Source organism: Archaeoglobus neptunius, from assembly GCF_016757965.1.
Lineage (GTDB): Archaea > Halobacteriota > Archaeoglobi > Archaeoglobales > Archaeoglobaceae > Archaeoglobus > Archaeoglobus neptunius.
The window spans coordinates 1-55067 of sequence record NZ_JAEKIW010000011.1 but is presented as its reverse complement, the minus strand read 5'-3'; the positions used below and the strand labels follow the sequence as shown (position 1 = coordinate 55067).

Genomic DNA, 55067 nt, shown 5'->3' with positions numbered 1-55067 from the left:
CACCTCCCTAAGACTCCTTAACACCGATAACGGCGAAATATTCCCTACCATTCCAGGCAAGGCGGTAAAAAAACGGCAGATTTTCGAGCATTCTTTCCCTTATCCAGCTCAGGTCCCTGACTTCAACATTTTTCAGTCCGGTTCCTTTAAAAATGTCTGAAATAACATCGCCACTCGCTCCGCCGTAGAATGGAAGCGCTTTGTTTATCTCACGACTGTAGTGACTTTTTTTCCACCTTCGCTCATAGGCTGCAATTGCAATCCTGCCTATGGCACTCCTGAGTTTCGCTGCCATTGAACACGTCGTCCATTTTCCGTCTATCGCAACAACCATTCCGCCCGGTTTCACAACTCTTGCCCACTCCTTCACAGCTTTATCGGGATTTGGAAGCGTCCAGAGAAGATGTCTGCACACAACCGCATCGAAGCTTTCATCATCGAAGGGAAGATTTTCAGCATCCCCGACGATGAAGGTTACATTCAGCCCCGCCTTTGTAGCTTTGGTCTTTGCAATGCTGAGCATACCTTCGGATAGATCTATTCCCGTTACATCATGCCCCAGTTCTGCGAGTCTTAGGGCGACAAAGCCCGTTCCCGTTCCGACGTCCAGAATTCTCATCTTTCTATGGAAAATTTTACCCAGAATGTCTCTCCACACCTCAGGGAGAGATGTGTGTCCTGGTGAGGAGTCGTACTCGTGGCATCTCGAGTCCCAGTATTCCCGTATCCTGTCCTTCACCATCGTACCACCTTGTTATTTAGCTTAATTTTGGTGTCAATTTGTAATATGAAAATTTAGAAAAGTGTTAACTATATAAGTGTTTTGAAAGTCTTCTGGTTTGATGTTTTTACCAAAAAATAGTGAATAACTGAAATCGCTTCCACACACCATTCAGTTCCTGATTTTCAGGCTCTCCATCTTGGATCCTGGAGTTAAAGAGGTTGCATGGCATCCAGTTTGCGAAAAAACTGTAAAAAGCGGGGGAGGTGGGAGCTTGGCAAATAGCGGGGCGTGGATTTGAACCACGGATCTGCGGGTTATGAGCCCGCCGGGATTACCTGACTACCCCACCCCGCTCTAGTAGATTTTTCGGGTTACTGTTATTTAAGCTTTGAGGTTAAGCTTCTTTTGAACTCTCTTGCAAGTCTGTCCGCCATCCTGACAGGTTCGGGTAGTTTGTATCCTCTGAGACACATTTTAACGATTTTTAGAGAAGTCTTAGGCGAGATGAAGCTTCCCGGTGAGATGTATATCGGATTGCATCTCTTGCAGCTCTTTAAACTGTATCCGATTAGTCTGTCTCCATCCATCAGTTTCCACAGAGAGTCATCGATCTTTACTGCATTTCCAAACAGCTTTTTCTTTGTTATACCAATTGAGGGCTTTTTTAAGTAAACTGCAAGGTATGTCGCAAGTCCGCATCTTCTGGGATGGGCAATACCGCTGCCGTCCACCAGGATTACCGAATTACCGTCGGCAATCTTTTTCACAGCATTTATTGCTGGTTTTCCCTCCCTGAACATCAGAAAGGTTGGTATGTAAGGAAATCTCACTTTTTCTACCTCTACGACCTCGTCAACCTTTTCTAAATCGGGAAATGTGTACTTCACAGCGCAGGAGATTACCTCGTCATTTAAAAAAGCCTGATCAACGCCAATAACGTACTCCACCTCTTCTATGGGGTACATGTCTGACAGTTCGACCCTTTTTGCGATATCCTCCTGGATTTTTCTGAGTTTTTCGAGGTTCATCCAAAACAGTCCCAGTATTTTGAGTGAACTTTTTTCACATCCTCTATATTTGCCTTCAGCTTGGCCAAAGCCGAATCCCTTTTTCTCCACATAAGCTCTGCAAGGTAGTTTTCGGGCTCCCGGATGGATGAAATATCCATCCCTGCCATGGCGGCGATAATTCCAAGATTCGTGTATGGCAATGCACCCTCAACACTGTACCCTCCCTCAAGAACGGCTACAAGTCTGCCCTCACAGAGTCTTTCCGACATTTCAACCGCCCTTCTCATAATCTCAGCGTACCCTCTGGATGTCAAGGCTAGACTTGTTATCGGGTCTGTAAAGTGATTGTCCTGGCCAGCGGAGATCGCTATAAATTCGGGTTTGAATTCGTTTATTACAGGCTCGATAATTTCATCTATGACCATCATGTAGCCTTCGTCTCCCGTTCCGGGAGGGAGTGGTATATTCACCGTGTAACCCTCTCCTTTTCCGGTCCCACATTCCTCGGGATAGCCCGTTCCGGGGTAGAGCGGCATCTGATGTGTTGAGATGAAGAGAACCCTGTCATCATCGTAAAATATTTCCTGCGTGCCATCTCCGTGGTGAGCATCCCAGTCAAGAATTGCCACTCTGTCAAACCCGTTTTTAAGAATCCACTTTACCATTATGGCCATATTGTTGAAATAGCAAAAACCAGCACCGATATACGGCTTTGCATGGTGTCCCGGTGGTCGAATCATTGCAAATGCATTTTTGCACTCTCCATCAACAACAGCCTCTGCAGCCCTTATCGCACCACCAACGGCAAGAAGAGCCCTTTCAAAAACGCCTACAGGTATGTTGGTATCGAAGTCAATCATACCCCCCGTTTTGCTCTCCCTCTCCAGAAACTCTACGTATTCCCTGGTGTGTACCTCCAGAACGTCTTTCCTGCTAGCCCTAAACGGCTCCAGGATGACTATATTTTCTGAATCAAAAATTCCTTCCTCTCTTAGCTGGTCCATCGTGTACGCCAGTCTTTCTCTTCGCTCGGGATGTGTTGGACTCTGTTCATGTTTCAAATATTCCTCGTGAAATACAATGCCTGTAACCATCTAAAACAAATTACCGTGAGAATATAAAGGTCTTTTCAAAACGTTTTTATCTGTATTAAATTGTTAATTCTTATGGAGTTTTTTGAATGTGTGGAGAGAGCAATAAAGACAAGAAGGAGCCACAGGATGTATCAGGATAGAGCGGTGGAAAGAGAGAAACTGGAAAAAATTATTGAACTTGCCATGTGGGCACCATCGGCGATGAACAGGCAGCAATGGTTTTTTGTGGTGGTTTCCGGTGAGAGGCTTAAAAATCTGATAAGCATAGTTCAGAAAGGTTACGACCACATTCTCCCAAGGCTGCAGAGGTTCTTTGCAGACAGGCCGAAAGTTATAGAGCAGACCAAAAGATTTTTCAGGAATCTTGGTAATGCACCGGCAGCGGTTTTTGCCTACTACACTCCTACTGGCGATGATTACAGCGATGTGCAGAGTGTTGCGGCTGCAATTCAAAACATGCTCCTTGCCGCCCACTCTCTTGGACTTGGCACTTGCTGGATGACGGGGCCCGTACATGTGGAGGATGAGATAAATAAGGCTCTGGGAATAGAGGGTAAAAAGCTTGTTGCAGTGGTAACTGTTGGATATCCTGCCAAAGAGCCACCCGTACCGCCAAGAAGGGATGTCGATAAAAAAGTGGTGTGGATGGTGAATTAGATGCTCCTTTTCACACCGGTTGAAACGGAAAACCTGAGGATGAAAAACAGACTAGTGAGGTCGGCCACGGCAGAGTCAATGGCGACAAAAGAGGGTTTTGTTACAGATGAGATGGTCGAACTCTACAAAAAGCTTGCAGAAGGTGGGGCGGGAACTGTAATCACCGGGTACATGTTTGTCAGTGAAGAGGGCAGAGCATCCTACAAGATGACGGGAATAAGCGAGGACAGGCATGTTGATGGTTTAAAAAAACTCGTCTCGACGGTGAAAAAAGCTGATAGGAGTGTGGTTTTCGTTGCTCAGCTTGCCCACGCCGGAAGACAGACCTTCATAAGTCCCGTAGCCCCATCCGCAGTAAAGGATCCATTCACGGGAATTGAGCCAAGGGAGATGACTGGGGAGGATATAGAGAGGGTAATTGATGATTTCGTGAATGCTGCCCTGAGAGCTGAAAAGGCAGGATTTGACGCCGTTCAGCTACACGCTGCACATGGATATTTGCTCAGTGAGTTTATCTCTCCACATACGAACCGCAGAAAGGATGAGTACGGTAGGGAAAGGGCAAAGATCCTTCTGGACATCTTTGAAGGGATCAGGGGGAAGAGCAGGATTCCGGTGATGATCAAGATGAACGCCTGTGATTTCGTGCCGGGAGGTCTTGAGGTGGGTGAGGCAGTGAGAATAGCGAAACTGCTTGATGATATCGGCTTTGAAGCCATCGAGGTCAGTGGAGGTATGTACGAGTCCATTTACCATCAGCGCTATAATGTTGTGAGTCAGAAGGTAGGTAAAAGCGGGGAGGCTTATTTCAGAGATTACGCTTTCAGGATAAAGGAAGCTGTGAATATTCCGGTGATGGTGGTTGGTGGTGTGAGGAGTCTTGATGTTGCGGAATCTCTGCTTGAGAAGGTTGAGTTCGTCTCAATGTCAAGACCCCTGATCAGAGACCCGTTTTTGCCAAGGAAAATGATGGCAGGGGAAGCGGACAGGAGTGACTGCAAATCCTGCAATCTCTGCCTCACCGCAATTTTTGAGGGAAAACCTCTGGGATGTTATTCCAAAAACTAGCCAGAAATTAGCCGGAGGGAAAATCCAGAACCACTGGCAGAACTTCTGTGATCGTTCCTTCCTCTTTTTCAGACCTTTAATTCTCTCTTTGACTATGAGATGCTATCCGGGTCTAAATCGTATTCTGGAGAGCTTTGATACCTCCTCGCAGTCTGCGAGAATTGGGTTAAATTGACTCGAAAACTTCTGTACAGCTCTTCATATGCTTATTGTCTCCTCTGCAGGATCCTGGATGAAGTTTCTACTCCTCGCATCGAGCATAATAATCAGGATGCAGGATGCTTGAAATTGATACATATCTGCTGACTGTTGCGGATGGAAAGACAGAATAGCACCTGTCTAATGGACTCCTGAGACTGTTCCTCAAGACCCCACAGAACCGATTTCGAAAAAAGGCTGATAAGCCTAGTTGTATTTTGTGTCCCACGGACACCGAAAGATTTTTAGCTGCCTACCAGCAAAAGTAAGACGAATGCGTGCCTTGGTGGTAGATGACAATGAGGATGTTTACGAGATTTTTAAGATTATTCTGCAGGAATTTGAGGTATACCACGCTAGAAATGGTAAAGAAGCTGTGGAGATGTACAGAAAGCTTAAACCGGACATTGTTCTGATGGATATATTTATGCCAGTTATGGATGGAATATATGCAAGCAAAGAGATTCTTTCCATGGATCCTAGGGCAAAAATTATAGCCGTTACAGCCTTTGCGAAAAGGGAGGACGTTCTGAAAAGCGTCGGTGTTAAGGAAGTCATTGAAAAGCCCTTTACAAAACGGGAGCTTATACAGATAATTGACACCGTGGTCAGAGGTTGAGTTTAGAACCATTTTGTTTCTGGCGGCTTATATTCAGATCCAGTAGTCCTGAAGTGCGGGGGGAGGGATTCGAACCCTCGAACCCCTACGGGACAGGACCCTCAATCCTGCGCCTTTGTCCGCTCGGCAACCCCCGCTTAGAGTAACACTCCAGCTGTGGATTTATGAATATTGTGGTAAGCCCGATGCATTCTTATGCAAATCTTACAGAGTTTTTTCATGAAAGCTGTAATGCTGCTGAGCGGTGGTGTCGATTCGTCAACCCTGCTCTACTACCTCCTGGATAAAGGATATGAGGTTCACGCCATCAGCTTTTACTATGGGCAAAAGCATTCGAAGGAGATGGTGAGTGCAGAGAGGGTTGCAGAGGAGGCGGGGAAGAGAGGCAAGGTACATTACCTGCAGGTTGACATATCAACGATTCATGATCTGATATCTCATGGGGCGTTGACAGGGGAGGATGAGGTACCAAAGGCATTTTACACAGAGGAAAGCCAGAAAAGAACAATAGTACCGAACAGAAACATGATACTGCTGTCAATTGCTGCAGGATACGCTGTTAAAATTGGAGCTGGGGAGGTATACTACGCTGCACACCTGAGTGATTACAGCATTTACCCTGACTGCAGGAAGGAATTTGTAAAGGCTCTAGACACGGCTGTGTATCTCGGCAATCTGTGGACTCCTGTAGAGGTAAAGGCTCCGTTTGTCGAGATGACCAAGGCCGATATAGTAAAACTGGGACTGCAGCTCGGAGTTCCATACGAACTTACCTGGAGCTGCTATGAGGGAAATGACAGGCCATGCCTGAGCTGTGGCACATGTCTGGAAAGGACGGAGGCATTTATTATCAATAAAACCAGGGATCCGCTTCTGAGTGATGAAGAGTGGGAAATTGCAGTAAAAACCTATGAAGAGATGAAGGAGGATGAGAGCAAATCTGATTGAGATTTTCAGGTCAGTTCAGGGAGAAGGCTTCTACGTTGGAGTTAAGCAGCTCTTCATTCGATTTTCTGGCTGTAATTTGAACTGCTACTACTGTGATACTCCTAAAACCTCGGAGAAGTGCCATGATCGTATCAGAGGCAGACAGATTCTTAATCCCGTCTCTGCAACGTACGTACAGAACTTAATCGACACTTCGAGGGTCCACTCTGTCTGCCTCACAGGAGGAGAACCGATGCTGCATGCAGAGTTTATTTCCAACCTCAACAGGACAAAACCGTTTTACCTCGAATCGAACATGACTCTGCCGGAAAAGGCCAGAAAGCTTAGATTTGTGGATTATGTAGCCGGTGACCTGAAGGTCAGGGAGTCGAGGGTGGAAGGATATGACGAGGTGCTGGAAAAAACCGTAGAGTGCTTTAAAATTCTGAAAAACACAAGAAATAGAAAAACCTTCTGCAAGATAGTTCTTCCGGATGATTTTGATGAGGAAGAGATAATAAACTCAGCGTTGGAAATCAAGAACTATGTATTTGGCTTCGTTCTCCAGCCTGTTTTTGGTAGCGGGGTGGAAAAAATACTTAAGCTGCAGGATAAGATGATGGAATTCGCCGATACGAGGGTTATCCCTCAGGTTCATAAATATTTGGGGGTGAGATGATGGCGGAGATGATAATTGGCGTCCTGACATCATTCAGTGCGGCCCACAGCATTCCGGGCCATCAAAGGTGCGGGCGAATCCACGGACATAATTTCAGGGTAGAAGTGGAGATAGCCGGAGAGATCAAAGGAAACGGAATGGTTATGGACTTTTTTGATCTTAAAAAGGAAGTTAATGCCGTAATTTCGGAATTCGACCATAGGTTTATCAATGAGATAATAGAAATTCCAACTTCCGAGAATATCTGTATCTATATTTTCGAGAAACTTCGGGAAAAGGGCTTGAAAGTTATTAGAGTTAGAGTTTCGGAAAATGAGGACAAATGGGCAGAAATCAGAGCGTAGAATATTATTATTCACCACTTTCCCTATAAATTGCCATTGAATGGCAAACATAAAATTTTTATATTTTTAGTATACTTCATATTATGCGAAAAGGACAGCTTGATGATATAGATAAGGCCATAATTGAAAACATTCTGAGGGGCAAGACTCAGAGTGAAATTGCTGACATGCTCGGGATAACCTTAAGAACCGTTCAGAACAGAGTCAGAACGCTTGAAGAGAGCGAATACCTGATAAAAATAAAGGAGGGCTACTGGAAGGCCAATTATCAGAAACTTGGATTGAGCACCCTTACTGTCACCTTCATCGATCTGGATATAGAATCAAAACCCAGAATTGATGAGGTAATAGAGCATTTCAAAAAACTCGATTTTGTCGAGAACATCCTGGAGCTGGTTGGTTCCGCATATGATCTCTGTCTCATCGTGCGGTATAAAGATATTTCAGAATTTAACGAGCAGAGAAGAAAGTTTATGGAGTGGTTTGTGAAGAATGGAATCAGAATAAATCACCTCACGACGTACATATCCTCGAAATCCCATAAGGATCACAGGCGGACAATACTGGATTGATTTATTATTTTAGATTCTTATTTTGTGTAAACTATTTTTAGATCAGTTCATATTACAAGAAAGAATTATATATGAAGCAGAGAACTGGATCTAATGAGAGTAGGGGTTATCGGAGTTGGCTGCTCGAAATTCGGCAGAAGGGATGATGTTACAATTCAGGAACTGTCATACGAGGCGGTAAAAGAGGCTCTTGAAGATGCTGGAATAGCTCAGGACGATATCGATCTGAGCGTTGTTGGTAGCGTTAACACCAGAGGATACGAACTCATGCCGGCCGTACCGGTTAATGAGTACTGTGGATTTGAGGACAGGGGGCCGTTTCGGGTTGAGGCGGCATGTGCAACCGGAACGGCTGCGATTTATGCTGCCTGCACCTCTATTGCATCCGGAATGGCAGATGTGGCCATAGCTATCGGTGTTGAGAAAATGACTGAGATTGAGACTGCAGTTTCCCTTGCCATTGGGGGGAGAGCAGGAAACTACCTCTGGGAGTTTCATCAATACGGCACGACCTTTCCGGGCTATTACGCTATGCATGCCACAGCCCACATGGCGAGATACGGAACAACCGAGGAACAGCTTGCAAAGGTAGCCGTTAAAGCACATGGAAATGCAGTCAAAAATCCGAAAGCGCATTTTCAGAAGGAGATTACGGTTGAGGATGTGCTGAACTCCAGGTACATTGCATATCCTCTGAAACTCTACGATTGCTCTCCCATCAGCGACGGCTCGGCAGCAGCAATTCTGGCGAGTGAAGAGAGGATAAGGGAGCTAGGGATTGATAATGTTGTATGGATAGAATCTGCCGGATATGCTTCCGATACATCGAACATGACCAACAGGGAGAGTTTTGTGGGATTGAAGGCTGCCGTTATGGCTGCTGATATGGCCTACAGGAAGGCTGGGATCGATAATCCTGTAAAAGAGATTGATCTCGCAGCAGTTCATGACTGTTTCACAATTGCGGAGATTATGGCTTATGAAGACCTCAGATTTTGCAGGAAAGGCGAGGGCGGCAGACTGGTTGAGAATGGGGATACTGAGATTGGCGGAAAACTGCCGGTAAATACATTCGGAGGCCTGAAGGCGAAAGGACATCCTCTTGGTGCTACCGGTGTTGCTATGGTTTATGAGGTTGTGAAGCAGTTGAGGGAAGAGGCTGGGCGATTGCAGGTTGATCTAAGGAGTAACAGAGCTCTTATTCACAATATAGGGGGAACAGGACATTTTGCGTTTGTTATGATATTCAGGAGGTGAGGATATGTTTATTGAGAGCAGAGAGTTGGTGATGAGGCACAGAATACCCGTCTCCAAGACAGCAAAGTTCTGGAAAGGACTTGAGAGGGGGAAGGTTTACAAGACAGCTTGCAGAGAGTGTGGGAGAGAATACTATCCACCAAAAGCGGATTGTTTTTGTGGTGGGGAAGTGGAGTGGGTGGAGATTGATGGTAGAGGAGTGGTTGAGGCGTTTACCACTGTTTATACTATTCCGAGCGGGTTTGAACGGAGCAGGCCATACACAATTGCTATTGCTAGGTTCGGGAAGGTCAGAGTAATGGGATGGGCTGATGATGTGTCGGTTGGAGACGAGGTTACGATCAGAACAGGTCAGGACGAAAATGGGGTCTGGAAAGTCTACTTCGAGGTGGTTTGATGGATTTTAAGCTCACATCCGAGCAGGAGGATATAAAGAGGGCTGCCAGAGAGTTTGCTGAGAGGGAGTTCAAACCCGAGGTGATGGATGAATGTGATAGGGAGGAGAAGTATCCACTAGATATTGTTAAGAAAGCAAGAAAACTTGGATTCTCCACTGTCAAAATACCCGAGGAGTATGGCGGGATGGGACTTACACTTTTTGAGGAGGTTCTTGTAACGGAGGAGTTTTACAGAGTGAGTCCTGGTATTGGGAATGCATGCTTAAGTTCAGCATTTGGAACAGAACTGCTCGTTCTCTTTGGCAGTGAGGAACAGAAGGAGAGATATCTGACGTGGGTGACAGAGAAAAACGGAATTTCTGCAATGGCCAGTACAGAGCCCGATGCAGGAAGTGATGTTGCCGGAGTGAGAACGAAGATTGTGAAGGAGGGAGATGAGTGGGTTATAAACGGAACAAAGCAGTTCATCACAAATGGCAGCATGTGTGATTTTGTTCTGGTTTTCGGTAGAACGTATGATGGTGAGAAAAGACATCATGGCCTGACATTTGCCATAGTTGAGAGTGGAAGCAAAGGCTTCAGGGCGAGAAAAATCAAGAACAAAATGGGTCTGAGAGCAAGCGATACGGCAGAAATCGTTTTGGATGACGTCAGGGTTTCTGATGAGAATATTCTAGGCGAACCGGGAAGAGGTTTCTACTATCTCATGGAGTTCTTCAACCATACAAGACCGAGAGTTGCAGCACAGGCCGTTGGAATAGCTCAGGGCTCATTTGAGCTGGCTTTAAACTATGTCGGGCAGAGAAAGCAATTTGAGCAGCCAATTGCGTCCTTTCAGCACACTCAGTTTAAAATTGCTGAGATGGCTACCAGAATTCAGGCAGCGAGATTGCTGACGTATCAGGCAGCATGGCACTGCAGCAAAGGCGACCCAAGGCCAGAATTGTCCTCGATGGCAAAGTACTACTCAGGCGAAACGGCCGTTTACGTTGCAAACTGGTGCGTACAGCTTCATGGAGGTTATGGTTATATCGGTGAGTATCCGGCTGAGCGTTTTTACAGGGATGCAAAGGTGATGGAGATTTACGAGGGGACGAAGGAGATTCAGAAGTCGGTTATAGCGAGAAGACTGATTGGGAGGTTTTGAAAATGGGAGAGAGGATTAAGTTTGAGGTTGATGGGGGTTTGGGAATTGCAGTCCTTAGCAGACCAGAGAAGCTCAACGCACTGGATGTGAAAACTAGAATTGAGCTTAAAGAGGTTCTGGAGCAGGCAGAAAAGAGCGTTAGGGTTCTGATCATTACTGGAAGTGGCAGGGCGTTTGCTGCTGGGGCAGATATAAACGAGTTGCTTCAAAGAGACCCCGTTAAGGCTTTAGAAGCAACAAAACTTGGTACGGAACTTTTCAATCGTCTGGAGGATCTTGAGATACCTGTGATTGCTGCCATTAATGGATACGCTCTTGGTGGAGGGTGTGAGCTGGCAATGGCATGTGATATTAGAATTGCCAGTGAAAAGGCGAAGTTCGGTCAACCGGAAATCAATCTTGCCATAATTCCCGGAGCGGGGGGTACGCAGAGGTTGCCCAGGCTTGTTGGATTGGGAATGGCGAAGAGGCTGGTGCTGACAGGAGAGATCATTGATGCTCGCACAGCATTGAGGATCGGTCTTGTCGATGAGGTGGTGGAGCACGATAGGCTGATGGAGAAGGCCAGAGAGATTGCAGGCAGAATACTGGAGAAATCGCCGCTGGCTGTTAAGATTGCCAAAAAGGCTCTAAACGCATCCATGAACATGCCGCTCAGAGACGGGATTAGGTACGAAGCGAGCCTGTTCTCACTCCTGTTCTCAAGTGAAGATGCAAAGGAGGGGATGAGGGCTTTCCTGGAAAAGAGAAAACCCGAGTTTAGGGGGTGGTAGAATGTTTAAGAAGATAGGAGTTGTTGGCTTTGGTGTGATGGGGACCCAGATCGCACAGTTTTTCGCCCAGCAGAACCTGGAAGTTGTTGCGGTTGATGTGAGCGAGAAAACGCTGAAGGAAGGGATGGAGGTAATAAAGTCTGGGAGGTTTGGTCTGCAAAGGCTGGTTGAACGAGGGAAGATGAAAGAGGATGAGATGAATGCAGTTCTGGGGCGAATAGCCACATCGACCGACTATTCTGTGCTGGCAGACTGTGATCTGGTAATTGAGGCTGTTTTTGAGAATGCAGACCTCAAGCTGAAAGTTCTGAAGGAGATTGATGCTATTGCGGGAGATGCAGTTATAGGTTCGAACACATCATCCATAAGCATTACGAAACTCTCTTCAGCAGTCACAAATCCAGGAAAGTTTCTGGGTATCCACTTTTTCAATCCTGTCCAGGTCCAGAAGTTGGTTGAACTTGTCAAAGGACTTTTGAGTGATGAAAAACTGGTTGTGGAGATAAAGGAGTGGTTTATCGGGCTGGGAAAGGTTCCCATAGTCGTTAATGATTCGCCCGGTTTTGCAACCTCACGTCTCGGACTGTTGCTGGGCAAGGAGGCAATGATGATGCTGCAGGAAGGTGTGGCAACTCCTCAGGACATAGATATCGGCATGATGCTGGGTTATGGTTATTCAATGGGCCCCATTGAGACCGGTGATCTTGTCGGACTGGATACAAGATTGAGGATTTATGAAGCCATGTTTGACGCAACCAAAGATCCGAAATGGGCACCACCCAAGCTCCTTGTACAGCTTGTTGATGCGGGTTATCTTGGGGATCCTGCAGTAAAACCGGGTAGTAAAGGTGGGGTTTACGAATTCTATGGGCAGGAAAGAGCGACACAGGTTTTGAGGAGACTTGGGCTGAGAAAATAGCGTGAAAGTTGTATGTAATTTTTAACTTTTTAATACTAAATTTATTTGTTTTAAATTCTTAGTAACATAAATTGAAAAAGTTTTAAAACTTAATGTGAAACCTTTACTGAATGAAGATACTCGTATGCGGTAAAGGTGGGTGCGGGAAGAGTGTGGTCTCCGCTCTTCTGGCAAAGGAACTGGCATCGAGGGGTGGAAAGGTACTTGTTATCGATGCTGACGAGTCAAATTTTGGTATTCATAGGAATCTTGGAGTTAAACAGCCTAGAGACTTTATGGACTGGCTTGGAGGAAAGGAAAAGGTAAGGGAAACTCTGTTTAAGTCCATTCAGTCCGGAGACTGGGATTACCGAATCTTGGGAGAAGTGTCCCTTGACAACCTGCCGGAGGAGTTCGTGGAGAAGAGGAATGGGATTGCTGTTATGGCAATTGGAAAAATTCACGATTTTGGTGAAGGATGTGCCTGTCCAATGGGTGCTGTTGCAAGGGAGTTCCTTGAGTCTCTAAAGCTTGGGGAAAACGAGTTCGTTGTGGTTGATACAGATGCTGGGATAGAACACTTTGGCAGAAGTGTTGAGGCTGGCTGCGATACCATAGTGGTTGTAATTGAGCCCAGTTATGAGGCGGTAAAACTTGCGGAGAAAATAGCAGAGATGGGAAACAGGCTGGGCAAGAGGGTAATAAAGGTTGCAAACAAGGTTGATGACAACACCTGTGGGCTGATTGAGGCTGATGTCTACATTCGTCAGAGTGACGAGATTTACAGAGCCTGCCTTTTTGGAGAGGAGATCCCGCTTGTGGGTGATGCGAAGGGTCTCGTTGACATGATTCTGGGGGTGAGAGAATGAGGAAAATTGCATTTCTTCTCGTTCTTCTCGTTCTTGCATCTCTGGTAGCGGGATGCGCTCAAAAGTCCGAAACAAAAGCTGAAACGGTTAAAGTGGTGGATCTGTTAGGGAGAGAGGTGGAGGTACCAAAGAAAGTTGAGAGGGTGGTTGCGTTAGGTCCTGGTGCATTGAGGCTGATAGTCTACCTCAACGCCTCCGATATGGTTGTGGGTGTGGAGGATTCGGAAACCATGTGGTCTCCCATGGGAAGACCGTACAGAATGGCGCATCCGGAATTTGCTGAACTGCCAGTCGTGGGCAAGGGTGGGCCGAGTCCAACACCCAACCCGGAAGCGATAGTTGCGGTTAAACCGGATGTAATCTTTGCATGCTACATGGATGCGAGTGCTGCAAACTCTCTGCAGGAACAGACAGGAATTCCGGTTGTGGTTTTGAGCTACGGGGAGCTTGGAAACTTTAGGGCCAAAGAAATATACGACTCACTGAGACTGGCCGGTAAGATTCTCGGGAAGGAGAAAAGGGCCGAGGAGATAATAAATTTCGTGGAATCAGCATACAGCGATCTGACCAGAAGGGTTGAAGGCATACCGGATAATGAAAAACCCACGGTTTTTATCGGAGCATTAGGATTTAAGGGGGGACATGGGATCGAGTCAACGCAGTGCAACTTTCCGCCATTCATGGCTGTAAAAGCCAGAAATGTGGCATGTGAGGCGAAGAGAAGCGGGGCTTTCTTTATTGACAAAGAACAACTCCTTGAGTGGAATCCTGACATTATTTTCATTGACGAGAGCAATCTTCATCTGGTCATAACGGACTACAAGAAGAATGCTGATGTGTACAGGTCTCTCAAGGCATTCAAAAATGGGAAGATCTACGGAATCCTGCCTTTCAACTACTACACCACGAATATAGAAACTGCAATAGCCGATGCATACTACATTGGCAAGGTTCTGTATCCAGACCGCTTTGCAGACCTGGATCCTGCAAAGAAGGCCGATGAAATCTTCGAGTTCTTTGTAGGCAAGAAACTCTATGCTGAGATGGAAAAATACTACGGCGGATTCGTGAATATATCCGGCAAGTTCGTATGATTGAGTACAGTAAAAGGCCGGGAAATGCGGAAATCATCATAGCAGCATTGCTTATTTTTTCAACTCTGGCATCGCTTTGTATAGGACCTTACAGACTGTCTCCTGCGGAGGTTCTGGAGTCTCTTTTGACGGGAACCTCAACCGTTATATGGAACATAAGGCTGCCTAGAGTGATAACAGCTCTGCTGGTTGGGGCAAGCCTCGCTGTCAGCGGTGCGGTGATGCAGTGTATCCTGAGGAATCCTCTTGCTTCTCCGTTTACGCTCGGTATATCACAGGGTGCGGCTTTCGGTGCCGCATTCGCAATAATCTACCTCGGGGCAGGGATGCTGCACAGGACTGGTGAAAGCATAACTATACTGAATCCGTATCTTGTTCCCCTTTTTGCGTTCCTCGGATCGCTGATAAGTGTATTTGTAATTCTCCTGCTGGCCAGGCTGAGAGATATGAGTCCTGAAGCGATGATTCTGGCAGGAGTTGCAATGGCCTCGCTGTTTCAGGCCTCAACAATGCTCATGCAGTACTTCACAGATGATGTGAAAGTCGCATCTGTCGTTTTCTGGACATTTGGAGATATGGGGAGAACAAACTGGAATGAGATATTTTTGATCTTTTCCGCCACTTCTGTATGTATGTTTTACTTCATGCTGAGACGCATGGACTACAATGCTCTCACTCTAAGTGACGAAACCGCCACATCTCTTGGCGTCAACTGTCAGAGAGTCAGACTCGAAAGTCTCCTTCTTGCCTCCTTCCTGACTGCAGTCTGTGTTTCGTTTACCGGAATTGTTGGTTTTGTTGGTCTTGTTGCTCCCCACTCAATAAGGATTTCAATTACTGGAGATTACAGGCGTCTCATCCCGCTCAGCACGGCTTTTGGTGCAACGTTCCTGCTAATAGCTGATACCTTCGGTAGATCGATTTTACTGCCGGTAATGATACCTGTAGGGATTGTGACGGCTTTTATAGGCGCCCCGGCATTTATCTATCTTCTTTTGAGAGGGTGGAGGTGAAGAGATGATAGCTGTCAGGAATATTAGCTTCTCATACAACACGGAATCTGTTCTGAGGGGTCTGAGCTTTCAGGTTGATGGAGGTGAAGTTGTTTTTATTGTGGGGCCTAATGGTAGTGGTAAGACAACCCTTCTGAGATGTATAGCGGGAATTTTGAAAGCAGAGGGTTCAATCCTGATTGATGGTATGGAAGGTCTTTCCGGAAGGGAGCTGGCAAAAAAACTTGCTTATGTATCTCAGAGAAGTGATACTGCCTTTTTGACGGTTTTTGATGTGATACTTCTTGGAAGAAAGCCCCACATGGGATTCGGTCCCAGCGAGAAGGATTACAGAATTGTGGAGGAGATAATATCATTACTGGAACTCGAAAAACTTGCATTTAGGAGGATAAATGAGCTGAGTGGAGGAGAGCTGCAGAAAGTTATGATAGCAAGGGCTCTGGCACAGAAACCAAAAATTTTGCTTCTTGATGAGCCAACAAATAATCTCGACGTCAAAAACCAGATAGAAATTCTGAAACTCGTTAGAAAAATTGCCCGGGAAAGTAAAATCTCGGTGATAGCAACGATGCATGATCTCAACCTTGCATCCCTCTACGCTGACAGAATTCTTATGATGAAAGACGGCAGGATCTACGCTGAAGGTGGTACAGAGATTCTCACAAGAGATAACATAGAGGCCGTTTATGGTATAGAGGCCGAGGTTGTGAGGGTGAATGGGAAAACGCTGATAATTCCGGGGTGACTTTTATGTTCGAGATTCCCGAACATGCAGAGTATTTTGAAAAAACAATTAACGAGTGGAGTGATGGGTTCAGGAAGATCCAGTTGCTGAGGGCGGCAATTGAGCTGGGCATTTTTGATATGCTGAGCAGCCCAAAAACTGCGGAAGAGGTAGCATCGAAGATAGGTCATGAAAAACTTGTAAAGCTTGTACTTGACTGCCTTGCGAATCTGGGACTGGTGGAGAGCAAGGATGGTATGTACGAACTTTCAGAAACATTCAAACCGTTCCTGACGTCTGACTCGCCTTACTCTCAGCTTAGATTTCTAGGAAAGCAGTTTTCAGATCTTGAACAGTGGACAAAACTTGCCGAAATTATTAGAGATGGGCCGGTTAGGGTGGAGAGGAGCAAATTCTTCTCAGATCTGGTTATCCACTCAATGGCAGAAAATGCACTCCTTGGAGAGCTGCAGAGGACTGTTAGAATTGTGGCGGAGTATGAAGAGTTCAGACGTGCAAGGCGATTGCTCGATCTTGGCGGGGGACATGGTCTGTATTCGATAGCGTTCACAAAGCTCAACGCCAGACTTACAGCAGTCGTTTTCGATCTTCCTGAGGTGGTGGAAAGGGCAAGAGAGTATGTTAGAAAATATGGTGGAGAGAGAGTGAAATTTATTGCCGGAGACTTCTTTGTTGATGACATCGGAGAGGGGTACGATATCGTGTTCTCATCATACAATCCGAGTGGCAAAAATGTCTGGATGATCGATAAGATAAGGGATGCAATGAATTCAGGAGGACTGTACGTAAACAAGCAGTATTTTAAGAACAGGAATGAAAAAATAGATCTGATGGATCTGGAGTGGAATTTATGGACTTTTGGTGAAATAGAAAAAGCTGAGAAGAAGTACACGTTCAGCAAAGACCTCCACCTTGAGATGTATCTGAGAGAACTGAGCAGAAGGGGTTTTGATGTTCTAGATGTCCATGAGTTCGGGGAGGCTAGCATGATAATCGCAAGGAAAAAGTAAATAACAGCAGGGCTGTATAAAATCAGATGCAGGATTTCAAAAAGCTTCCAACAGTTCTAACGGCGGATGAACTGGTAGATAAGGTATTCAGAAGGGCAGCAAGAGCAGAGGGCAGAACTCCCAAGGAGAAGGCATTAAACAAGCTTTCGACGATTTCAAACGTTTCAAGGGACTATTTTAAAAAAATCATAACGTCTCACCCCAGTTATGAGAATCTTCCCGAGTTTTACAGAGAGATGGTTGATGTAGTCGTTGGTATACGAAATCTGAAAAAGGCCTTGGCGGCTCTAAAATGGGCGGATGGGATGATACAGAGAGTAATCAGCAAAGGCGTGAGAGAGATTAAGGGGGGTAAAAACCCTTCAGTGGTCGTCAGGGCAACTTATGGAAGAGTTGCTTCCATTATAGAGCAGATCGATGATGAGCTCAGGTTTCTGAATGATGCAAAAAACAGAATGAGGGAAATTCCTCTGCTGCTCGATATTCCAACAGTTGTGGTGGCCGGATATCCCAATGTCGGCAAATCCAGTCTTGTTTCCATTATTTCCACTGTCAAACCAGAAGTTGCGAGCTACCCCTTCACCACAAAGAAAATAAACGTTGGATTCTCCGATTTTGGGGGAAGAAGGGTTCAGATTATTGACACTCCCGGTTTGCTTGACAGACCTTTAAGCAAAAGAAACAGAATAGAGAGGAGGGCAGTTTTGGCCCTCAAGCATCTTGCAGATGTGATACTATTCGTTATCGACCCCACGGAAACATGTGGATATGCACTGGAAAAGCAGCTCTCTCTTCTTGGGGAAATCAGGACTTATTTCAAGCGTCCAACAATAGAGGTTTACAGCAAGGCGGACATGCACAGTCTTGGAGACAGGATTTCTTATTCTGCAATTTCCGGAGAGGGCGTGGAGCGGGTCGTGAAAGAAATAGAAAAAAAGTTGGAGGAAGTTTACTCGCAGACGTCCACTGTAATTGCTCCCTCAGGGCAGACCTCTACGCAGGAGCAGCACTCCTGACACTCATCAGGGTTTGCAGGGTAGCTCTTTCCGTCGTCGTTGAACTCAAAAACTCCTCCGGGGCAAACGGAAATGCATTCTCCACATCCACTGCATTTGTCCTGGTCAACATTTATTTCAGCCATTTAGCATCACCTCCAGAATCCATTTGTAGGGTTAAAGTGAAGTATTTAATTTTTTTGATTTTCTGCGGATTTTTCTTTTTCTGAAAGACCGCCAACAATTCTTGAGATTAAAATATTTGTGAATGGTGTAATATTTATAATGACATTTTCAGCAGCCTTAACGATTTCAACCTCCTGCGCTGACAGGGAAGAGAAATACTCCTGTAACCTTTTTCCAAAACCACCCTCAGTTTTCGAGGCTTTGTGGGCTGTGACAAGCAGGTAGAGGGCATTTGCCATAGTCCTTATCCTGAAAGCGTCTATATACTCCTTTGACTCAAGCCAGCTCTCGATGCTCCTCCCCACTTCGATTGCCTGTTCACATTCTATGCTGCACGGGTAGAAGTTTGAGGTGAAGAACTGCGGAAAGGAAATGATTTCTGACCTGACAATGCTGTCTAAAAGCAATCGGAATGTCCCGCATTCCACACACTCTGTGATAATTCTGCTTTCTGCAGGTAACCCTTTTTTGCCCTCAAGGTAGCCACTAATGCAGCAATCTGGGTATCCGAGCATTCTGCCCTCCAGCACGATCAGTCTTTCCCTGCCCTTTTCCCTTTCCATTTTTCCGCTCAAAATTTTCTTCTCGACATTTTTTATTCTCTGTTTGTCGAACTCCTTTGCCACGTAGAACTGCACGTCAGGGGATAGGACAGGATGACTCAGAATTCTGTTCACAAAGATAATCGTGGGCTGTATTTTAAAACCCATTTCTTTCGCCACGCTGGCGATGTTGTCCTCAGCTATTTCCTCTGCCAATCTTTTTTCGAGCACCTCAGAACGGTGAAACAGCTCCGAAACATCAATTTCTTCATTTAAAAAACATCTGTAGGTAAAATTCAACTCTTCAAGCGTTACTGGGTTAACCTGAAAAACCTGCTGTGGGATAACACATCTGGCTAGCCCACACTCAATTCTTGAAAGTTCGAGAAAGAAAACCGGATTAAGCCAGAAATATTGCCTGAAGATATCTTTTCTGGATTTACCCATAAAATAATAAAAAGGAGTTAACCTTCAGCCCTTCTCTTTTCAAGCTCATCTATATGTTCTTTGGTTGAGACGTACGTTGTTGAGCCGGAAGACCAGTAAGCAGCGACTCCCTCGTTAATCAAATCCTGCACTATTTTCTTCACTACCTTTTTGTCCATTTTGAGTATCTTGGCAAGCTCCGGGATTTTCCAGGTTTTCTTACCGAGCTGCTCCAAAACCTTCTTTCTATCTTCTTCTGTGTAATCGGCCATTTTAGGTCACCGTAAAAAAATTGGGAACTGTGTTTATAAACTCTACCATCTGAACTGTGTCGATGCTCTGAACTCGCTGTAGAAGTACGGTGTAATTCTGTAGTCGTCGATCAGGTGCTGCGTGAACTCAAGTCCGGTGATCTCAAAGAATCTCTCCCAGCCAATTCTGTCCACCCACTCAATGAGCCTCTCGTGCTTGTTAGCATTTGCTGCCCATGCTTCTAAGATCTGCTTGACGTACTTGACGAGGGTTGGCCATCTTGGCGGTTCATTTGGAACCCATGGCACAACGACCTTGGACAGCTCAGGTGCCCTCCTTGCATCAGAGAGCTTTCCACCGACCATTATTGCGGCACCATCGTTTTCTGGGTCGAACAGCGGCATTCCAGGACACATTGTGTAGCAGTTACCGCAGTACATGCACTTCTCAACGTCAACCTTGATTGTCTTGTTCTTCATATCTGGCTTGAGAGCTCCTGTTGGGCATGCTGCAACTGTGGAGGGAATCTCACACGTTCTCCTGATGGCATCGTCGTCAGGCATGGGCGGGGTTCTGTGGATTCCGACGATAGCGATATCTGAGGCATGGACGGCTCCACACATGTTTGCGCAGCATGCAAGGCTGATTCTGCAGAGTGCGGGGAGCTTGTGTTCTGTGAAGTACTCGTACAGCTCGTCCATCACGGCTTTGACGATACCGGAAGCGTCAATAGCCGGAGTGTGGCAGTGTATCCAGCCCTGGGTGTGGACGATGTTTGTAAGTCCGTATTCTCCCTTTGAAGCGTCCCAGGTACCGCCGCATGGGAATCCGACCTTTTCCTGAACTTCGTTTATCAGGTCGTCAATCTTGCTCTCGTCTGTAACGAAAAACTCCACGTTGTTTCTGCTTGTCCATCTGAGGTAGCCGTCTGAGTATTTGTCGGCGATATCACAAAGCTCTCTGACGGTGTAGATGCTGAGCAATCTGGGGGTTCCAAATCTTACAACATATATCGTATCTCCGCTTTCGGCAACTCTCTTGATGACTCCTGGCTTCACAACCTCGTGATACTTCCACTTACCGTAGTTTTTGGCAATAACCGGGTGGAGCAGGTCCTTGTAGTATGGTGGACCAAAATCCGTTTTAACACCTTCAACTACCATTTAGAACAACCCCCTCTTTTTCAACTCTTCAATATACGCTGAATGCTTCAATTCCTCCTGCTCGAAGAACATGAACGGGTTGTTTCTGGGTGCCTTGACCATCCTGACATCTGCATCCTTGCCGATTACCTTGAGGAACTCCTTCATTCCCTTTCTCCATATCATCTCTCCAACTCTCTCTCTGAACTTGCCCTCTTCGTCCCACCAGTCCCAGATTGCCTCAAGAATCTCTTTTATTTCGTCGTATGGTTTTTTAACCTCAATGAATGGAATTGCCACCCATCCTATAACGGCTCCTTCAACGAACGGTGCTTTACCGCCTATGAGGACTGTGGCTCCCCTCTCGTCTCCTGGTTTGAGAGCTTTGGGCATCTTGTTTATACAGTGCATACATCTGACACAGTTCTTGTTGTCGATTGTAAGCTCCTTGCCATCCCACTTGATCGCTCCCGTGGGACAGAGCTTTACGATCTCGTTTTCAATGTCCATCCACTGGGCGTACTCTTTCACAGCCTCCTGATCGATCTTAATTTCATCTTTCCATGTTCCGATAATCGCAAAGTCTGATCTTGCCTTTGCAGCTACACAATCGTTCGGACAGCCTGAGCACTTTATCTTGAATTTATACGGCCACATTGGCCTGTGGAGCTCGTCCTGATATGCCATTGTGAGGTCATAGCAGAGTTCCAGAGTGTCGTAGCATGCAAATTCACAGAGAGCAGGACCCATGCAGGCTGATGGGGTTCTGAGGTCTGATCCACTGCCTCCAATGTCGAATGGAATCTCAAGTTTACCGAGGTCTTCAAAGCAGGGCTGCAGGTATTCACTCCTGGTTCCGAGGAAGATTATGTCTCCAGTCGATCCATGGAAATTCGTGACACCGCTTCCCCACTTCTCCCATACGTCACACAGGCCTCTGAGAGCTTTGGTTGAGTAGAACCATCCGGATGGCTGATTTATACGCATTGTGTGGAAGTGCTCGACCTCAGGTATCTGTTCGCCGAGGTCGGAATACCTTCCGATGACTCCACCACCGTAACCCACAACTGATACGATACCTCCATGTTTCCAGTGGGTCTTCTTGTCCTTGTATGAGATTTCAAGCTGTTTGAGCAGCCCGCTTGCTCCTTTTGGCATCTTTACATCCTTGCCCTCAGCAGCAGCTTTTTCTATCATCTCTGCCGTCTTCTTTATTTCCTTTACAAAACTTGGCCAAGGCCCTTTTTCCAACTCATCAAGCAAAGGAGTTTCTGACATTACTTCACCTCCTATAATCCAAACAGCAGTCTTTTGAAACAATATATAAGAATTTCGAATTTTACCGTCTCTGTGGCTTTTGAGGACGGCCTAAAACAATTATGTATTTTTTCATTAACCAAGAAGTTTTTTAATTCTTTTGCGAATTTAACCACGTGGTAGGGAAAGTTTACATAGTCGGTGCTGGCCCGGGTAATTTTGAGCTTTTGACGATCAAGGCGTACAGGCTAATCAGGGAAGCTGACGTCATCCTTTATGACCGTCTGGTTGGGGAAGAAATTGAGGACTTCCTTCGCAGTTTGAAGGGTAAAGAGATTGTATATGTGGGTAAGGAGAGGGGAGAGAGAGGGGAAAAGAGACAACAGGAAATCAACAGATTGATGAAAAGGTATGCCGATGAGGGCAAGACCATTGTCAGGTTGAAAGGTGGCGACCCGGGTGTTTTTGGAAGATTGATGGAGGAGATGGAATTTCTGCATCGGCACAGCATACCATTTGAGGTTGTTCCCGGTGTGAGTTCGGTCAATGGCGCTCCTGCATGCTCGAACATTTCGCTCACACATCCTGAAAAGAGTTTCGGGTTTTTGGTTGTAAGCGGCAGGGATTCGGGGAGGATAAAGGATCTGTGGAAAGAAGGCACCCTTGTAATACTGATGGGTGGATGTACGGCAAGGGAGGTTGCCCTGAATTTAATGAGGTCCGGAGTGGGTCCTGAAACGGATGTTGCAGTCATTGAGAGGGGGAGTTTCGAAGATCAGAGGATTACCTTCTCGACGGTAAAAGATCTGGCAGGACGTGAAAACGACTTCATGAGCCCCGCCCTCATCGTTGTTGGAGGTGTTGTGGGACTTTCAAAAAAATTTCACGATTTTTAAATTTAGATAAATTCAGAGATAGAAAAATATAATTGACGTGGGGTAAAGAGGAACTCGATGGTTAAAAGGGCCAAACTCGTCAACGATGTTGTGGAGCTGATACCGATATTTCATCTGCTGTCGACAGAAACTTACAGGAAAGTTTATTCTGCTCTTCTTGAGGGTTGGCACACGGCGGAAGAGCTTAATGATATGTTTGGGGAGGGTTATGAGGATGCGTTGAAGATACTGAAAAATGCAGGGATGCTCGAGGCCAAGTGGCGAATGCCATCAGACCCCGGTGGGAAACCGGAGAAAGAATACCACGTTAGCTACACGCATGTGAGTGCAAATTTCTATATCTCCCTGAAGGATCTGAACAAAGTTCTTGAAGTTGTTTTTATGACCGACGGTGAGGTTGAGGAATACGTAAGAAAAATAGAGAGTGAGATAATGGCGGGAAGAACGTCCATTCCTTATATAACCAAAAACCTGAATCTAGACCCGCTGTTTCTCAGGGCGATAGCCAAACGATCTCTCAGACTTAATTTGAAAGGCCAGTTAATTGAGATAGCGAAAAATGAGGAATTGTAATACCAGAGACGTTCTGAACAGGTTCAAATGGCATCCCGAACTGGATTTTTCAAAAGTGAGGATAATTTATATAGATCGTCCCAGGGGTTTCTCAGAGATCCGGGGTGATGACATTCAGAAGATCGGTCACATGTTTCTGTATCTCAGTTCTGGAGCTGCCATCCCCCATCACAGAATAGTTGAAATCAGGTATGGGGATGAGGTCGTATGGAAAAGGCGGTAATCGGTGTTGTTCACCTTCTCCCCCTTCCCGGATCTCCGGAGTTCACCGATCTGGAAGAGGTTATCGAAAAGGCTTTGATCGATGCCCGGGCTGTTGAGGAGGGGGGAGCAGATGCGCTCATTCTTGAAAATTACGGAGATAAACCGTTCGTTAAAGAGGTTGGAAAGGAAGTTGTGGCGGCGATGAGTGCAATAGCCTGTGAGGTCAAAAAGGATGTGTCGATAGGTCTCGGGATCAATGTTTTGAGAAATGATGCAGTTGCTGCTCTTGCGGTAGCAAAGGCTGTAAATGCAGACTTTGTCAGGGTGAACCAGTTATTCTTCTCATCGATTTCCCCTGAAGGCATTCTTGAAGGTGATTGTGGCGGAATTATGAGGTATAAAAGGATGATAGACTGCAGAGCAATGATTTTTGCAGATGTTGCCGTGAAACATGCTGTCCACACGGTCCCTCTTGAGGACTACTGCATCAATGCCGAGAGGAGTCTTGCAGATGCCCTGATCGTCACTGGAAAGGCAACTGGAAGGGAAATAGATCTGAACGATCTGAAACTGGTTAAGGAATCTGTCAAAATGCCTGTTCTTGCTGGCAGTGGGGTGAATGCAGAAAACGCCAGCAGGATCCTCAGGTTTTGTGATGGGGTGATAGTCGGGAGCTATATCAAGAATGGCGGGAGAGTCGATGCGGACAGGGTGTCCAAAATTGTCAGAATTGCGAAAGGGTAAACACTCCGTGGTTTATCTTTTTGACACCTATGCCGTTAAGGTTTTTGAGGAGAAATACCGGTACAATTTTCTTAAAGAGGTCAAATTTTTGACGCTCCTGCAACCTTTTGGCTTTGTTCCCGAGCTCTATTTCGTGGACTTTGACGGCCTGAAAGTAACAATGCAGCGTCTTGGGGGGAGGAGAATAGGAGAGTGTATCGGACGAAAAGTGGTGGATCGATGCCTTGAGTGCTGCTTTATTCTGGACGTGCTCGGAATTGAGAAACAGGAAATGAACCACCCAGGTAAGCACATAATTGTGGATGGGGGCGTGTACTTCATCGATTTTGAGAGAGCCAGATTGAAGAAAAGACCTTCCAACCTTACCCAGTTCACTGTATATCTGAAAAAATTTGGAATAAAACTTGAAAAAAATTTGATAAGAAGGTATAAATTTGAGATAAACCGTAAAAATTTTGAGATAATCAGGCGGAGAATTTTGAAAAGTTTCGAGTAAAATTAGAAAAATTTAAATATAGACTAGTTGACAGCAATTTGCAATCTAATTCAAAAAGGTGGTTTAAATGGTGGGTGCAAATATACCTGCAGAGCTCGCAGCTCTGCCAATTGAGAGTTTGATTGGCAAACCACTGGAGGCAGCGGTAAAGGCTCAGGCCTATGCCGCTATGACCACGGCAAGGTTTGTGCAGGAAGTAGGCCTTGATGAAGACGGAAACGTTAGGTCTGTAACCTTCAAGTTCAAAAGAAAGGAACTTGATCCGGATACGGGAGACATCGTTGAAACGGACACCACGGTTGAGGCGCCACTACTTGCAATTCTACCAGTCCCATTCATCAGAATCAAGGACATGACAATTCATTTCAACTTTACGATAAAAACGGCAGCGCAGGATAAAACATCACACGACTTCTCAAGCCAGCTAACAGCTAAAGCTGGGTGGGGATGGGGAAGTGTAAAGCTAACAGCCTCCTACGGGTTTAAGAAAGAATCCAGATCTCAGGTGGACAGAAGTTCTGAACTTGATATCACAGTAAATGCTGTCCAGGATGAAATGCCGGAGGGGTTGAGAACGCTTCTCAGTTTGTTGAAGGAAAGTATAGCACCAGCCTCATCTGCTTCAGGTTCAGGCTAAGATAGCTGCTTTGGTGAGGACTTTGTTGTCCGCCAACTTTGCCCTGCTGCTGGAGCAGATAATAGCGTCACCATTGAAGGCAGTGGTTGATGCTCAGAGTGAGTCGGCAAAAGCCACAGTAAATTTTCTTTTCAGCCTGATGGAAGAGGACGGAGAAAAGGTCGTACCGAAGTCTGTGGTAGTGGCCTATCAGCAGGCATTTCTTGACCCTGATTCCGGAAAAGTGAAGCAGGTTGAGCAGAGAATCGGCGTTCCGTTAGTTACCCTTGTCCCCATACCATATATCAGTGTTGATGAGGCGGAAATCGAGTTTGATGCAAAGGTTGTGGCAGCAGGACCATCTGCTGAGAAAGGAGCTGTTCCGATTTATGCAGTATATGCAGGCAGGCTGACTTCGAGAGTGGATGTGAGTGGAGAACTGCATTTAAAGATAAAAGCCAGAAGATCAGACATACCGGAGGGCATCGCAAGAATGATTACGGTGCTGGCGAACTCCCAGAATATCAGTGCGGAGGAGTGATAACCATGAGAAAAACTCCCAGAAAGGGTATAAGGAGTGTTAAGGAACCGGAGCTGAAGGGTCCACCAAAACTCACACTCAAGACGCTGACTTCGGGAATAGCTCTTGCGGCATTGAATGCAAAAAGGATAATCGATATTGAGGCTGCGAGTATAAAGAAGGAGTACGAGAAGGATGAACTGTTGAAACACTTTTCTGTACCAACCTTTGAGCTCTCTGAGATCGAAGTTGAGCTGAATTTCCTGATAGAAGATGCAGGGGAAAACGATATTGTCGTTACCCTCGATGCAGAGAAACTCTCCAGATTTGCCGAGTCAGCATCAAGAGTAAAATTCAGGTTAACGAGTAGGGCGTTAAAGGAGTACACCCTGCCTTCAGGTGAAAAAGTGCTCAGTGGCTGATTTTTCTTTTAAGCAGATGCATCATACCCAAATTTCCGACGACCATCGGATCCCCCTCGACCTCTCTGAAAGGGGAAAGATGCGCGTTTGGTCCTGTACACACATAATCGGCAATATCCACGACCTGACTGATATAGCAGCCATGTCCGTTGTCACTCAGGATATATTCGTTGTCAACTTCTCCTTTTACAAATTTTTCCAGAAGATCCTGGATGTATTCAGCACCCTTTTTCTTAAGCACGAAGGTGTGGTGTTCAAGCAGAGCCTTTATCTCGAAGTTCCTGTCCACCACTGCCGCCGTCGTATGGGAGTTTCCGAAATTTACTATCAGGGCGGGAAACTTTTTAACAGATAATGCACATCCTGCAATTGCTGCAAAGACAGTGTCAACAGCGTACACTTCACCCTCCACGAAGTCAAGCACACTCCTGACAGCATCACTCATCCTGTTAAATTCCTTCGGCACCTCCGAAGCCTCGAAGAGAAAGCTTTCCATTGCAGGATCTTTTTTCAGGAGTGTTTCGAACATTCTGAACCTGAAAATCCTGTTGCTGATGCGGGGGGAAAATCCGTGATCCTGGACGGCTATTACGTACTTATCCGGCATCTCATATCCCATCTTTGATATGAACTCGGAGAAGAAGGGCATATCCACATCCTTCGTCTCTATTTTCTCGACCTCGCCTTCGGGTTCCCCTATGATCACGCCCATTTTCCTCACCTCATCGAGATCGTCAGAGAAGGTAAGGGCGGATCTTTCAGTTGCGTAAACTCTGAATCTCTGAAGGTGCCTCTTGACTGCAAAGGTTATCGCTCCACCTCCCATCGTGTAACCGTGAAGAAAGACATCCCCTTCAGTTCCGTCAATTCTTCTTGCAATCATTTTTGTTGGCGAGGGAAGGATTGCCTTCGGGCAGTTTCTGATGTTCTCCTCTACAAAGAACATGAAATCCTGCGTTCCCGATCCGACATCAAGGGTAAAAACACCTTCACCACCAGCCATAACCACCACCCGCAAAGTATACGAACGCAAGTGAACCGAGGACAAATGACGCTCCGTTTACAGCCGGATTATCACTCCTGAATACTCTAAAAGCCACTCGTTTCTTTGAAAAAGGATAGAATGGCGGGAATTTTTGCATTGTTAACGCATCGACCAGAATGTGTATGATCACAGCAGTAAAAATTGCGAGGGATAGTAATGGAGGAATTTTCGTGTGTTTGAAGGCGAAAAAGGCTGTGAGCGTCATTATCACACCGAATGTGATGTTGTGGGTGTACTCTCTGTGTTTAACCCTCAGCAGTATGTCTATGTCTGGCAGGAGGGAGAAGGCTGCGGCCAGCACCACAAATTCGGTTCCAATTCTGGGGATAAACGGGGACAGGAGAAGGAGTGTAGCCCCAATGTGTCCGGGCCTGTTCATTTCCACCTCCACCTCGTTCCTTTGGGCGTATCAATAAGAATGATACCTTTCTCCGTGAATTCGTCTCTGATTCTGTCTGCCAGATCAAAGTTTCTCTTCGTTCTCGCCTTTTCTCTCTCAATGATCCTGTTTTTATCTTCATTGCCCAGCTCCGGTACCCTTTTCCATTTTTCGAATATGCCAAGAATGCCGGACATGGTTTTGAAGGTGCTGAATATCTCCTCAAGCTGCGAAAGTGATGCGGTGTAGACAACCTTATTTGCGAAATTGGCCGTGGTGTGGAGTATTGCAATTGCCCTGGGGGTGTTGAGGTCGTGTTCCATAGCATCCACAAAATCCTTCATGTACTTCTCAACCTCGGCAACTTCAACTTTTGATTCTCTGTCCCCAAATGTTTTGAGGTATGCAATCTCCATATCAACGTTCAGCAGGGCCGTGCGGAGGTACTCGTACGCCTTTTTTGCTCTCTCTATTGCCTCTTCACTGTAATCGAGAGGGCTGCGGTAGTGGGCGGTCAGCAGAAAGTACCTCAAAACTTCTCCGCTGTATCTTTTGAGAATATCTCTGATTTTTACTATGTTTCCCAGACTCTTGCTCATTTTCTCCCCCCTGATCATCACAAAATCATTGTGCACCCAAATTCTTACAGGTTCAACTCCGTACAGTGCGTAGCTCTGCGCCCTCTCGTTTTCGTGATGTGGAAATATCAGGTCCTTTCCCCCTCCGTGGATGTCGAACGGAACGCCAAGGTACTTTGCCGCCATCACGGAGCATTCAATGTGCCAACCGGGTCTGCCCTTGCCCCACGGCGAGTCGAAAACAGCTTTGGCCAGAATGTCCTCGTCCTTTGCGGCTTTCCAGAGTGCAAAGTCCTTCACATCTTTCTTCCTTTCGTCGGGCTCAATTCTGTGCCTGTTAAGCTCTTCGAGAGATTGTTTTGAAAGCTCGCCATAATGACTGAATGAGGGAACATGGAAGTAGATATCACCATCAACTTCGTATGCATGCCCCATTTCAAGCAGCCTGCCAACGAAATCAATTATGTCCGGGATGTGATCGGTGACTTTTGGGTGATATGTTGCTCTCCTCACGTTGAGCTCCTGAACGTCCTTCATGTACTCGGCTATGTATTTTTCCGCAATTTCCTTCTGGGTTTTGCCCTCCTTAACGGCCCTCTTTATTATTTTGTCATCGACATCTGTAAAATTCTGAACGTAGATAACCCGATATCCGAGAAATTCAAGAAATCTTCGAAACGTGTCGAAAAAAACCGCACTTCTGGCATGTCCTATATGAGAATAATCGTAAGCGGTAATTCCGCACACATACATCCTGATCTCATCCTTCCTCTCAATGCTTTCCAGTTTTCGGGTGAGTGTGTTGTATATCTCCATGGAAAGACAAACTTCGCTGAGATTAAAAAAATTGTTAACTTTCAAGGATCTTTTTCATCTCGTAAGTTGCAATTTCCCTAGCCCGGAGTTCGTCCAGTATCTCTTCGATTCTGTCCGCTTGCTCCTCAACTTTTCTGGCAAACTCGTCGAATTCAAATTCATCTCTGACCTCAATATAGCCTTTAATGATTGCCAGCGGATTTCTGAGTTTGTCTGCAAGATATTCAAACTGGTTGAGGTTGTCCATTATAACCTTGAACGCAGCCTCCTTTTCTTTCTCAATCTTCAGCGATCTGATGGAGAATACCACATCTCTGGCCAAGGATGAGAGAATACCAACTTCTTCATCTGAGAAACCCTCTTCTGACATCAGGATTATAAGTCCATAGCTTCGGTCTCCGTTACTAAGCGGGAGCACAAGGATGTCCTTACCGTCCTCCATGATTCTGACGTTAGCCTTTGCGTTTTGATGAAGCCTTACAAGTCCATCCCAGTCAAATTCAGCTTTTGGCACCAAAATCGGAATCATTCCTCCCTCGTTGTAATAAACAGCAACCTTCAGGCCTGCATTTTCCAGTGATTTCAATGCTGCCAGTATTCTGAATTCGGACTTCTCCTGAGAAATAGATCTGCTTATCTCACCGGCGATCTTCAGCAAATTGTTTACCCTTTTCAACATTTCTTCATTCTCCTTTATATCTGTTATATCTGCTATATTCACCATAACGGCCGGTTTACCCTTGTATTTGATCCTGCTTGCCAGAACCTTGATCCACTTTTCCTCGCCGCTCTTGCTTATAACTTTGACCTCATAGCTTTCAGGAACTTTCTTACCTTCTTCTCTCGCTCTGTACCTGTTAATGGCCAGTTCGTAGTAGTCGGGATGCAGAATTTTGTAGGGATGTTCGAGTGAATTGAGTTCTTCAACCGTGTAGCCTATAATTTCCTTCATCCTGTTATTGGCGTAGACTATCCTGTCGTTCTGTATGATGTATATCCCGGTATGCGAGTTCTCCGCCAGAGTCCTGTAAAGCTCCTCCCTCTCCATGAGTTCTTTTTCCGCCTGAACCACTGCGGTCATATCGATAAAGTTGCCGAGAACGGCAGGCCTCCCTTTGTATACAATGGGGGTTAGCAGAAGTCTTGCATATCTCTTTTCCCCGTTCTTTGTGATGTATTTCGTGAAAACCGATTCGGTGTTACCTTTCAGTACTCTCTCTATTGTTTTCTTCACGTCTTCCCTGTACTTTTCTTCAAACACTCTCAGGTATCTGTCTCCCCTCAGCTCCTCAAGCGTGTATCCGGAGTACTCCTTTGCGGCCTTATTCATGTACACAACTTCACCGTCCTGAACCACGTATATCCCGGTATGCGAGTTCTCCGCCAGAGTCCTGTAAAGCTCCTCACTTTCCTTCAACTTTGCCTCCAGTTCCCTTCTCGCTGTTATGTCTCTTAAAATGAGCACAGCCCCAACTACCTCTCCTTCGCTATTTTTTATGGCTGAACCTACAACCTCAACCCACTTCCTATCCCCAAATTTATTCTTAATCTGTATTTCCAGTCTTCTGTGCTTGCCGTCTTTTCGACCCTCTTCAATGTTTTTTCGAACGAATTCGACATACTCTCCCGGAATGAAATCAAAAATGTTCCTGCCTGTAACCTCTTCAGGTTTGTAACCGTGCAGGCTTACCGCAGAGTTGGCCATGAGAACCTTTCCTGAAACGTCCACGATGAGTATTGCGTCGAGGGAGTTTTCGAAGGTTATTCTGTAGTTTTTCAGCTCTTCCTCAAGCTTTTTGATTAACTCATTCCTCATAGTGACATCAATAAAAACGTATATCTCTTCAGAGGCCGGTATTTTCAAAAACGTGTACTCTTTTTCCCCATCCGTGGTGCTGATCTTTATACTGCCTGTGATTCTTCCACTAACAAGCTCAAAGACCTCTCTGCAGTCCACAAAAACTTCCCTTGCAGCGGAATTGAGACATCTGATCCGGTCTGCAATTTTCGCTATAACCGGATGCTCTACTCCCTCAAAAGTTTTCTCAAGATTTCGCAGCCTTTCTTCATCTAAAGTGCGCATTAAAATCTCAAAGATTCTCTTTCCGCAGATGTTGATTTCTCTAATCTTTGCCCTTATCTCGAATACCTTTCCGTTAACCTCGACCCTGAACTCTCCGCTACCCCTCTCAACCAGAAGATCGAAGCCATCGCCATACTCTCCAAAAACTTCATCCAGTTTTTTCCCCTCAATTGATTTGCTGAGTCCTGTTTTTTTGTAGAAAGTATCATTGGCGACTATAATCCTCTTTTTCTCGTCCACGAACATCAGACCGTAGTAGAAATCCCAGACACCACGATATATTGTTTTGATCGTTTCAGGAATTGTCGAAACGTCGTAGATGCTAACCCTGTCTTCGCTGATGACTGCATTTACCGTTTGCAGTTTCCCGTCCTTTCCGATAATCGGGAACTCTCCACCTTTTTCAAGTGCTTTTAATACAAATGGTTTCAGCCCTTCAGTTATAAGGGCAAAAATGCTTGCTTTTTTAAGTTCATCCTCTCTGTAGCCAAGTTTTCTGGCAAACTCGGAATCGATTCTGAGGATTTTCCCTTTCCTGTCCAGTTCTAAGACGGCATCTGCAACTTTCAGCATTTGTGCTTTGAGCTAGCTCGGGAAATTTAAAGTTTTTCATTTAGAAAAGATAAGATTATTTATGTAATAAATTTATTTAATCTCTCAACAGCCTCTTTTATTGTGCTCTCGTCTCGTGTAAGGGCAAATCTAACATAGCCCTCCCCGGATTTCCCAAAGCCGATACCGGGCGTTGCCACAATTCCTGCTTTATCAATGAGATTCTTGACGAAGTCCACACTTTTACCATTTACCCTTGCCCAGACATAGAAGGTGGCAAGGGGCTTTTTCGCTTTGATACCAATGCTCCTCAAACCGTCAATGAGCAAGTCCCTCCTTTTCCTGTAAATTTCGCAATTTCTGTCGATAACACTATCCGGCCCGTCCATAGCAGCGATGGCAGCCTCCTGTACGGCCTCAAAAACACCGCTGTCAACATTGGTTTTAACCTTGAGAAGACCCGAGAGAATTTCATCATTTCCACATGCAAAGCCAATTCTCCATCCCGTCATGTTGTATGTTTTGGACAGGGAGTTAAATTCAACTGTTACTTCGAATGCGTTGTCAAACTCCAGAAAACTAGGTGCTGTGTAACCATCAAACGTAATTTCGCTGTAAGCAGCGTCATGGGCCAGTATTATTCTGTTATCGATGCAGTAGTCTATTGCCTCCCTGATAAACTCTTTTGTTGCAACCGCTGCAGTCGGGTTGTTCGGGTAGTTCAGAAACATTATTTTCGCCTTTCTTGCGACATCATCGGGAATTGACTGCAGATCTGGAAGAAAACCGTTTTCCTCCTTCAGCGGCATTTCATAGGGGATACCGTCTGCAAGAAGTGTGGAGGAATAGTAGACAGGGTACCCAGGTTCCGGAACGAGAACGTAGTCTCCATCATTTACGAAGGCAAGGGGCAGATGCGCTATTCCTTCCTTTGAGCCTATAAGCGCTACAATCTCCTTTTCCGGATCGAGCTTTACGCCTTTTCTCCTCTTGTAAAAACTGGCAGCACTCTCTCTGAAGCTCAGCATCCCTTCGTAGCTCGGGTACTTCTGTCTTTCTACCTTCTCCACTGCCGCCTTCATCGCCTCCACTATGTGTTGCGGAGTTGGAAGATCAGGATCCCCAACGCCCAGATCTATTACCTTTACACCTTCCTGGATCTTTTTTTTCTTCATTGCATCGATTTCGGCGAAAAGATAGGGAGGAATTTTTTCCATCCTCTCCGACAGATCGAACATAATTTGAATGGGCTGGAAATGATATATCACTTTTTCCGAATAATGTAAATACTGCGAGAGAGATTTAGCGAAGTATGTGGCTCAGAGTTGGCAGTTATCCTGACAGGGAACTTGCAATGGAGATGGCATCAAAGCTGAGAAATGCAGGAGTTAGGGTTGAGGTAAAGGAGTATGTGGAATGGGATTTAACGGAGAAATATCTGCTTAAAGGCAAACTTGGTGAGCTTGAAGAATATGAGGAAGCGCAGGAGTGGAAGAGATATGCGGATATAATCAGAGAGCTAATTAGGAATGGAATGGAGGTTGAGGCGTTCGAGAGAGAATTTTTAAAAAGAGCGATGCCAGAGGAGTTTGAAATTGTTGAAAAGGCCAGAAGTGACGAAATTACCGATGATGAGCTTGTTGATGCAGTTGATGCTATGATGAAACTTTCACTGCTGCTTTCGTCCGTATATGGCTTCCTCAAGGCAAACGGAATAGAGGTGGGTGAATATATCCAAGGCAATCTTCCTGAAGACCCTGAAATAATCATTGAGCTTGATGATTGGGCGGAGGGCTGCGAAAAGGTTTACTACCTCGACTTTGTACCCTCATACGAAATCAGTGTGGATGTGTTAAGTGCCATAAGGGGCGGGGCTGAGATACATGGGATGGAGGGAGCTGTTGTAGATGCGGCATCAAGGGTATTGATGAACCTCATTGCGGGTATCGATGAAACAAACGACATTGAAGAGCTGAAAAACTATGCCGTGGGTGTTATTGAGGACTCGAAGGAATTTGATGCCGACGTTTACGTTGATGCAGAGGAGGTTTTTGAAATAATGCTCAGATCTCTTGAAAAGGCTGGAGTGATTAGAATCTCCGGTAAAAAGGTCAAATTCAGAAGATGATAGTCATATGTCTTGTTAATACATATGATAAGCTTAAAAAACACGAAATTCACCTGAGGAGCATAGCCAGGGCGGCCCCCCTTTGTTATGCGTTCAACATGCATCTTGCCCTTCTCGACTTCCCATTCTGGAAAAAACCCGAAGAGGTTGCGGAGGAGGTTGCCGAATATACTACCATCGGAAATGGGGGGAAATACCTGCTAGGTTTGGCTGAAGAAGGTAAACTTCATCTTGTTGAAAAAATTCCGGCCCATTTTGGAGTCAGCATTGCAACAACGTCAAAACCCGACCCAAAAAAGAATATGGATCTCGAACTTTTAAAAAGTCTCAATTCAGCAACATTTTTAATAGGTCTTGGCAGGAAAGGATTGCCATCGAACATCTTAAAATCTGCAAGGTATCACCTTGATATAACTCAGCAAGGAGTCAGCCTTGAAACCTGCACGGCCATAGGGGCGATTGCAATGCTGCTCGCACTCAGGGTGGTGAAAAGATGGAGGAAATAAGATTCTGTCCCGAGCATGGATTTTACAGAGGTGAGAAGTGTGGGTGTGGAGAAAGAGGAGAGCTGATTCTCAGTAAAGAAAGAGTCGAGAAGCTTGGTAGATTCGTTTCAGGCCTTCTGAGGCACTTTCCCGATAAGTTCGGATTGAATATGGATGAAAACGGGTGGGTAAATCTTGAATCGCTTGCCAGAGTTGTGAGGAGAAGATACCGGTGGGCCAACATCTGGATAATCAAGGCACTTGTCTACAGTGACGAAAAGCAAAGATACGAGCTGAGGGATGATAAAATCAGGGCGAGATACGGTCACAGTGTGGATGTGGAGCTGAATGATATGCCTGAAGCTGATGAGGATTTGCTTTACTATGGAACCAGCGAGGAAGAGGCTCAGAGAATGATGGAAATTGGAATAAAACCCGTGAATCAGAAATTTGTCCATCTCTCCACAACAATTGAGAAGAGCAGGGAAGTAGCAAGTCTCAGAACAGACACGCCCATAGTTCTTGAGGTTGATGCAAAAAAAGCAAGAGAAGAGGGTATTAGAATAATAAAAGCGAATGAGTTGATAGCGCTCGCCAGAGAAATCCCAGCTAAATATATAAGGAAGCAGATAATATTTAATCAGTACTCGTCTTCGTAGTAATAATCATCTTCATCTTCGAATTCAGAGTATTCATCGAACATATCCTCCTCGTAGCTTTCTAGGTCGTCCAGTTCATATTCCTCGTTGGTATCCAGCAGGAGAAGTCGCCCCTCTTGGTAGACCATTATCGAGTTGCAGAGACTGCATTGGATCTCCACACCCTCATATAAGTCGGTAATTTCGATTTCTTCCCCACATGAAGGGCATCTAATTATCTTGACCGCCATATTGGGGAAGTTGTTTAAACTCAAATTTAAATTTTGTGCTGTTAGATCTGGATTATGTAGATGATCCCGAAGAACACTGCCATGAGCAGCAAACCCAGGGGAACGCCGATTCTTGCCCATTCTCCCATCGATATTCTCAATCTGCCAGCAGCAACAATATTCGGTATATTCCCGGGTATGAGCATACCTCCTGAGATGATCAATCCCATCAGTGCGCCTTTTATTTGAAGTTCAGTGAGTTGAGGACCTATTTCGGCTGCTGCAAGCGTTGCGTTATCGAGAATTGCTGAGACCATGTTCACCCAGTATATTATCTCAGGAGGTATTTTTGAGATGTACCAGTCAATAATTGGCGTGAACCCTTCACCAAGCAGAACGAGTGCAGCTATGAATACGTAAACCCTTATGGCTCTTATTATGACTGTTCTTATTGATTCAACGTATTCTGGAACCTCTATGTTTTCCACAGAAGCGCTTCCAGTTCTAAAAGCACCGTAGATACCAAGAACAACTACTGAAGGGATTATGTACTTACCAACAAGGTCCACAAGATAGAAGAACTCCTCATTCAGCTTTTTGACGACGATTGTTGAAAGCGGCTCACCTACGGGAGTTAGCGCAGCGCCAAGTCCCACAGCAAAACAGGCAATCACGACGAACTCAATTTTTTTGTGCCTTTCGAGAGGAACGACAAGGGCAATCTCCGCCAGAATCACGGCTGAAACTATCACAGACATTATGCTTGAAAGCAGACCGAAAATGACGATAACGAGAAAGGCAAAAACCTTGATCCCGAGCCTTCTGAGAACGGCCACAAGAAAGGAGTATACCTGCCTGTTAAAAAAATGAATCAGCAGACCAACAATCAGGACAACCTGAAATATGCCGATGGGGATACCGGCAAACTCGGAAATTTTTAGAGGGGTTTCAAGGGCCTCGATAACGAGTTTGTAGCTCCAGAGGCCGCTCACTGTTACCGCCGCAATACCCATAATAAGGAAAAATGGTTCGAGATTCTCTTCAACTTTTTTTACCCTGAATGGCAGTATCAGAACCAGAGCGAGGATGATAAAGAGACCGGCGGAAACAAAGAGATTTTCCTCCATGAAGACTTCCGTTTTTTGAAGCATATAATTTTTACGGGATATTGGACGGTAGTTTGCAGATTATAATTACAACAAAAAATAAAAAATTTAAACCTCGTATATGAGGTAGTATCTGAATATCATTGTTGGATCCAGCGTTATACCCTCTATGTTCTTCTTGGCAACGATGGTCAGCTTACCCTGGATCAGCGGGATTATGGGGGCATCCTCTCCGAGTTTCTGCTGAATCTGCTTGTAAAGCTGTACTCTCTCGTCATGGGATGTTGCAACCGAAGCCTTCTCAATCAGTTGATCCATCTTCTCGTCGCTGTACGGGTAGCCAAGCCAGTTGTTTGCCGTGCTCTTCAGGAATGGCGCTGTGTAGTCATCGGGGTCGAGGTAGTCTGGATACCAGCCGAAGAGCGAAGCCATCATTGCACCCTTTCTGGCATAATCGACGTAGGTTGACCATTCAGCACTCTTGAGATCGACCTCAATCATTCCCGTCTTTTCAAGCTGCTCCTTGAGCACCTGAGCGAGGTCCTTCTCGGTATCTCCGTAGTGCGTTGGGGTCCACCAGAGTTCGAGCTTCAGCTTGTTGTCCTCGCTGTATCCCGCCTCTTTCAGATACTGCTTTGCCAGATCGATATTTCCGTCTCCATACATGTCCTTGAAGACGTCAATGTGGCTCCACATTCCGATTGGTACCAGTGAGTAGAGTGGCTCAACCGTTCCTCTGTACACTCTCTGGACAATGTCCGGTCTGTCGATAGCTGCAGCGATTGCCTTCCTAACTCTGACATCCTTTGTTGGATAGTCGGTATTGTTATTGCCGTTGAGAACCAGATATCTTATAAAACCACCAGGAGCCTCTATGACCTTGAGGTTCGGATTTGCCTTCAGAGATTCTATGTCAATGGGCGTAAGGGTTCTCCATGCTATGTCTATTTCTCCCTTTTCAATCGCAAGTCTCAGCGTGGTTGCATCTTTGTAGAACCTCACAATGATTCTTTCAGTTTTGGGCTTGTCACCAAAGAAGTACGGATTGGCCTCGAGGATGAGTTCCTGGTCTCTCTTCCACTCCACTATCTTGTACGGCCCGACGCCTCCTGCGGTCTGGTCTGTGTCGATCTCTTTTTCCTTGTATGCCGGATGAACCGGGAAGTACGGTGGTGTGGCCAGCAATGCCAGGAAGTATGATGCTGGCTTCTTGAGGGTGAACTTTACAGTGTAGTCGTCAACAGCCTCCACGTTCTTCACAAAGTCGGTAACGAGCCACGATGGGTCACCCTGTATTTCCATGACTCTCTTTATACTTCTCACGACATCCTGTGCCTTGCACGGGGTACCATCTGCAAATTTCAGGTCCTTCCTCAGGTGGAATGTGTAAACCAGCCCGTTGTCACTCACTTCATAGCTTTCGGCGAGATACGGCTCAAGCTCGGTTGTTCCGGGTTTGTACCGCATCAGACCGCCCATTACGTTGTTCAGAACCTCCCAGGTGTAGAAATCGTAAGCATTTGCTGGGTCGAGGTCGGTAATTTTGTCTGTAACACCAATCGTTATCGCTTTTTCCTCTACCGGTTTCTTTTCGGCCTGCTGTGCACAGCCCAGCAGTGATATTGCCACCACCAGGGCGAAAACAACAAATAGCTTCTTCATGACACATAGCTTGTGATAGTGTTTATAATACTATCTTGACTGCTTTTGGCATGTATTTTTCATAAAAGCCAGAGCAGGAAGTCCGTATTAGCAAGTAGTATTTTAGAGCTTATATTTAAATTTACAAAGTCTCTGTAGTCTCAAAAATTTGGAAAAACGGACAAAATCCAGAGAGGAAGTGAGAGAATTGCTAGTATATGGAATAGAAATTGGCCTCTCCTTTTCTGTAACAGTGTTTTTCTGAAAAATTTATTTATACTGGTTTCGAGCTAATTATTATAATGAATCGAAGGATTATGAGTGGCATCTACGGACTCGACAAAATCCTTGGAGGGGGATTCATCGAAAATACAGTAAACGCTGTATTGGGGGGACCGGGTAGCGGTAAAACGATATTTTGCATGAACTTCATCCTCGAAGGACTTGAAAACGGGAATAGATGCCTGTATGCCTCCCCCGATCTCGATGCGGATGATTTTCTGAGACTTGCGGCTTCAATGTACTGGGATCTGTCCGGTTATCTGGAAAACGGACAGCTTGAGGTGGAGATGCTTTCCCAGGAAGATGTCCCGAATTTGCTGAAAAACGTTCTCAGGTATGATAGAATAGTTGTTGATTCAATCTCCCCCATTGTAGTGGATATGGACAGCAAAGAGAGGAAAAATTTGAACTGGTTCCTTAAAAATTTGAAGGCAAATGGAACAGCTCTGATAACCGTTGAGGAGCCTGTGTACAGGTCGGAGGAAATTGTTGTTTTTCTTGCGGATAGCATCATCAATTTAAAGTATACGGGCTACGGTGGGCCCTACAGCAGAACCCTCAGGGTTCTAAAGCACAGGATGTCGTGGCATGGTGAAGGCGTTTATCCGTTTTACATCATAAATGGGGTGGGGATTGTAGTGGATGAACGTAGAGGGGAGGGATTTGAAGTTGAAGAACTGGACTTACCGGAAATTGCTATGGAAAAAATCAGAGATCTTTGCAGAAGGGGAGCACTCACAAGAGAGGATGTGGAAAAAATAAAGCGGAGAGTTGCATGGTCGAAAGGTTGAGACGCATAATCGAACCTTTCGAATCGGACGAGTCGATAATGTTTGCTGCGATTTATACAATAGACGGCACACCCCTCGTAACTCACATCAAGGACAGGAAGTATATACCGGTTGTCGAGTGGATGGAAAGGCAAATAGACGTGGTATCAAGGCAGATCATGGAGGACAGGCTTGATAGCGTCGAATTCAGACTCGGGGGTGAGGGGATTCTGTTTCGTCCTCTCTCGGGAGGGCTTATTCTTGTTGTGGGCACCTCTGACGAGACCTCGCTTTATAAACTGAGGGTTGACACGGAAACTTTGAGGAGAATGGTATGATAGAATTTGCTTATACTCTCAAAAACGATCCCAGAAAGGCCTTTGAGGAAATAGAACAAAAAATGAGGTCTGCAGGAATTGAACCAACTCTTGCGATACTCTTTCTGACCGAAAGCTTACAAAAAAGATACGATAAATTTAAGTTTAATTTTGACACGGTCAGCGTTCCGGTGGAGGGTTTTATCACGCCTGATGGCGTCTGGACGAGAGGCTGTCTCTGCATGTTCACCGATATTGAATGCAGCATAGGTGTATTCAGGGGAAAGGCCAGCGAAGTCGTAGAAAAACTCAGATCGACAAGAAAGGGAAAGTTTAACATGTTGATTTATCCCATCTTTTATGTAGAGAGTATGTTCTCTTTTATATCCGGCGCACTGAGGCTTAAATTAACAACAGATATTGATAAGGCGTCCAGAATTTATGAGGAGATAATATATCCAATGAATACCATTCTCAGACCTTTCAGAGATGATGGCAGCAAGGCTGTGGCTTTGAACATTTTTCCTCTTAACATAGGGATTGGAAAACCACAGATAGCCGTTAATGGACGAAAACTTGGCAGAGGAATTGTCAACCTGTCTTTCAACAGGGACTTTAAGGTTCGTTATACGGACTTTTTGCCTGAGAGGGGCGGAAGTCTTGAGGAGACGAAAGAAATTTTGAAGCAGGAATTTCAGTATATTGATGAAGTTTTTGTGGAAAAAAAGGGAATTGCAATCTCGAGCATAAATGGGATGAAGGTGAAGGACTTTTTGAGGAAGTACAACATCATGATGAAAGAAAATCTGGAAAGGGATATTGAAAAAGGTAGGTTTTTTGGAGCAACTCCTTACGGAATTCTGTTTATAAGCAGACAGAATTTCGGTTCGTCATATCTGGGTTTGATGGACTACGATGTGAAGTTTTATCCATCGCTTTTTGATCTCGATGTTTTTTTCTCAGAGGCAGTGTTTGTTGGTGAGGTATTGAAGGGTGGAATAAGTAGGGTTATTAATGAGCTGGAGAGCACCAGTTTTGTTGTTCTTGATCAGAATATTATGCTGATGTTTGAGGATCAAATTGTTAAAGTGGTAGACAAAACTCAAAGTTTTGGAGTGATTAGTTCACATCCTTCATATACTGGCCTACTAAAGAAAAACTGCATGAGCGAAGTTGAGGATGGGATATTCACTAATGCAACTCTGTCCACTTTAAGTTTAAACTTTTGAAATCAGCTCATCACAAGAATAGAGATAAAGCTCAGTAGTGCGAGAGATGTCGGATATGTGAGAGTGTAAATCTTTAGAAATGGAAGTGTGTCTTGTGTAAATCTCCATCCTGACGATCTGATTCTTAACACCGAAAATAAAACGGGTACCAGCATAGCTCCAGTAAGGCATGTTGATTTTGGCAATATCCTTTCGATGGAGAATATAACAACAGAAGAAATTGCGATGATATTTAGAACAGCCGAAACCTTAAACAACGTTGAGGGTTGAAAAACGACGGCCAGCGTCCTGTACCCTGCCATGGAATCTGCTGAGATGTCTTTGATATCTTTCAGTATGGCGGCTGACAGGTAGATCATCGAGGTTACCGCCACGAAAGCTATGGTCACCTCTGAAAAAGGGGAGAAAAAGCCCCATATAACAGCAGGAAATAGAGGGGATACAACGAGGTATGTGAGAACCTCTGTTCTGTAGTCCTCTTTCAGCCTCCTTATGTGCCTTCCAAAAAATACTCTGTCGGAGTACACCCACGTGAGAAAAATAAGGATTAGTGTAAATGGAATTGAGATGGGTTCTCTGGAGTAGAGCAGCACCAGCAGAAACGAGATCAGATAAAAAAGGAATGCCGTAATTGTTCCTTCTTTTCTGTTCTCGATCAAAAATTTCGCGTCCACGTCTCCACCTTTCACGTCATCCTCAGCGTCGTTGATGTGGTTCCACAGGTTGGCTGCTGTGAAGAACGAAAAGGAGAACAGGTACGATACCAGAAAGGAGAACCAGTCCATTCGATTCAGCGAAAAGGCGAGAAACGATACAAGCGGAAGAGGGTACGCCACATTTATTGGCTTACTACCATATTTCAAAAAGATAAACATAGGGCAAAATTATTTCGTTAGCTGCCAAACAGCTTAACACTCTTAAACACTTTCTCCGCTTCTTTCCTCTCATCCTTCCTTTCCATTTCCATCACCTCATAAATTCCTACACTATTTGATATTTAAATTTTTCTAAAAATATATTCATGATTGTAATAATAATTATTATACTAAAGGTAATTATTACAATCATCAACATGTTCCAGAGGAAAAAGACGATCACAACCCCGGTATCTGGAAATAGAATGACGATCTCCCGGCATTTAATTCAATCGCATCTGGTTTATATATACTAAGCAAAAATGTAATATATTGTGTATAGATAAATAGAAAATGAAATGAGCCTATATAACAGAAGGTGGTATTGTTGGTGAACGAAAAGAGGAATGAGCTGGTTTCTGCTCTTTACGAAATTTCGACACTGATATTCCCCAGAGACCCGAAAAACTTGCTGATTGAGCTGGGTAGGGAAATCCTGAAAAGAATGGGTTTTGAACAATTTAGGGCAGAGGTTCCTGCACTGAAACTGAAGATTAGAATTCCAGAAAACGGCGAATCGACTGAAAGGCTGGTGTTTTCAGGAAAAGCTGTTAAAATCTGGCTTGGCAGAGATGATGAAATTCTCAGGAGATATCAGAAAATCTTTCAGCCAGTTTTTGAGAAGCTGGATTACACAATTGGATACATCGTACTCACAATGGAGAGGGAGGATCTGCTGAAGCTGTCACCGGACATTATCGTATTTCTGGACGATAACGGGCGGGTTGTTGAGATGAATGAGACTGCCAAGAAAATTTTTGGAGAGGTTTTGGGAGAGAACTTTGAAGAACTCTGCAGTGATGATGTATGTGAGGCTGACGGGAGAGTATACAGCTTACTGAGCTACAGGCTGTTAACCGGAAAGGTGGTTGTTGGGAGGGATATTACTGAGAGGATTAAGCTGGAAAAAGAGCTTGAGGAAAGGGAAAGGCGATTCAGAACACTTGCCGAAGTATCTCCGGTTGGAATTATCGTTCACCAGGGCGGAAAGATAGTATTCGCCAATGATGAGGCTGAAAGACTCACAGGTTACAGTAGAGAGGAGCTTATCGGTAAGTCCGTGTGGGATCTGATACATCCGGATTATCATGAGATGGCAGAACAGATGCAGCAAAGGAGGCTGAGGGGTGAAAGACCTGTTTATGAGTTGAGGATAGTCAGAAAGGATGGTAAAGAGAGGTGTGTCCTCGTCAGTGGTAGTGCAATGCTGTGGAAGGGCAGGAAGTCCATTATCGCAATAGTTCTCGATATCACCGAGAGAAAAAAACTGGAGGAACAGGTCAGAGAGAGTGAGAGATTGTTCAGGACGATTTTTAACTCATCCCCCATAATCCAGTTTATTACCGTGGATGAAAAATTCACACTGGTCAATCGTGCGTTTGAAAGCGTTCTGGGGTACGATATTGAGGAAATTGTGGGGAAGAGCATATCTGAAATCGTCCACCGTGATGACAGAGAGGGAGTGAGAGAACATGCGATCAAAATGCTGAGGGGAGAGACGGACAGGCCGTATCGTTTCAGAGCCTTAAGCAAGGGTGGAGATGTCAGGTGGTTGTATGGAACGGTTGTCCCCATCGAGTATAAAGGCAAAAAGGCCGTGCTAAGTTTTGACGTGGATATAACAGAGCTTGAGGCAGAGAGAAAGAAGCTTGAAGAGCTCACAGAGATGCTTGAGCTGATCAACAGAACTCTTCGTCATGATGTGCTAAACGCTTTAACGTCTTCACTTGGGTATCTTGAAACTGCGATAGAGACAGGACAGCTCGAATACGCCGAAAAATCTCTCGAGAGTGTGGAAAGGGCTGTTGATATAGTAAGAAATATGAGAGCTTTTGAGAGTGCGGTAAAAAAGGGGGAGCTGAAGTGCATAAGTGTGGATGAAATTATTGAGGATGTGGTCAGGGATTTTGATGTTCCTGTGAAGGTAAACGGAAGATGTATGGCACTGGCTGACGAGGGATTGAGATCGGTCGTGGAGAATATTGTACAGAATGCAAAAATTCACAGCGGAACTGATAGAATCGATATAACGGTAAATGAGTATGACGACTACTGCGAGATAAGAGTGGCCGACTATGGAAGAGGAATACCGGACGAAATAAAAGACAGGGTATTTGAAGAAGGGTTTAAATACGGTGAAACCGCTCAGACGGGGCTTGGGCTGTTCATAGTCAGAAAAATCATCGAAAGGTACGGGGGCAAAATCTGGGTGGAGGACAATAAACCGAAGGGTTCAGTTTTCGTGATTAGATTGAAAAAATGCTGAAATCTGCTCCTTTATCGCTTCAAGAGCAGTTTGGTAGTCAGCATAGCCCATCAATCCGCCCACAACCTCTCCGTTTTCCACGATTACGAGCGTTGGCAGAATTGTCACGTCGTATCTTTCAGCAAGTTCGGGATTTCTGTCAACATCCACGACCTCAAATGCAATTCCGATCTCTTCTCTGAGCTTCTCAACGTTTCTCTCAAAGTATCTGCAGTAAGGACAGTATCTGCTTGTGAAAATAATTGCTTTCATGGGCTACTTTCCCCAGAACGGATTGTTTTTTCTCTTAATTTCCAGAAATTCAAGAAAAGTCTTTCTTGTCTCTTCATCAAGAGAGTCGAGAAGGTCTCTCTCAATAACCTTTGCATGCCTCTCCGGAACGTCAACATAAAGAACCTCGTCCCCTTCAAGCTGCCTGCCGATGGTCACGTCTTCAATCGCAATTGCTATTTCATCTCCTGCGCTGGCAATTGCTATGTTCTTCCCCTCTTTCTGCATCGTTCTCACTGCACCCACCTTCGTTCCGTCGGGTTTTATGAGATTGGCTCCCCTCTTCAGCTCTCCGGCCAGTACCTTAACTCCAACAATCGCAGGCTTGCTTCTCCTGAAAATAAACTCTTTCATGAGCTTGATCTTCCCCGGCTTGATTAATGCCTCAACCTTCTGTCTTTCTCTTGCAAGCCTCTCCTCCTCTCTCCACTTTACGAATCTTTCAATAAGTGAGTAAATGATCTGGTCTGAAAATATTCTCACGGTGTACTTCTTTGCCTCCTCCTCCACCCCGGGCAGAAGTTTTACGTTGAAAGCAAGAATAACTTTGTTCAGCTCGTCTCTGTTGGCGGATGCATCCACGACATCTCTTTTGTCCACATCTCCAACTTCGGCCTTCTTGATTGGGACGTTCTCCAGTCTCAGCTCGTTTATAAGAGCCTCAAGAGAACCGAGTGTGTCTGTTTTAAGCACAATTCCCTCATCGTCAGTTCTTATCGCTATCTCTTCATACTCTCTCTTTATCCTTTCCTCGAATGCTTTGATGTCGTCCTCGCTCTCAACAACCTCGAACTCACTTCCTGCGAGGACATTTTCCAGGTTTGGAGCGACTATTTTTATACCTGCTGCAGCCGTGACACTTTTCACGTTCTGGAACCTGCTCTCAACTCTCATCTCTCTTACGGGTGGCGGTTTGAGGATGGCCTTGATGTTTGTTACGATAACTTCGTCTTTACCGGCGATAGCTATTCTGTCCCCGACTTTCAACGTTCCGTCGTAGAGTATCGCATCACAGGTGGTGCCGAGCCCCCTTTCCTCCTTTACCTCCAGAACAGTCCCTCTCGCCTTACCTTCAATGTGCAGGCGGAGATTCTTTTCCAGATATCTCTGGGCAAGACCTACAAGGATTAAAAGGAGTTCGGGAATGCCCTCGCCTTTCAGGGCTGAAATTGGTACAACGGCCACCGTCCTCGTAAAGTCAGATATTCTGTCAAATCTGTCTGCCGAGAAACCGAACTTGTAGAGCTCGGCCACAAGGTTGTAAATCCTGTTTTCCAGATTCTGTTTTGCAAAATCCTCCTGCATGGCGTAGCTTTTCATGAATGGCATGTCTTCGTTGCTCTGCCATCCTGGAATCCTATCTATCTTGTTTGCGGCAACAACAAAGGGGGTTTTAAACGTTCTCAGTATTGACAGGGCCTCTTCAGTCTGGGGCTTAAACCCCTCGTTTATGTCGACTATCAGGACTGCGAGGTCTGCTAGAGCCCCACCCCTCCTCCTCAGGTTCGTGAAGGCCTTGTGACCGGGAGTATCTATGAAAAGAAGGCCGGGAATTTTAACATCAACTTTCCAGATATCCCGGCATATTTTTTTGATGACGTCAATTGGGACTTCCGTTGCCCCGATGTGCTGGGTTATTCCACCAGCCTCCTTCGCAACAACTCTCGATCTTCTGATTCTGTCCAGTAGTGTTGTTTTACCGTGATCAACATGTCCCAAAACAGCAACTATGGGTGTCCTGAGGGGTCTGTCCACTCCTTTCTTCTCTGTCATTTCTCTTCGTAAATCCAGGGTTCATCAGCTCTCTCGTAATCCAGAATCTCATCATCCCGGAAAAACAGAGAAATCTCTCTTTCTGCAGATTCCGGTGAGTCTGAGGCGTGTACGATATTTCTCCCGACATCCAGGCCGAAATCTCCTCTTATCGTTCCAACTGCTGCCTCAGCAGGGTTTGTTGCGCCCACAAGATTTCTCACGACCTTTATGGCGTTTCGACCCTCCACAACCATTGCCACCACGGGACCGCTGGTTATATAGTCCACAAGTGCGGAGAAGAACGGCTTCTCTTTGTGCTCTGCATAATGGTTCTCTGCAAGCTCCTTCTTTATCCAGAGCATCTTCATTCCGACCAGCTTCAGCCCCTTTCTCTCAAGTCTGCTGACAACCTCACCAACGAGACCCCTCTGTACTCCATCAGGTTTCACCATCACGAAAGTTCTCTCCATGAGATCACCTGCTGTAGTGCTTGGTCCACTTCAGTTTTCGTGCCTTTCTCTTCAGTTTGAGCATGTTCTTCTCACATTTGCCGGAGCAGAAGTAGTAAACCCTGCCATCTCTCCTGACGTAGAGTTTACCCGTACCCGGCTCAATATCATAACCGCAAAATGAACATACCTTTTTCTCCATCCATTCACCTCACTGCAAGTTTTCTGGCCTCTCTTGCCGTTTCCTTAATCATTATGATGTCTCCAACCTTCACAGGCCCGAAGATGTTCCTCGTTATCACCCTGCCTTTGTTCTCGCCTGCCAGAACCCTTACCTTTACCTGAGTCACCTCTCCATGCATTCCTGTCCTTCCCACGAGTTCTATAACCTCGGCAGGCTGAATATCTTCTTCATCGGCCATAATATCACCTTATATTTACGCCTCACTTCTGGAGACCTTTTATTTTCTCAACAAGTCCTGAAAGCTCCTTTTTCATTTCCCCTTCGTTCAATATGGCTGCTGATGCACAGGGCACTTCTATTCCTACGGCTCTTCCCAGCTCGTCTTTGCTCTTGACGTAGACATATGGCACGTTTTTCTCCTCACAGAGAAGCGGCAGATGGGCCACGATTTCAGGTGGGTCTACATCCGTGGCAATATACACAAGTTTGGCCAGTCCTCTCTCCACAGCTTTGGTGGTTTCATTAGTCCCTTTTTTAACTTTTCCAGTTTCCCTGACTTTTTCGAGAAGATTCAGAGCTTCCGTCTGCATGTCTTCAGGAACTTCAAACCTCACGTACATGTCATCACCTCCTTCTTTAAATCATCATTCATCGGCTCTTTACTACATCCCCGTGCAGTTTTAAAAGTTTTGGTCACTCAGGGAGGTGCATCCATAAGTCAAACTTTAAATCCTTTGAAATCTAAGAAGTAACGATGGAATCCAGAGAAGGCTGGCTGATCGATGCAGATTATGTTACCAGAAACGATAGGGCAGTGGTGAGACTCTGGTGTAAGGATGATGAGGGCGTTTTTGTGGCTTATGATCAGAATTTCAGGCCGTATTTTTATGTTATCGGTATTGATGAGAGTGTTGTTGAAAATGCTGTTGTGACGACGAAGAAAGAAGTTATCAGGCCCGAATCATATGAAAAAACCCGAGTAAAGTGCCTTGGTAAGGAGTATGACGGCTATGTAATCTATGCAGCTCATCCCCAGCATGTCCCAAAGCTCAGAGAGTATTTCTCTCAGTTTGGAGATGTTAGAGAGGCAGACATTCCGTTTGCCTATAGGTATCTGATAGACATGGATCTGGCCTGCATGGATGGTATTGTCGTGGAGGGGAAGGAGCTGAGCGACAGTAAAATAAGGAGCTATGAAGTCGAGGATGTGAGAAGGAGGAGGAAAGTTGAATTTCCGGACCTAAAAATTCTGGTTTTTGACTGTGAGATGCTTTCCTCATTCGGAATGCCTGAGCCCGAAAAAGATCCGGTCATTGTCATATCGGTGAAAACGGCTGAGGATGGAGAAACGATTTTGACCGGGGATGAGAGAGCTATTCTGAGAAATTTCATAAAACTGATTCGCGATGAGGATCCGGACATCATAGTGGGCTACAATCAGGATGGCTTCGACTGGCCTTATCTGCGGAAAAGGGCCGATTTGCTAAAGATTGATCTGAACGTGGGAAGGGATGGATCAAAAATTGTTTTCAGAGGAGGAAGACCGAAAATCACGGGAAGATTGAACGTCGATCTCTATGACATCGCTGTTAGGATATCAGATATAAAAATCAAAAAACTGGAGAATGTTGCCGATTTCCTTGGAACAAAAATTGAGATAGCCGAAATTGAAGCAAAGGATATCTACCGCTACTGGACAAGGGGTGAGAGGGATAAGGTGATCACCTATGCAAGGCAGGACGTCATAAACACGTACCTCATAGCAAAGGAGCTGCTGCCGATGCACTACGAGCTTTCAAAGATGATAAGATTGCCAGTTGACGATATAACCAGAATGGGCAGGGGAAAACAGGTGGACTGGCTTCTCCTGAGTGAGGCAAAAAAGATCGGTGAAATTGCACCCAACCCACCAGAGCATGCTGAGAGCTACGAAGGAGCCTTTGTTCTGGAACCTGAGAGGGGTTTGCATGAAAATGTGGTCAGCCTGGATTTTGCAAGCATGTATCCATCAATAATGATTGCGTTCAATATAAGCCCAGACACATATGGGTGCGGAGGAGACTGCTATACGGCACCAGAGGTAGGCCACAGGTTCAGAAAGTCGCCTGATGGATTTTTCAAAAAAATACTGAAGACACTCATAGAAAAAAGGAGAGAGATTAAGGCTGAGATGAAAAAGCTCAGTTTCAACAGCCCGGATTACAGACTGCTGGACATCAAGCAGCAGACGCTGAAGGTTCTGACGAACTCATTTTACGGTTACATGGGATGGAACATGGCCAGGTGGTACTGCCATCCGTGTGCAGAGGCAACAACTGCATGGGGAAGGTTTTTCATAAAGAAGTCGGCAAAAATAGCGGAAAGCATGGGATTCAGGGTGCTTTATGGTGATACTGACAGTATTTTTGTCACAAAAAATGCTGATCCTGAAGCGATGAAGGCAGATGTTGAAAAACTGATTGAAAAACTCTCCGATGAACTTCCGATACAGATTGAAGTTGACGAATACTATTCAGCCGTTTTCTTTGTTGAAAAGAAGAGGTATGCCGGACTTACCGCTGATGGCAGAATTGTGGTAAAGGGACTTGAGGTGAGAAGAGGAGACTGGTGCGAACTGGCAAAGAAGGTTCAGAGACGTGTTATTGAGGTTATACTGAAAGAAAAAGATCCTGACAAGGCCGTTTCGTACGTGAGGAATGTAATCTCAGATATAAGGTCCGGAAACGTAAAACTCGAGGATGTTGTGATATACAAAGGGCTGACAAAGAAGCCTTCGAAATATGAGTCCATGCAGGCCCACGTCAAGGCTGCACTTAAGGCGAAGGAGATGGGGATAGTATATCCCGTTTCGTCGAAGGTAGGATACGTTATTGTTAAAGGCTCCGGGAATGTAGGGGACAGAGCGTATCCAGTAGACCTGATAGAGGAGTTTGATGGTGAGGAGCTGAAAATAAAGACGAAAGGCGGTATTATTGTAAAGAGACTCGATAAGGACTATTACATAGACAACCAGATCATACCTTCGGTGCTCCGGATTCTTGAAAGATTTGGTTATAACGAAGCTAATGTGAAGGGGGTATCGCAGACGAGTCTCGACTCATTTTTCTGATTTCAGGTAGTTTTTTATCTGCATAGCACAGTTTCGGCAGAACTCCGAGCCCTTTCTGTCAACGTCAAATATATTGTTGGAGAAGCTCATAACACAGTTTCTGTTTTTGCAGTGGCGAAGACCGAGCACATGTCCAATCTCATGCACCGCCTCCTTAACAAGCCTCTCTGCAGTCAGCCTGGAATCATTGCTCTTCAGTCTGTAGACCGATACAACAGCTCTTTTGCCGAACAGCTCCGCCTCACCGAAAACAAAGTTGAGTCCTTCGGCGTAAATGTCTAAGTCCACAACTCCAAGGGTTATTCTTGACGGGGTAAGCCTTTTTAGAAGGCAGGTGGAGTTGAACTGACCCCTCAAAGAATTCAGACACTCTCTTGCCGGTGCTGTGGGATTGAGAACATGAACCTCTGCTCTGAATCTCCTCTTCAACTCCTTTTCAAGTGAGAAAATCAGTCTTTTGTCCACATCGCCAAGTGGCTGAATTGAAATCCTCATATCCACAGCCTTTCTCCAATCACCTTCGCAACATCAATTCCAAAAGTTGAAAGGATGTACCACCCTCCATAGATCGTACCAATCATGCTACCAACGTTTGTCAGGGCCGTGACCATCAGTACTCTGAAAAATCTGTTATTCATCATGTCTCTGAATGATTCTGCCTCTACAAGTTTTGAAAAATCCTCCGTTGTTGGTTTCCTTATCCATGCCTCCACAGCTCCGGAAACCCATCCAGCAGCAATCAGTGGATTCAGCGATGTGAGCCAGGCTGAGAGGAATGCTGCAGCTATTGACAAAGGATGCGCTCTGGCCAGAGCAGCTCCAGCAGCAGCAAGGATTCCATTTATGAGGAACCAGAAAATGAAGGCCTTAACGAGCACTTCTGTGTTGAGGGACAGAGCTATAAGGACGAAAGTGCCCATTATCAGTCCGGCAATGGATACGGAAATATATTTTAACAAATTTCTCCCTTTTTTGACCTCCTCAAGCTCTCTGATATTGACAGGTTTTTCCTTAAGCGTCTGCAAGGCCCTCTCTATTCCCTTTTTGTGACCCGCACCAACAACTGCCACGACCTTGTCGTATTTTGAAAATGCGTTGAGGAGGTTTGCAGCCATGTACATGTCTCTCTCGTCTATGAGCACCTTCGCCGCACTGGGAGATATGTTCCGAAACTCCCTGACCATAACATCAAGCACGTCTTCCTCGAGCATTTCATCGACATCGATATCTTCACCAACAAACATGCTTTTCAGAAGATGCCAGAGAAGCTTTATTTTCTCAATAAGGGTGAGATTCTGCCAGAATCGATTGAAGGTTATGCCTATATCCCTATCAATAAGCAGGACGTCTGCACCTATACTCCCTGCCTTCTCAATTGCGGCAAGCATTTCTGCTCCGGGTTTTACACCATATTCCTCTCCCACCTTTCGCTGAAAGTAGGAAAGAACGAGCTGAAAAAGGAGCAAAAAAACGTTTCCTTTTCTTATCACGTCAGCAATGGGGATCTCCTCTTTCACACCGTGAACGAGAGCCCTGTACCTTCTCGGACAGAGTTCGACGGCCACCGCATCAGGCCTTTCATTTTCGATAATGCTCTCCACTTCTTCAACGCTCTTCTTTGAAACGTGGGCCGTCCCCACAATTATCAGCTTCTTTTCCAACCCATCACCTCCAGGGCCTCAAGAATTTCTTTCACCCTCATCAGATCACTTCTCGAAACAATCCCCACAATCTTTCCGTTCTCAGTAACCGGCAGTCTTCCTATTTTTCTCTCGCTCATTATTTTGAATGCTTCAAAGGCAGACCTGTTGGGTTCGACGGTTATGACTTCCTTTGTCATAACTTCTCCAACCCTGGTATTGGGATCGGCGTTAATAATGTCGTGCAGGGTGACGATTCCCACGAGTTTATCATCATCTATTACCGGGTATCCCAAATGCTTGCTTTTGAGCAGCAGCGTCATCACTTCCGAAACCCGCATCTCCGGTGTTAAAGAAACAACGTTTTCGGTCATTATGTCTTTCACCTTGACCTTTCCCAGTACGTTTTCGAGAAGAACGATCCTTTCCTCCTCGCTTGCACCGATGTAGATAAAGAGAGCTATAAGGATTAGCCACGGATTGTAGAATATTCCAAATATGGCCATGAAAACTGCAAGAGCTCTTCCTATTTCAGCGGCAATTCTTGTAGCTTCGGCATAACTCTTTCTGTCTGCAAGAAAGCTCCTCAAAACTCTTCCGCCGTCCATGGGAAATGCTGGGATGAGGTTGAATGCAGCGAGAATCACATTGAAGTACGTAAACAGCGTAAAGAAGGCTGAAAGTTCCCTGAGCGGAATAAAGGACAGGATAAATGAAATGAGTGCGATTAAAAGGCTTGCGGCGGGTCCTGCAATGGACACAATAAACTCTTCTCGTGGTTTCTTGGGCATACTTTCCATCATTGATACTCCACCGAAAATGAACAGCATTATTGCCCTGACTTTAACTCCGAATTTCCGGGCGAAAATGGAGTGGGCAAACTCATGAATCAGTATTGCCACAAAAAGGGCTATTGCAGCGAAAAAAGACAGAAGAATTCTCTTCATTTCGCCAAAATCGGCAAAACCGTAGGGTGGGGGACTGATATAAAAGGCGTAGACCAGCAAGGCGAGCAAAATGACCAGACTTATGTGTATATTGATGTCTATCCCCGATATCCTGAAAATTCTGAATGATGTCCGCATATTTTAGGTTGTCACACTGTTTATAAAAATCTAATCCGATTTGAGTATACTTCGTGTCTCCGGAGTTGCAAAATGCGTGGTGGGTGTGAGGGGTACAATAGACGAGAGCAGAAAAAATTAAATATTAACGCACCTAAAAAAAGATGAGATGATAGACGTTATAATGACCGGAGATATGTTGAAGACAATAACGAGGGCTGTTGTGGCTCTTGTCAGCGAAGCAAGAATCCATTTTCTCGAAAAGGGCTTTCACTCTCGTGCAGTGGACCCAGCGAACGTTGCCATGGTCATTGTGGACGTTCCGAAGGACAGCTTTGAGGTTTACAAAATTGAAAACGAAAAGACTATCGGGGTGGATATGGACAGAGTTTTCGATATAGGCAAATCTATATCCGCAAAGGACCTTGTTGAGCTTAACGTCGAAGATGAAAGCACTCTGAAAATAAAATTCGGCAGTGTGGAGTACAAGGTTGCATTGATCGATCCCTCTGCAATAAGGAAGGAACCTAAGATTCCTGAGCTCGAGCTTCCGGCAAAAATTGTGCTTGATGCAGGCGAATTCAAGAAGGCAATTGCTGCCGCAGAAAAAATCAGTGATCACGTAGTCTTCAGATCTGATCGTGATGGATTCAGGATAGAAGCAAAAGGCGATGTGGACAGCATAGTTTTCCAGATGACGGAAACCGAGTTGATTGAGTTCAATGGTGGGGAGGCCAGGAGCATGTTCAGTGTGGACTATCTCAAGGAGTTCTGCAAGGTTGCCGGAAGTGGCGATCTCCTGACAGTGCATCTTGGCACTAACTATCCGGTTAGGCTGGTATTCGAGCTCGTTAGCGGAAGAGTAAAGGTAGAGTATATTCTGGCACCAAGAATAGAGGCAGAATAGCAAGCAGATGAAATATCTTCCTCTTTTACCTATTCTTTCAAGATATCCCTTTTTGAAAATTTCATCACACGTTTTCACCTTCGATGTTGAAGGAGAACTCGTAAACCATCCCGATGCTCTTGAAGCGGCAAAAAAAATAGTTGGCCACTCTATTGATGGGAAAGTTTACAGAGACAGGTTTGTGGAGGAGGCAGAGTTCTTCTGTGCGGGTTGCGATGAAAACTGCTATGATTGCACTGAGATTGGCAGGATGGAGAAATGCGACCTCTGCATGAGGTGCTTCGAAAGCTGCACACTGGATTATCCAGAAGAAACGGTAAGGAGGTTTCAGGCAAGGGCAAAAATGTCTCTTCTGACATACATTGCATCGAGAATGATCGTGTCTGCAATGGATGATTGGGTCAGAATGAGATATGCCGTGAATGAGGCGAGTTATTACTCCGAATGGCTGAAGAAAGATGCGGAGAAAAACGAGCTGGTTTTGAGGCTCGTTGCCATCGATATGGGGGTCAAACTTGACGGCTGGAATGTACACATTTCCGATTACGTTAGGGCATCATCCAGGATAAGGGACGACAGATGGAGGCTGCTGAACAGGAGACTGAGACACGGGTTTGTTGAAACCTCAAAGTTTGAAGTTGTGAGGATCATTGAAGAGCTTTTAAGGGCAAAGCTTTTCGAGAAGGTTCCGGTAGTTCCGCAAGTCCGTTCTGCAGTGGAGGACCTGACTAAAAAAGCTTCAAAAGAGGCAAAAAAGTTTGATTTTGATCTTGGTGACGTGGATCTGAAATGTCTGCCACCCTGCATGAAGGAAATACTGTCTGAGCTTAAAAGAGGTATGAACATTCCCCACACCGCCAGATTTGCCATCACCTCCTTTCTGCTGAACATCGGGATGGATGTTGATGGAGTAATCGCCCTTTTCAAGTCTGCCCCCGATTTCGATGAGGAGAAAACAAGGTACCAGGTAGAGCACATTGCAGGTGAGAGGGGAAAGGGTTCCGAGTATATATCACCTTCATGCGACACGATGCGGACGTATCAGAACTGCATATCGAACTGCAGAGTCACGCATCCATTGATCTATTATAAAAAATGTAAATCAAAAAAGGGAAAAGTTTAAAGCTCTCTCAGTGCCACCTTGATATCCTCCACTTTAACTGTTTTTCTTCCAGCATGTTTTGCCAGCTCAGAAGCTTTCTTTCCGATCTGCAAAGCGTATTCTTCAATTGCCTTCGCCAGCTCAACCTTGGCGTCCTCGCTGACTCTTGTTGCTCCAGCCTTTCTCAGCAACCTTTCTACAGGAGCAAGTGGAAGCTCCACCATACACACCTCCATCCAAGTTCAATTCTTTCAATAATTAAGGTGTCAAAATCTTATATAAATTTTTTCATGGAATACACTTTTTACTGACCGAAATTATGTTTACGGCATTAAAAGAATCTATCTGCAGGGGAATCGAGGAAAGGATAAAATTGGGTTTGATGATGGTGGTGGCAAAAAACTTCTAAACCTTTGATCTCCACTCAGAGAATATATCAGTCAAAAATCTAAATAAGTCACTCTTTTACCATTTTTGTAGTATATAATCGGTTGTCTATGGTATAAAAGAGAATAACCAAGCCGAGGTTCTTCAGATTTCATCCACACCGAGGTATTTCATGGCTCTTTCGGGATTGACCTGATATGCGTGGATTACATTGGAAACGTCCCTGAACATTCTTATTCCATTGGACAGCATAAACTCCAGCACCCTCTTCCTCCTGTCCAGCTCCTCATTCAGCTCCCTCACACTCCACCCCCTCTGCCTCCTTATCTCCTCCAGAGCCTTCGATGTTCCCACCATCGCATGCTCATCCTTAA

63 protein-coding genes, 2 tRNA genes and 1 pseudogene are annotated in these 55067 nt (G+C 45.3%); 36 read left to right on the top strand and 30 right to left on the bottom strand.

The annotated features are described in order from the left end of the window. Positions 1-7 precede the first annotated feature (7 nt). The 4 genes from JFQ59_RS09390 to JFQ59_RS09375 all read right to left on the bottom strand — a co-directional run bounded on the left by JFQ59_RS09390 (position 8) and on the right by JFQ59_RS09375 (position 2828). A complete protein-coding gene (locus tag JFQ59_RS09390; RefSeq protein ID WP_202320173.1) occupies positions 8-742 on the bottom strand; it encodes a class I SAM-dependent methyltransferase in 735 nt (244 codons plus the stop codon). A 261-nt stretch (positions 743-1003) separates the two neighbouring features. After that, positions 1004-1078, bottom strand: a tRNA-Met gene (locus JFQ59_RS09385). Between the two features lie 23 nt (positions 1079-1101). After that, the gene (locus JFQ59_RS09380) at positions 1102-1752 is read right to left on the bottom strand and encodes an endonuclease V (RefSeq protein WP_202320172.1); all 651 of its coding nucleotides are present in this window, start codon (positions 1750-1752) and stop codon (positions 1102-1104) included. Continuing rightward, a complete protein-coding gene (locus JFQ59_RS09375; protein WP_202320171.1) occupies positions 1749-2828 on the bottom strand; it encodes a histone deacetylase family protein in 1080 nt (359 codons plus the stop codon). The genes JFQ59_RS09380 and JFQ59_RS09375 overlap by 4 nt, the downstream gene beginning before the upstream one ends. Before the next feature lie 72 nt (positions 2829-2900). Here JFQ59_RS09375 and JFQ59_RS09370 point away from each other — a divergent pair, with 72 nt between their 5' ends. The 3 genes from JFQ59_RS09370 to JFQ59_RS09360 all read left to right on the top strand — a co-directional run bounded on the left by JFQ59_RS09370 (position 2901) and on the right by JFQ59_RS09360 (position 5370). After that, positions 2901-3485, top strand: a complete 585-nt coding sequence (locus tag JFQ59_RS09370) for a nitroreductase family protein (RefSeq protein WP_202320170.1) — start codon at positions 2901-2903, stop codon at positions 3483-3485. Then, entirely contained in the window at positions 3486-4553 is a 1068-nt protein-coding gene (locus JFQ59_RS09365; protein WP_202320169.1) for an NADH:flavin oxidoreductase, read from the top strand. Positions 4554-5025: 472 nt separating this feature from the next. Next, entirely contained in the window at positions 5026-5370 is a 345-nt protein-coding gene (locus JFQ59_RS09360) for a response regulator (protein ID WP_202320168.1), read from the top strand. Positions 5371-5424: 54 nt separating this feature from the next. Here JFQ59_RS09360 and JFQ59_RS09355 read toward each other — a convergent pair. Next, a tRNA-Leu gene (locus JFQ59_RS09355) sits at positions 5425-5507 on the bottom strand. 82 nt (positions 5508-5589) lie between these two features. Between JFQ59_RS09355 and queC the strand changes: the two genes are divergently transcribed. The 15 genes from queC to JFQ59_RS09280 all read left to right on the top strand — a co-directional run bounded on the left by queC (position 5590) and on the right by JFQ59_RS09280 (position 18112). Then, positions 5590-6318, top strand: coding sequence for a 7-cyano-7-deazaguanine synthase QueC (gene queC / locus JFQ59_RS09350; protein ID WP_202320167.1), 729 nt, complete (start codon positions 5590-5592; stop codon positions 6316-6318). Further along, the gene (locus tag JFQ59_RS09345; RefSeq protein WP_202320166.1) at positions 6299-6976 is read left to right on the top strand and encodes a 7-carboxy-7-deazaguanine synthase QueE; all 678 of its coding nucleotides are present in this window, start codon (positions 6299-6301) and stop codon (positions 6974-6976) included. Before queC ends, JFQ59_RS09345 begins: the two co-directional genes overlap by 20 nt. Then, complete coding sequence (gene queD / locus JFQ59_RS09340; protein WP_202320165.1) at positions 6973-7320, top strand: 6-carboxytetrahydropterin synthase QueD; 348 nt, start codon at positions 6973-6975, stop codon at positions 7318-7320. Before JFQ59_RS09345 ends, queD begins: the two co-directional genes overlap by 4 nt. Before the next feature lie 83 nt (positions 7321-7403). Next, on the top strand, positions 7404-7892 hold the full coding sequence (locus JFQ59_RS09335) for a winged helix-turn-helix transcriptional regulator (RefSeq protein WP_202320164.1): 489 nt from the start codon (positions 7404-7406) through the stop codon (positions 7890-7892). A 93-nt stretch (positions 7893-7985) separates the two neighbouring features. Continuing rightward, complete coding sequence (locus tag JFQ59_RS09330) at positions 7986-9149, top strand: thiolase domain-containing protein (RefSeq protein ID WP_202320163.1); 1164 nt, start codon at positions 7986-7988, stop codon at positions 9147-9149. A 4-nt stretch (positions 9150-9153) separates the two neighbouring features. Then, positions 9154-9546: a Zn-ribbon domain-containing OB-fold protein gene (locus JFQ59_RS09325; RefSeq protein WP_202320162.1), complete on the top strand. Its 393-nt coding sequence runs from the start codon at positions 9154-9156 to the stop codon at positions 9544-9546. Then, on the top strand, positions 9546-10694 hold the full coding sequence (locus JFQ59_RS09320; protein WP_202320161.1) for an acyl-CoA dehydrogenase family protein: 1149 nt from the start codon (positions 9546-9548) through the stop codon (positions 10692-10694). Before JFQ59_RS09325 ends, JFQ59_RS09320 begins: the two co-directional genes overlap by 1 nt. 2 nt (positions 10695-10696) lie before the next feature. Next, positions 10697-11467: an enoyl-CoA hydratase/isomerase family protein gene (locus tag JFQ59_RS09315; RefSeq protein ID WP_202320160.1), complete on the top strand. Its 771-nt coding sequence runs from the start codon at positions 10697-10699 to the stop codon at positions 11465-11467. A 1-nt stretch (position 11468) separates the two neighbouring features. Further along, positions 11469-12386, top strand: coding sequence for a 3-hydroxyacyl-CoA dehydrogenase family protein (locus tag JFQ59_RS09310; protein WP_202320159.1), 918 nt, complete (start codon positions 11469-11471; stop codon positions 12384-12386). Positions 12387-12496: 110 nt separating this feature from the next. Next, entirely contained in the window at positions 12497-13234 is a 738-nt protein-coding gene (locus tag JFQ59_RS09305) for an ATP-binding protein (RefSeq protein WP_202320158.1), read from the top strand. Next, on the top strand, positions 13231-14328 hold the full coding sequence (locus JFQ59_RS09300; RefSeq protein WP_202320157.1) for an iron ABC transporter substrate-binding protein: 1098 nt from the start codon (positions 13231-13233) through the stop codon (positions 14326-14328). Before JFQ59_RS09305 ends, JFQ59_RS09300 begins: the two co-directional genes overlap by 4 nt. Then, positions 14325-15341: a FecCD family ABC transporter permease gene (locus JFQ59_RS09295; protein WP_202320156.1), complete on the top strand. Its 1017-nt coding sequence runs from the start codon at positions 14325-14327 to the stop codon at positions 15339-15341. The genes JFQ59_RS09300 and JFQ59_RS09295 overlap by 4 nt, the downstream gene beginning before the upstream one ends. Positions 15342-15345: 4 nt before the next feature. Next, entirely contained in the window at positions 15346-16086 is a 741-nt protein-coding gene (locus JFQ59_RS09290) for an ABC transporter ATP-binding protein (RefSeq protein WP_202320155.1), read from the top strand. A 5-nt stretch (positions 16087-16091) separates the two neighbouring features. Beyond that, positions 16092-17096, top strand: coding sequence for a methyltransferase (locus JFQ59_RS09285; RefSeq protein ID WP_202320154.1), 1005 nt, complete (start codon positions 16092-16094; stop codon positions 17094-17096). A 26-nt stretch (positions 17097-17122) separates the two neighbouring features. Beyond that, complete coding sequence (locus tag JFQ59_RS09280; RefSeq protein WP_202320153.1) at positions 17123-18112, top strand: NOG1 family protein; 990 nt, start codon at positions 17123-17125, stop codon at positions 18110-18112. Here the strand turns inward: JFQ59_RS09280 and JFQ59_RS09275 are convergent. The 5 genes from JFQ59_RS09275 to dsrA are packed head-to-tail and all read right to left on the bottom strand — an operon-like array spanning position 18046 to position 21917. Next, on the bottom strand, positions 18046-18237 hold the full coding sequence (locus JFQ59_RS09275; RefSeq protein ID WP_010877934.1) for a 4Fe-4S dicluster domain-containing protein: 192 nt from the start codon (positions 18235-18237) through the stop codon (positions 18046-18048). The two genes, JFQ59_RS09280 and JFQ59_RS09275, sit on opposite strands and share 67 nt — an antisense overlap. A gap of 45 nt (positions 18238-18282) precedes the next feature. Then, complete coding sequence (locus tag JFQ59_RS09270) at positions 18283-19266, bottom strand: DUF483 domain-containing protein (RefSeq protein ID WP_202320152.1); 984 nt, start codon at positions 19264-19266, stop codon at positions 18283-18285. A gap of 17 nt (positions 19267-19283) precedes the next feature. Then, entirely contained in the window at positions 19284-19517 is a 234-nt protein-coding gene (locus JFQ59_RS09265) for a dissimilatory sulfite reductase D family protein (RefSeq protein WP_202320151.1), read from the bottom strand. 42 nt (positions 19518-19559) lie between these two features. Beyond that, positions 19560-20660, bottom strand: coding sequence for a dissimilatory-type sulfite reductase subunit beta (dsrB, locus tag JFQ59_RS09260; RefSeq protein WP_202320150.1), 1101 nt, complete (start codon positions 20658-20660; stop codon positions 19560-19562). After that, the gene (gene dsrA, locus JFQ59_RS09255) at positions 20661-21917 is read right to left on the bottom strand and encodes a dissimilatory-type sulfite reductase subunit alpha (RefSeq protein WP_202320149.1); all 1257 of its coding nucleotides are present in this window, start codon (positions 21915-21917) and stop codon (positions 20661-20663) included. It lies immediately after the preceding gene. 155 nt (positions 21918-22072) lie between these two features. Here dsrA and cobA point away from each other — a divergent pair, with 155 nt between their 5' ends. The 8 genes from cobA to JFQ59_RS09215 all read left to right on the top strand — a co-directional run bounded on the left by cobA (position 22073) and on the right by JFQ59_RS09215 (position 26367). After that, complete coding sequence (gene cobA, locus JFQ59_RS09250; protein ID WP_202320148.1) at positions 22073-22792, top strand: uroporphyrinogen-III C-methyltransferase; 720 nt, start codon at positions 22073-22075, stop codon at positions 22790-22792. 57 nt (positions 22793-22849) lie between these two features. Further along, positions 22850-23365: an ArsR family transcriptional regulator gene (locus tag JFQ59_RS09245; RefSeq protein WP_202320147.1), complete on the top strand. Its 516-nt coding sequence runs from the start codon at positions 22850-22852 to the stop codon at positions 23363-23365. Further along, positions 23352-23588: a DUF504 domain-containing protein gene (locus tag JFQ59_RS09240; protein ID WP_230972438.1), complete on the top strand. Its 237-nt coding sequence runs from the start codon at positions 23352-23354 to the stop codon at positions 23586-23588. The genes JFQ59_RS09245 and JFQ59_RS09240 overlap by 14 nt, the downstream gene beginning before the upstream one ends. Continuing rightward, on the top strand, positions 23573-24313 hold the full coding sequence (locus JFQ59_RS09235) for a BtpA/SgcQ family protein (protein WP_202320146.1): 741 nt from the start codon (positions 23573-23575) through the stop codon (positions 24311-24313). The genes JFQ59_RS09240 and JFQ59_RS09235 overlap by 16 nt, the downstream gene beginning before the upstream one ends. Then, positions 24291-24809 carry a hypothetical protein gene (locus JFQ59_RS09230; RefSeq protein WP_202320145.1) on the top strand — a complete coding sequence of 173 codons (519 nt, stop codon included), beginning with the start codon at positions 24291-24293 and terminating at the stop codon, positions 24807-24809. Before JFQ59_RS09235 ends, JFQ59_RS09230 begins: the two co-directional genes overlap by 23 nt. A gap of 67 nt (positions 24810-24876) precedes the next feature. Beyond that, complete coding sequence (locus JFQ59_RS09225) at positions 24877-25446, top strand: DUF2589 domain-containing protein (RefSeq protein WP_202320144.1); 570 nt, start codon at positions 24877-24879, stop codon at positions 25444-25446. A gap of 13 nt (positions 25447-25459) precedes the next feature. Next, entirely contained in the window at positions 25460-25966 is a 507-nt protein-coding gene (locus JFQ59_RS09220) for a DUF2589 domain-containing protein (protein WP_202320143.1), read from the top strand. A gap of 5 nt (positions 25967-25971) precedes the next feature. After that, complete coding sequence (locus JFQ59_RS09215) at positions 25972-26367, top strand: hypothetical protein (protein ID WP_202320142.1); 396 nt, start codon at positions 25972-25974, stop codon at positions 26365-26367. On the opposite strand, the gene JFQ59_RS09210 is transcribed toward JFQ59_RS09215, so the two are convergent. The 5 genes from JFQ59_RS09210 to JFQ59_RS09190 are packed head-to-tail and all read right to left on the bottom strand — an operon-like array spanning position 26357 to position 33058. Further along, positions 26357-27370 carry a DUF1786 family protein gene (locus tag JFQ59_RS09210; RefSeq protein WP_230972437.1) on the bottom strand — a complete coding sequence of 338 codons (1014 nt, stop codon included), beginning with the start codon at positions 27368-27370 and terminating at the stop codon, positions 26357-26359. The two genes, JFQ59_RS09215 and JFQ59_RS09210, sit on opposite strands and share 11 nt — an antisense overlap. Further along, positions 27357-27791, bottom strand: coding sequence for a metal-dependent hydrolase (locus JFQ59_RS09205; RefSeq protein WP_230972450.1), 435 nt, complete (start codon positions 27789-27791; stop codon positions 27357-27359). The genes JFQ59_RS09210 and JFQ59_RS09205 overlap by 14 nt, the downstream gene beginning before the upstream one ends. Then, entirely contained in the window at positions 27788-29185 is a 1398-nt protein-coding gene (gene cysS / locus JFQ59_RS09200; protein ID WP_202320140.1) for a cysteine--tRNA ligase, read from the bottom strand. The genes JFQ59_RS09205 and cysS overlap by 4 nt, the downstream gene beginning before the upstream one ends. Before the next feature lie 34 nt (positions 29186-29219). Further along, positions 29220-31841, bottom strand: a complete 2622-nt coding sequence (locus JFQ59_RS09195) for a PAS domain S-box protein (RefSeq protein ID WP_202320139.1) — start codon at positions 31839-31841, stop codon at positions 29220-29222. 59 nt (positions 31842-31900) lie between these two features. Next, positions 31901-33058: an LL-diaminopimelate aminotransferase gene (locus JFQ59_RS09190; protein ID WP_202320138.1), complete on the bottom strand. Its 1158-nt coding sequence runs from the start codon at positions 33056-33058 to the stop codon at positions 31901-31903. 74 nt (positions 33059-33132) lie between these two features. On the opposite strand from JFQ59_RS09190, the gene JFQ59_RS09185 reads away from it, so the two are divergent. From JFQ59_RS09185 to JFQ59_RS09175, 3 genes are read left to right on the top strand one after another with little or no spacing between them, the layout of a single operon-like run. Then, entirely contained in the window at positions 33133-33948 is an 816-nt protein-coding gene (locus tag JFQ59_RS09185; RefSeq protein WP_202320137.1) for a hypothetical protein, read from the top strand. Then, positions 33945-34454 carry a DUF531 family protein gene (locus tag JFQ59_RS09180; RefSeq protein ID WP_202320136.1) on the top strand — a complete coding sequence of 170 codons (510 nt, stop codon included), beginning with the start codon at positions 33945-33947 and terminating at the stop codon, positions 34452-34454. Before JFQ59_RS09185 ends, JFQ59_RS09180 begins: the two co-directional genes overlap by 4 nt. Continuing rightward, positions 34442-35092 carry an RNA 2'-phosphotransferase gene (locus JFQ59_RS09175; RefSeq protein ID WP_202320135.1) on the top strand — a complete coding sequence of 217 codons (651 nt, stop codon included), beginning with the start codon at positions 34442-34444 and terminating at the stop codon, positions 35090-35092. The genes JFQ59_RS09180 and JFQ59_RS09175 overlap by 13 nt, the downstream gene beginning before the upstream one ends. Here JFQ59_RS09175 and JFQ59_RS09170 read toward each other — a convergent pair. From JFQ59_RS09170 to JFQ59_RS09160, 3 genes are all read right to left on the bottom strand, one after another. Next, positions 35074-35322, bottom strand: a complete 249-nt coding sequence (locus JFQ59_RS09170; RefSeq protein ID WP_202320134.1) for a hypothetical protein — start codon at positions 35320-35322, stop codon at positions 35074-35076. The two genes, JFQ59_RS09175 and JFQ59_RS09170, sit on opposite strands and share 19 nt — an antisense overlap. A 41-nt stretch (positions 35323-35363) precedes the next feature. After that, positions 35364-36428, bottom strand: a complete 1065-nt coding sequence (locus tag JFQ59_RS09165) for a DUF1646 family protein (RefSeq protein WP_202320133.1) — start codon at positions 36426-36428, stop codon at positions 35364-35366. Positions 36429-36515: 87 nt separating this feature from the next. Then, positions 36516-38069, bottom strand: a complete 1554-nt coding sequence (locus JFQ59_RS09160; protein ID WP_202320132.1) for an ABC transporter substrate-binding protein — start codon at positions 38067-38069, stop codon at positions 36516-36518. Between the two features lie 281 nt (positions 38070-38350). Here JFQ59_RS09160 and JFQ59_RS09155 point away from each other — a divergent pair, with 281 nt between their 5' ends. Genes JFQ59_RS09155 through JFQ59_RS09145 form a run of 3 tightly spaced genes read left to right on the top strand, consistent with a single transcriptional unit; the run spans position 38351 to position 40646 of the window. After that, positions 38351-39121 (top strand): RAD55 family ATPase, encoded by a 771-nt coding sequence (locus tag JFQ59_RS09155; protein ID WP_202320131.1) that lies wholly within the window; start codon positions 38351-38353, stop codon positions 39119-39121. Further along, positions 39106-39438, top strand: coding sequence for a hypothetical protein (locus tag JFQ59_RS09150; protein ID WP_202320130.1), 333 nt, complete (start codon positions 39106-39108; stop codon positions 39436-39438). Before JFQ59_RS09155 ends, JFQ59_RS09150 begins: the two co-directional genes overlap by 16 nt. After that, positions 39435-40646, top strand: coding sequence for a hypothetical protein (locus JFQ59_RS09145; RefSeq protein WP_202320129.1), 1212 nt, complete (start codon positions 39435-39437; stop codon positions 40644-40646). Before JFQ59_RS09150 ends, JFQ59_RS09145 begins: the two co-directional genes overlap by 4 nt. A gap of 2 nt (positions 40647-40648) precedes the next feature. Here the strand turns inward: JFQ59_RS09145 and JFQ59_RS09140 are convergent, their stop codons facing one another. Continuing rightward, the gene (locus JFQ59_RS09140) at positions 40649-41482 is read right to left on the bottom strand and encodes a UbiA family prenyltransferase (RefSeq protein ID WP_202320128.1); all 834 of its coding nucleotides are present in this window, start codon (positions 41480-41482) and stop codon (positions 40649-40651) included. A 409-nt stretch (positions 41483-41891) separates the two neighbouring features. Here JFQ59_RS09140 and JFQ59_RS09135 point away from each other — a divergent pair, with 409 nt between their 5' ends. Further along, on the top strand, positions 41892-43826 hold the full coding sequence (locus JFQ59_RS09135; protein ID WP_330999871.1) for a PAS domain S-box protein: 1935 nt from the start codon (positions 41892-41894) through the stop codon (positions 43824-43826). Here JFQ59_RS09135 and JFQ59_RS09130 read toward each other — a convergent pair. The 6 genes from JFQ59_RS09130 to rpl7ae are packed head-to-tail and all read right to left on the bottom strand — an operon-like array spanning position 43794 to position 47104. After that, complete coding sequence (locus tag JFQ59_RS09130) at positions 43794-44078, bottom strand: thioredoxin family protein (RefSeq protein ID WP_202320126.1); 285 nt, start codon at positions 44076-44078, stop codon at positions 43794-43796. The genes JFQ59_RS09135 and JFQ59_RS09130 overlap by 33 nt on opposite strands. Positions 44079-44081: 3 nt before the next feature. Continuing rightward, the gene (gene infB, locus JFQ59_RS09125) at positions 44082-45869 is read right to left on the bottom strand and encodes a translation initiation factor IF-2 (protein WP_202320125.1); all 1788 of its coding nucleotides are present in this window, start codon (positions 45867-45869) and stop codon (positions 44082-44084) included. Continuing rightward, positions 45866-46321 carry a nucleoside-diphosphate kinase gene (gene ndk, locus JFQ59_RS09120; RefSeq protein ID WP_202320124.1) on the bottom strand — a complete coding sequence of 152 codons (456 nt, stop codon included), beginning with the start codon at positions 46319-46321 and terminating at the stop codon, positions 45866-45868. Before ndk ends, infB begins: the two co-directional genes overlap by 4 nt. A gap of 4 nt (positions 46322-46325) precedes the next feature. Next, positions 46326-46502 carry a 50S ribosomal protein L24e gene (locus tag JFQ59_RS09115; RefSeq protein WP_202320123.1) on the bottom strand — a complete coding sequence of 59 codons (177 nt, stop codon included), beginning with the start codon at positions 46500-46502 and terminating at the stop codon, positions 46326-46328. A 4-nt stretch (positions 46503-46506) separates the two neighbouring features. Then, positions 46507-46722 carry a 30S ribosomal protein S28e gene (locus JFQ59_RS09110; RefSeq protein WP_202320122.1) on the bottom strand — a complete coding sequence of 72 codons (216 nt, stop codon included), beginning with the start codon at positions 46720-46722 and terminating at the stop codon, positions 46507-46509. Positions 46723-46744: 22 nt separating this feature from the next. Then, positions 46745-47104 (bottom strand): 50S ribosomal protein L7Ae, encoded by a 360-nt coding sequence (rpl7ae, locus tag JFQ59_RS09105; RefSeq protein WP_202320121.1) that lies wholly within the window; start codon positions 47102-47104, stop codon positions 46745-46747. Positions 47105-47238: 134 nt separating this feature from the next. On the opposite strand from rpl7ae, the gene JFQ59_RS09100 reads away from it, so the two are divergent. Then, positions 47239-49593, top strand: coding sequence for a DNA-directed DNA polymerase (locus JFQ59_RS09100; RefSeq protein ID WP_202320120.1), 2355 nt, complete (start codon positions 47239-47241; stop codon positions 49591-49593). On the opposite strand, the gene JFQ59_RS09095 is transcribed toward JFQ59_RS09100, so the two are convergent. Genes JFQ59_RS09095 through JFQ59_RS09085 form a run of 3 tightly spaced genes read right to left on the bottom strand, consistent with a single transcriptional unit; the run spans position 49582 to position 52318 of the window. After that, on the bottom strand, positions 49582-50088 hold the full coding sequence (locus JFQ59_RS09095; RefSeq protein ID WP_202320119.1) for an archaemetzincin family Zn-dependent metalloprotease: 507 nt from the start codon (positions 50086-50088) through the stop codon (positions 49582-49584). The genes JFQ59_RS09100 and JFQ59_RS09095 overlap by 12 nt on opposite strands. Beyond that, entirely contained in the window at positions 50085-51254 is a 1170-nt protein-coding gene (locus JFQ59_RS09090) for a TraB/GumN family protein (RefSeq protein WP_202320118.1), read from the bottom strand. The genes JFQ59_RS09095 and JFQ59_RS09090 overlap by 4 nt, the downstream gene beginning before the upstream one ends. Then, on the bottom strand, positions 51239-52318 hold the full coding sequence (locus JFQ59_RS09085; RefSeq protein WP_202320117.1) for a CBS domain-containing protein: 1080 nt from the start codon (positions 52316-52318) through the stop codon (positions 51239-51241). Before JFQ59_RS09085 ends, JFQ59_RS09090 begins: the two co-directional genes overlap by 16 nt. A 148-nt stretch (positions 52319-52466) precedes the next feature. On the opposite strand from JFQ59_RS09085, the gene JFQ59_RS09080 reads away from it, so the two are divergent. After that, on the top strand, positions 52467-53204 hold the full coding sequence (locus tag JFQ59_RS09080; protein WP_202320116.1) for a DNA polymerase sliding clamp: 738 nt from the start codon (positions 52467-52469) through the stop codon (positions 53202-53204). A gap of 7 nt (positions 53205-53211) precedes the next feature. Then, positions 53212-54327, top strand: a complete 1116-nt coding sequence (priL, locus tag JFQ59_RS09075; protein WP_202320115.1) for a DNA primase regulatory subunit PriL — start codon at positions 53212-53214, stop codon at positions 54325-54327. Here the strand turns inward: priL and JFQ59_RS09070 are convergent. Next, on the bottom strand, positions 54324-54530 hold the full coding sequence (locus tag JFQ59_RS09070) for a histone family protein (protein WP_202320114.1): 207 nt from the start codon (positions 54528-54530) through the stop codon (positions 54324-54326). The two genes, priL and JFQ59_RS09070, sit on opposite strands and share 4 nt — an antisense overlap. A 307-nt stretch (positions 54531-54837) precedes the next feature. Next, positions 54838-55067 (bottom strand): annotated as a pseudogene (locus tag JFQ59_RS09065) (secretion system protein E); the annotation flags it as partial.

Bases quoted from the DNA above. Each gene is read 5' to 3' on its own strand.
- JFQ59_RS09390 (WP_202320173.1), bottom strand. From the start codon at position 742: ATGGTGAAGGACAGGATACGGGAATACTGGGACTCGAGATGCCACGAG.
- JFQ59_RS09380 (WP_202320172.1), bottom strand. From the start codon at position 1,752: ATGAACCTCGAAAAACTCAGAAAAATCCAGGAGGATATCGCAAAAAGG.
- JFQ59_RS09375 (WP_202320171.1), bottom strand. From the start codon at position 2,828: ATGGTTACAGGCATTGTATTTCACGAGGAATATTTGAAACATGAACAG.
- JFQ59_RS09370 (WP_202320170.1), top strand. From the start codon at position 2,901: ATGGAGTTTTTTGAATGTGTGGAGAGAGCAATAAAGACAAGAAGGAGC.
- JFQ59_RS09365 (WP_202320169.1), top strand. From the start codon at position 3,486: ATGCTCCTTTTCACACCGGTTGAAACGGAAAACCTGAGGATGAAAAAC.
- JFQ59_RS09360 (WP_202320168.1), top strand. From the start codon at position 5,026: ATGCGTGCCTTGGTGGTAGATGACAATGAGGATGTTTACGAGATTTTT.
- queC (WP_202320167.1), top strand. From the start codon at position 5,590: ATGAAAGCTGTAATGCTGCTGAGCGGTGGTGTCGATTCGTCAACCCTG.
- JFQ59_RS09345 (WP_202320166.1), top strand. From the start codon at position 6,299: ATGAGAGCAAATCTGATTGAGATTTTCAGGTCAGTTCAGGGAGAAGGC.
- queD (WP_202320165.1), top strand. From the start codon at position 6,973: ATGATGGCGGAGATGATAATTGGCGTCCTGACATCATTCAGTGCGGCC.
- JFQ59_RS09335 (WP_202320164.1), top strand. From the start codon at position 7,404: ATGCGAAAAGGACAGCTTGATGATATAGATAAGGCCATAATTGAAAAC.
- JFQ59_RS09330 (WP_202320163.1), top strand. From the start codon at position 7,986: ATGAGAGTAGGGGTTATCGGAGTTGGCTGCTCGAAATTCGGCAGAAGG.
- JFQ59_RS09325 (WP_202320162.1), top strand. From the start codon at position 9,154: ATGTTTATTGAGAGCAGAGAGTTGGTGATGAGGCACAGAATACCCGTC.
- JFQ59_RS09320 (WP_202320161.1), top strand. From the start codon at position 9,546: ATGGATTTTAAGCTCACATCCGAGCAGGAGGATATAAAGAGGGCTGCC.
- JFQ59_RS09315 (WP_202320160.1), top strand. From the start codon at position 10,697: ATGGGAGAGAGGATTAAGTTTGAGGTTGATGGGGGTTTGGGAATTGCA.
- JFQ59_RS09310 (WP_202320159.1), top strand. From the start codon at position 11,469: ATGTTTAAGAAGATAGGAGTTGTTGGCTTTGGTGTGATGGGGACCCAG.
- JFQ59_RS09305 (WP_202320158.1), top strand. From the start codon at position 12,497: ATGAAGATACTCGTATGCGGTAAAGGTGGGTGCGGGAAGAGTGTGGTC.
- JFQ59_RS09300 (WP_202320157.1), top strand. From the start codon at position 13,231: ATGAGGAAAATTGCATTTCTTCTCGTTCTTCTCGTTCTTGCATCTCTG.
- JFQ59_RS09295 (WP_202320156.1), top strand. From the start codon at position 14,325: ATGATTGAGTACAGTAAAAGGCCGGGAAATGCGGAAATCATCATAGCA.
- JFQ59_RS09290 (WP_202320155.1), top strand. From the start codon at position 15,346: ATGATAGCTGTCAGGAATATTAGCTTCTCATACAACACGGAATCTGTT.
- JFQ59_RS09285 (WP_202320154.1), top strand. From the start codon at position 16,092: ATGTTCGAGATTCCCGAACATGCAGAGTATTTTGAAAAAACAATTAAC.
- JFQ59_RS09280 (WP_202320153.1), top strand. From the start codon at position 17,123: ATGCAGGATTTCAAAAAGCTTCCAACAGTTCTAACGGCGGATGAACTG.
- JFQ59_RS09275 (WP_010877934.1), bottom strand. From the start codon at position 18,237: ATGGCTGAAATAAATGTTGACCAGGACAAATGCAGTGGATGTGGAGAA.
- JFQ59_RS09270 (WP_202320152.1), bottom strand. From the start codon at position 19,266: ATGGGTAAATCCAGAAAAGATATCTTCAGGCAATATTTCTGGCTTAAT.
- JFQ59_RS09265 (WP_202320151.1), bottom strand. From the start codon at position 19,517: ATGGCCGATTACACAGAAGAAGATAGAAAGAAGGTTTTGGAGCAGCTC.
- dsrB (WP_202320150.1), bottom strand. From the start codon at position 20,660: ATGGTAGTTGAAGGTGTTAAAACGGATTTTGGTCCACCATACTACAAG.
- dsrA (WP_202320149.1), bottom strand. From the start codon at position 21,917: ATGTCAGAAACTCCTTTGCTTGATGAGTTGGAAAAAGGGCCTTGGCCA.
- JFQ59_RS09245 (WP_202320147.1), top strand. From the start codon at position 22,850: ATGGTTAAAAGGGCCAAACTCGTCAACGATGTTGTGGAGCTGATACCG.
- JFQ59_RS09240 (WP_230972438.1), top strand. From the start codon at position 23,352: ATGAGGAATTGTAATACCAGAGACGTTCTGAACAGGTTCAAATGGCAT.
- JFQ59_RS09235 (WP_202320146.1), top strand. From the start codon at position 23,573: ATGGAAAAGGCGGTAATCGGTGTTGTTCACCTTCTCCCCCTTCCCGGA.
- JFQ59_RS09225 (WP_202320144.1), top strand. From the start codon at position 24,877: ATGGTGGGTGCAAATATACCTGCAGAGCTCGCAGCTCTGCCAATTGAG.
- JFQ59_RS09215 (WP_202320142.1), top strand. From the start codon at position 25,972: ATGAGAAAAACTCCCAGAAAGGGTATAAGGAGTGTTAAGGAACCGGAG.
- JFQ59_RS09210 (WP_230972437.1), bottom strand. From the start codon at position 27,370: ATGGCTGGTGGTGAAGGTGTTTTTACCCTTGATGTCGGATCGGGAACG.
- JFQ59_RS09205 (WP_230972450.1), bottom strand. From the start codon at position 27,791: ATGAACAGGCCCGGACACATTGGGGCTACACTCCTTCTCCTGTCCCCG.
- cysS (WP_202320140.1), bottom strand. From the start codon at position 29,185: ATGGAGATATACAACACACTCACCCGAAAACTGGAAAGCATTGAGAGG.
- JFQ59_RS09195 (WP_202320139.1), bottom strand. From the start codon at position 31,841: ATGCTGAAAGTTGCAGATGCCGTCTTAGAACTGGACAGGAAAGGGAAA.
- JFQ59_RS09190 (WP_202320138.1), bottom strand. From the start codon at position 33,058: ATGTTCGATCTGTCGGAGAGGATGGAAAAAATTCCTCCCTATCTTTTC.
- JFQ59_RS09185 (WP_202320137.1), top strand. From the start codon at position 33,133: ATGTGGCTCAGAGTTGGCAGTTATCCTGACAGGGAACTTGCAATGGAG.
- JFQ59_RS09180 (WP_202320136.1), top strand. From the start codon at position 33,945: ATGATAGTCATATGTCTTGTTAATACATATGATAAGCTTAAAAAACAC.
- JFQ59_RS09175 (WP_202320135.1), top strand. From the start codon at position 34,442: ATGGAGGAAATAAGATTCTGTCCCGAGCATGGATTTTACAGAGGTGAG.
- JFQ59_RS09170 (WP_202320134.1), bottom strand. From the start codon at position 35,322: ATGGCGGTCAAGATAATTAGATGCCCTTCATGTGGGGAAGAAATCGAA.
- JFQ59_RS09165 (WP_202320133.1), bottom strand. From the start codon at position 36,428: ATGGAGGAAAATCTCTTTGTTTCCGCCGGTCTCTTTATCATCCTCGCT.
- JFQ59_RS09160 (WP_202320132.1), bottom strand. From the start codon at position 38,069: ATGAAGAAGCTATTTGTTGTTTTCGCCCTGGTGGTGGCAATATCACTG.
- JFQ59_RS09155 (WP_202320131.1), top strand. From the start codon at position 38,351: ATGAATCGAAGGATTATGAGTGGCATCTACGGACTCGACAAAATCCTT.
- JFQ59_RS09150 (WP_202320130.1), top strand. From the start codon at position 39,106: ATGGTCGAAAGGTTGAGACGCATAATCGAACCTTTCGAATCGGACGAG.
- JFQ59_RS09145 (WP_202320129.1), top strand. From the start codon at position 39,435: ATGATAGAATTTGCTTATACTCTCAAAAACGATCCCAGAAAGGCCTTT.
- JFQ59_RS09130 (WP_202320126.1), bottom strand. From the start codon at position 44,078: ATGAAAGCAATTATTTTCACAAGCAGATACTGTCCTTACTGCAGATAC.
- infB (WP_202320125.1), bottom strand. From the start codon at position 45,869: ATGACAGAGAAGAAAGGAGTGGACAGACCCCTCAGGACACCCATAGTT.
- ndk (WP_202320124.1), bottom strand. From the start codon at position 46,321: ATGGAGAGAACTTTCGTGATGGTGAAACCTGATGGAGTACAGAGGGGT.
- JFQ59_RS09115 (WP_202320123.1), bottom strand. From the start codon at position 46,502: ATGGAGAAAAAGGTATGTTCATTTTGCGGTTATGATATTGAGCCGGGT.
- JFQ59_RS09110 (WP_202320122.1), bottom strand. From the start codon at position 46,722: ATGGCCGATGAAGAAGATATTCAGCCTGCCGAGGTTATAGAACTCGTG.
- rpl7ae (WP_202320121.1), bottom strand. From the start codon at position 47,104: ATGTACGTGAGGTTTGAAGTTCCTGAAGACATGCAGACGGAAGCTCTG.
- JFQ59_RS09100 (WP_202320120.1), top strand. From the start codon at position 47,239: ATGGAATCCAGAGAAGGCTGGCTGATCGATGCAGATTATGTTACCAGA.
- JFQ59_RS09095 (WP_202320119.1), bottom strand. From the start codon at position 50,088: ATGAGGATTTCAATTCAGCCACTTGGCGATGTGGACAAAAGACTGATT.
- JFQ59_RS09085 (WP_202320117.1), bottom strand. From the start codon at position 52,318: ATGCGGACATCATTCAGAATTTTCAGGATATCGGGGATAGACATCAAT.
- JFQ59_RS09080 (WP_202320116.1), top strand. From the start codon at position 52,467: ATGATAGACGTTATAATGACCGGAGATATGTTGAAGACAATAACGAGG.
- priL (WP_202320115.1), top strand. From the start codon at position 53,212: ATGAAATATCTTCCTCTTTTACCTATTCTTTCAAGATATCCCTTTTTG.
- JFQ59_RS09070 (WP_202320114.1), bottom strand. From the start codon at position 54,530: ATGGTGGAGCTTCCACTTGCTCCTGTAGAAAGGTTGCTGAGAAAGGCT.